This is a genomic window from Nocardiopsis prasina DSM 43845, from assembly GCF_000341265.1.
Taxonomy (GTDB): domain Bacteria; phylum Actinomycetota; class Actinomycetes; order Streptosporangiales; family Streptosporangiaceae; genus Nocardiopsis; species Nocardiopsis prasina.
Window position 1 is genome coordinate 1 of the sequence record NZ_ANAE01000199.1, and the last position, 41,808, is coordinate 41,808.

Below are 41,808 nucleotides of genomic sequence, written 5' to 3' on the forward strand. Positions count from 1 at the left end.
GCCCCCGAAGCGGTGGCCATGCTGGGCGACGACGCCGACCTCCGGCGCCGGGAGACGCGGTCGCTGATGGCCGAGGCGGACGCGGCCCTGCGCCGCTACGACACCCCGGAGGAGAAGGTGTCCGCTGTGCGGGCCCTGCGCCGCCGGGAGCTGCTGCGCACGGCCGCCGCCGACCTGCTGGGGGTGTGCTCGGTCGAGGAGGTGGGCCGGGCCCTCACGGGGATCGCGGCGGTCACCATCGACGCGGCCCTGCGCGCGGCCTACACCAAGGTGGTGGCCGAGTCCGGCGGTGAGGAGCTCACCCGGGTGTGCGTCGTCGCCATGGGCCGGTTCGGCGGCGGTGAGCTGACCTACGCCAGCGACGCCGACGTGATGTACGTGCACGACCCGATGCCGGGCGCGGACAAGGGCGCGGCCACCAAGCAGGCCTTGGCGATCGTGCGGGAGCTGGCCCGGCTGCTGGAGATGCCGCAGGCCGAGCCCCCGCTGAAGATCGACACGGACCTTCGGCCCGAGGGCAGGAGCGGACCGGTGGTGCGCACCCTGGACTCCTACGCCGCCTACTACGGGCGCTGGTCACAGGTGTGGGAGAGCCAGGCGCTGCTGCGGGCGCGGCCGATCGCCGGGGACGAGGGGCTGCGTTCGGCGTTCGTCGCGCTGATCGACCCGCTCCGCTACCCGGAGGGCGGCGTGTCCCGTGCCTCCGTGCTGGAGATCCGCAAGCTCAAGGCACGGATGGAGGCCGAGCGGCTGCCGCGCGGGGCGGATCCGACCCTGCACACGAAGCTGGGCCGGGGCGGGTTGTCCGACGTGGAGTGGGTGGCGCAGCTGGTGCAGCTGCGGCACGCGCACGAGTACCCGGACCTGCGCACCCCGCAGACGCTGCCCGCTCTGGCGGTGGCGGTGGCGCACGGGTTCCTGGCCGCCGACGACGGTGTGGCCCTGGAGCGGTCGTGGCGGCTGGCCTCCCGGGTGCGCGGCATGGTGATGCTGGTGCGCGGCCGGGGCGGCGACTCGATCCCGCACGACCTGCGGGTGCGCGCGGCCCTGGCCCAGGCCATGGGGTTCGGCGACGACGACGGGACCGACGCGGACGGCGAGGGTACCGAGGAGGACGAGGCGGTGGCGGAGGGTCCCGAACAGGAGGGCCCGGCCGAGCAGCTGACCGAGGCCTACCTGCGGACCACCCGGCGGGCGCGCGCCGTGATGGAACGCGCCTTCTACGACGACTGAGGGGCGCCGCGGGCGGGGAGGGTGACCGTGACGGTGAGCCCTCCCCCCTGGTCGGCCCGGCGCGGACGCAGGTCCAGGGTGCCGCCGTGGACCCGCACGACCCGCGCCACCAGGGCCAGGCCCAGGCCGTGTCCCTGGCCGGACCCGATCCGTCCCGCGCCACGGAGGAAGGGTTCGTGCAGGCGGGCCGCGGTCTCCGGCGTGTACACGGGCCCGGTGTTCTCGACCCGCAGGACGGTGTCGCCGGTGCTCCGGTCGCGACCGGTGGTGACCATGGCGGTGCCGGTGTCCCCCTCCCCCGGGGTGTTGTGGCGCAGGGCGTTGCGCACCAGGTTCTCGGTGAGCTGGGTGAGCAGCGCGGTGTCGCCGACCGTCGGCGCCGGGACGAGCCCGTGCTCCAGCCGGACGCCTCGACGCAGCGCCTCCTCCTCGCCCTCGGCCAGGACCCCGCGCGCGATCTCGGCGAGGTCGGCGGGTTCGGACACCGCGGTGACGGCGTTGGCGTCGGCCAGCCGCAGCAGCGCCTCGGTGAGGCCGATCGCCCGGGCGTTGGTGAGGTCCAGCCGTTCGAGCAGGCGCGGGTGGTCCTGCCCCTCCGGGTCGCGCCGGGCCACGTCCAGGAGGGTCGCGTTGACCGCCAGCGGGGTGCGGAGTTCGTGGGAGGCGTTGGCGGCGAACCGCTCCTGGACCTCGAAGGCGTCCTGGAGGCGGTCCAGCATGTGGTCGAACGCGTCGGCGAGCTGCCGGAACTCGTCGTTGCGCCCGGAGAGGGCGACCCGGTGGCCCAGCCTGCCGGTGGTGGCGATCAGGACGGCGTCGTTGATCCGGTTCAGGGGGCGCAGGACCCATCCGGCCAGGATCCAGCCGCCGACCAGCCCGATCACCGCCAGCACCAGCAGGACGCCCCCGGAGATCCGGACGACGGCCTCCAGGATCTGCCCTCGGGCCGCGATGGGTTGACCCAGGTCGCTGGGGTTGGCTGCGGTGAGCGGATAGTCGGGCACGTACCGCAGGACCGCGTACACCCCGACCAGCACCGTCAGACCCGCCACGACCACGAACCCGGCGTAGCCCAGGGTCAGGCGCAGGCGCGCACTGACCCGCACCCCGCCGTCGCTCACTTCCCCTCCCCGGTGTCGACCAGGCGGTAGCCCACCCCCGGCACGGTCACGATGGGGTCGGGTTCCCCCAGGGCCCGGCGCAGCTGGGACACCGTGACACGGGGAGCGCTGGTGAAGGGGTCGGCGTGCTCGTCCCAGACCTTCTCCAGGAGGGTCTCCGCGCTGACCACTCCTCCGTCCGCGCGCATGAGCAGTTCGAGGACGGCGAACTGCTTGCGGGGCAGCCGGACGTAGCGGCCGGAACGGTAGGCCTCCCGCCGGTAGGGGTCCAGGCGCAGGTCGGCCCGCTCCAGCACCGGCTGGACGGTGGCCGCGGGTCTGCGGGCGAGCGCGCGCAGGCGCATGACCAGCTCCTCGACCGCGAACGGTTTGGTGAGGTAGTCGTCGGCACCCAGGGAGAAGCCGTCCACCTTGTCCCGGAGCCGGGCGGCGGCGGTGAGCATGAGCACCCGCGTGCCGGGACGGTCGCGGGCGATGACCGCGCACACCTCGTCCCCGTGGGTGCCGGGGAGGTCCCGGTCCAGGACGACCACGTCGTAGTCGTTGACCCCGATCCGCTCCAGCGCGGCGTCGCCGTCCAGGGCGACGTCGGCGGCGATGGCCTCCTGGCGCAGTCCCGCCTGAAGGGCCTCGGCCATGAAGACCTCGTCCTCGACCACCAGCACACGCATGCGGTTCCCCCCGTCACTCGGCCAGCGACCCAGTGTAGGCAGGCGGGGTGTTGCGAAAGTGTTGGCTCGGCGGCACACACCCGTGCAACATCCTCCCTGGTGGTCTGGGCCCTTCGGCGCCGAGCACGGGGTTCGGCCCATGGAGGAGGGACGTGCCATGCGCTTTCGAACGACCGTTCTGACCACCGTGGCCGCCCTGGTGGTGGCCCTTGCGGGGTGCGCGGCCTCCGGGACGGCCGACGCGGGCGAGGCGGGCCCCGGGAAGTCCTGGACGCGGGACCTGCCGGTGACCCGGCTGACGCCGCTGGGCGACGAGGACGGGTTCGTTCCCGAGGGCGGCGGCCTGGATCCCGCTGACGGCGTGCCCGCGCTGTCCGAGCTGGACCCGGACCTGCTGGAGGCGGTGCGCGAGGCCGCCGACGCGGCGCTGGAGGAGGCCGGGATCGAGGTGCTGGTGACCAGCGGGTGGCGCAGCGAGCGCTATCAGCGCTACCTGCTGGAGTCCGCGGTGAAGGTGTACGGAAGCGAGGAGGAGGCGGCCCGGTGGGTGGCCTCCCCCCAGGACTCCTCGCACGTCAAGGGGGCCGCTGTGGACGTGGGGCTCACCGACGCGGCGTACTGGTTCGTCGAACACGGGGCGAGGTTCGGGCTCTGCCAGACCTACGCCAACGAGGTGTGGCACTACGAACTCACCGTGGAGCCGGGCGAAACCTGCCCGACGCCGCTGGAGGACGCGTCGGCGGGCTGAACCGGGCCGGGCCCCCCCGCCAGCGCGGGGGTGCCCGGTGGTCTCAGCGCTGACCCCAGGTGACGGCGGTGGCCGGGCCGACCCGGTTGTCACCGGGCTCCCAGTCCGCGCCGCCGTCCGGGGAGACCCTGACCAGCTTCCACTCCGTCTCCGAACCGATGGTGACGGGGCCGGACCACTGCGGGTAGGTGGACGCGTCGGTGCTCAGCGGGGCGCCGTTGGCCGGGTCCCAGGACCCGAGCTCGGGGGTGGAGCCGACCACGTACACCTCCTGGCCGAACCGGGTCTCGACGGTCGCGGTCAGGGTGTCGGGGGCACCCGGCTCACCCGGTTCGCCCGGCTCACCGCCGCCGCAGTCCTGCTCGCACTCGCCGCCCACGTGCAGCGCCAGAGCGCCGTCGGCGGGGACCGTCGCGCTGACCTGGCCACCGGAGACCGTGGCGGTTCCGGGGCCGGAGGCGTTGTCGTACTCGCCGTCCGGGAGCGAGGTCGGGGCGGTCAGCGACCAGGACCCGCCCGAGGCGTTGAAGGCGGCGAATCCGGCCGCACCGCGGTCGAAGGCCACTCGGGAGGAGCCCTCCCGGACCCGTTCGGTCAGGCCCGTGCCGTCCACCGCCGCACGGAAGGCCACCATGCCGCTGACGGCCTCGTTCCGGTGCTCGCAGACCCACGCGGAGCCGGAGCAGTCGCTGTCATCGGTGACCCACCCGGCGGGGTTGCCGTCCTGCTCGCCCACACTGGGCGGGCCCTCGGTCACGTTGCCCTCGAAGTCGTAGCTGGACATCACCACGGGGGTGCCGTAGGGGTGCGCCAGCATGAAGGCGGTGGCGAGGTAGTAGCGGTCGCCGTCCACGTACGTGAGGGTGGGCTCGTAGCGCTGGGTGTCGTGGTTGTCGACGAAGACCACGGCCTCCTCCGAGGTGAGGCCGCCGTGGTCGGGCATGTCGGTGAGCCCGGCGATGTCACCGTTGGCGAAGGCCGAGGCGACGGAGCGCTTGTAGTCGAAGTTGGTGACCTGCCCGTAGGGCGTGTAGGCGGTGTAGGGGATCGTCTGGTCCCCGTAGACCTCGTGGAACACCCGGGGGGCGCCGCCGAAGCCGGGGACCTCGTCCAGGGCTCCGACGATGGCGCCCATGTCGTCCTCGGGCACGTGCTTGGAGGCGTCCACCCGGAAACCGCCGACCCCCATGGCGACGAGGCCGTTCAGGTACCGGACGATCTGGTCACGGACGTGCGGGGAACCGGTGTCGAGGTCGGCCAGGTCGAGGAGCTGGCAGTTCTGCACCTCGTCCTTGTCGTTCCAGTTCTCGATGGTGTCGTAGCAGGGGCCGAAGTCGTCGTAGGAGTAGGCGGCGGTGCCGTCCCCGAACAGGTCGGGGTACTCGTAGCGCTCCCACTCCGTCCCGGCGCTGCCGGTGCTGGTGCCCTCGGCCGGCCCGGTCATGTGGTTGATGACGGCGTCCACGTAGATCCGCACGCCGTTGTCGGCGCAGGTGGAGACCATCTCCTGGAAGTCCTCGGCGGTGCCGCGCCGTGTGTTGTCGATCCGGTAGGAGACCGGCTGGTAGTCCTGCCACCAGGGGTGGTTGCCGCCCTCGGAGAAGGGGACGACCACGTGTTCCTGGGGCGGGGAGACCTGGACGCCGCCGTATCCGGCGGGGCCGAGGAAGTCGGCGCACTCGGCGGCGACGGAGTCCCAGTTCCACTGGAAGAGGTGGACGATGGTGTCCCCGTTGCCGTTCTGGGCGGGGTTCTGCGCGGAGACGGGTTCGGCGTCCTGGGTGGCGGCCGGGCTGGGAACCGCCAGCAGGGCGGCTCCCAGCAGGGCCGCTCCGGCGAGGGCGCCGACGCGGGGTGTTCTCATGTGCGCTCCTTGGGGGAGGTGCTGCATTCTCTTGCAGTTTCCGCAAGAGTTTGCATTGAGGTAACGAAGGTAACAGACCAACTCCCGCCTGTGAACACCGCGTGAACGGCGGCTCAGACGCACACATGGTGGAAACGCGGCTCTGATCTGGACGAAAGGAGCTGCAAGATTTTCCAGACGAAAAAGCCGGTGGCGGTCCGGAGCACTCCGGACCGCCACCGGCGACAGACCCGTGCGGGCGGGTCGGGTGCGGCGTCTACCAGAAGACCGCCACACCGATGTTGACGATGGCCAGGACCCCGGCAATGATCGCCAGGTTCTTCGCGGGCTTGCGCAGGTTGAGCACACCGACGACCACCACGGCCAGGGCGATGACGAGCTTCACGCCGATCTTGACGTGGTTGAGTTCGCCGATGTCGGCCATCTCGGCCACGCCGACGAGCAGCAGGCCCGTGACGAACTGGAGCAGGGCGCTGTGCAGCAGCACCTTGGTGGCCTTGACGTTGTCGGTCATCAGCTGCATGAGGAAACCGGCGATGATCCCGGCCAGGCCGATCATGTGCAGGAACACGAGCGCGGAGTAAAGGAAGTCCATACCCGCACACTACTACGCGTTGTAGTTGAAGCTCCCGTCTTTCTGACGCAGTGACGTAACAAATCAGACACCCACCCGGTCAGGTTCTGCGGGAGGCGCCCCACTGGCGCCACAGCAGCCAGACCAACAACATCAGCACCCCCACGCCCACCGCGCGGACGAGACCGTCCCGGTCCATCAGATCCCCCACCCGTGAGAGCACCGTGGGGTCACCGACCAGCAGGGTGTCGCTCGCACAGGCCGCGGGTTCGGCGTCCCGGTCCAACAGCAGGCAGGCCGTACTCACCACCCGCTCCCCCACCTCGGCGTCCTCGGCCACTCGGACCCGGACGGTGTACACCCCTTCGCCCTCCTCCGGCAGGTCCACCCTCCAGTTGGCCACGCCCTCCTCGACGATCCCGCCCTCGCCCACCTCCTGGACGGTCAGGGGTTCGGGCACGTGCTGCGCGAGCAGGCCCTTCTCCACCTCGACCCCCGCGCCATTGACCACGGTGGCCCGGTAGACGACCTCCTCGCCGGGAAGCGGCGGCTCGTCCACCCCGGACAGGGACAGCCGCACGGCGTCCGCGTCCCCGAACCCACCGCTGTCCGCGACGGCGGGGGCCGCGCACAGCACGGCCGCGACCAGCCCCGCGACGACCCCTCCGGCCCTTCGCCCGAACGTGCCCCGTCGGTCGGTCCCGCAAGCGACCCGAGTCATCCCACGCCCTCCTGAGATTCACCACTGGGGCCGGTCAGGCAGCCCCCCGCAGGAGACGACCGGCCACCTCACACACTTGTCCGGCTCAGGGCCCCGGAGTCAAGGAAGTGCCGGGGCGTTTGGCGAATCGGCCGTGCCCACGCGGCGCTTAGGACGGTTCCCACCCGTCTTAGGACGCCATCCCCCGGGCCGGGCGGGGAACCGCTGATTCCTACCGATGCGCCGGGTCCGTTCTTAGCCGGATCGTGGAGGTCATCGGGGCGGGACACGGGTTCGGCCCCGCAAACGGCTCCCGCGCACCCGCTGACCCAGAGGAAGAGGAACCACCACCATGACCTTCGAGGACCTGCGCGCCGCCACCGCCCGCGCGCTCAGCGACGAACGCCTGCGCCAGGCCGAACTCAGCCGCCGCGCGCTCCGAAACCAGTCCCCTCTTCGTCGGCCGCCGGGACCACCTCCGTCTCCTGGCAGACCAGGCCCAACGCGTGCGCACCGGGTCACCGGAGACGTTGCTGGTCGGCGGGGACGCGGGGGTCGGCAAGAGCCGCCTGGTCTCCGAGTTCGCCGCGACCCGGCCCGCCGGGACGGTGTTCGTCGGCGCCTGCCTGCAGTTGGGTGTGGACGGCCTGTCCTACGCCCCCTTCACCGCCGTGCTCCGCCAGATCCTGCGCGAACGCGGGCGTCCCCCGTTCGACGCGGCCGCACCGGGCGGGACCGGTGAGTTCGCCCGGCTCCTCCCCGAACTCGGCGAGCCCTCCGCCGACCACCGGGAGAACCGGGGCATCCTCTTCGAACAGGTGCTGCGCCTGTTCGAGCAGGTGGCCGGGGAGGCGGGGGTCACCGTCGTCCTGGAGGACCTGCACTGGGCGGACGGCGCCACCCGGGACCTGCTGGTCTTCCTCGCCCGCAACCTCTCCCGGCCCGGGACCCAGGTCATCGCGACCTACCGCAGTGACGACCTGCACCGCACGCACCCGCTGCGGCGGCTCCCTCCACANGTGCGTGGGCCGGATCGTGCTGGAGCCGTTCACCCGGGAGGAGGTGGGCGCCCAGGCCACGGCGATCCGGGGCGAGGAACTGGAACAGGACGCCCTGGACACGCTCTTCCGACGCAGCGAGGGCGTCCCGTTGTTCGTGGAGGCGCTGGCCGCCGCCGAGACCTGCCCCTCCGACGACGACCCCGACCTGCCCGACCACTTCCGCGACCTCTTGCTGGAACCGGTGCGCCGCTTCGACGAGACCACGCTGTCGGTCCTGCGCGTGGCGGCGGTGGGGGCCGTGGCCGACGGTATCGAGCACGAGGTGCTCCAGCACGCGGTCGACCTGCCCGAGCGTGAGTTGGAGGCCGCCCTGCACACCCTGGTCGACTCCAACGTGCTGCGCCCCCATCGCACCGGCTACCGGTTCCGGCACGCGCTGCTGCGCGACGCCGTGCACCACGAGATCCTGCCCGGGCCGCACTCCCGGCTGCACCTGCGCTACGCGCAGCTCATCGACGAGTACCCGGACGCGGTCCCCAAGGACCGCCGCGCCGCCGAGCAGGCCCACCACTACCACGCCGCGCAGGACCTGCCCCGGGCCATGGAGGCCGCCTGGCGGGCGGCTGTCCAGGCCAGCAGGACGCTCGCCTTCGGCGAACGCCTGGGCATGCTGGACCGCGTCCTGGCCCTGTGGGACCGGGTACCCGACCCCGGCGACCGGGTGGAGGGGCACAGCTGGGCCGAGGTCGTGAGCCAGGCCGCGAGCGCGGCGATCTCCGCCGACCGCCACCGGCGCGCGCTGGAGCTGGTCGACGAGGCGCTGGCGACCCTGCCCGAGGACGCCGACGACGACGTGACCCTCGCGACACGGGCGATCCTGCTGCGCAAGCGCGGGCAGGCCCGCTCCACCAACGTGCGCGGCGGCGGCTTGGACGACCTGGTGCGGGCCCTGGAACTGCACCCGCCGCACATGCCGGAGTACAGCCAGCTCCTGGCCATCCTCGCCCGGGAGAGCGCCATGCTGCGCGAGGACCGGGAGCCGACGCCCGCGCAGCGCATCCTCCAGGAACTGAACGACACCGGCCGCGGCTCCAGCACGTTGGCCGAACTCGCGATCGAGGCGGCCGACGGCGGCAGCCNCGACGCCCGGATCACGTTGGGCGGGGTCCGCATGCGCGACGGTGACGTCGAACACGGGCGCCCTCTGGTGGAACGGGGCATGGCGGAGGCCATGGAGCTGCGTGAGCCCTACATGGAGGCGCGCGGAGCAGGGAACCTGGGCCACTTCCTGCGTGAACTCGGTCACCACGAGGAGGGCCTGCGCGTGTTGGAGGAGTCCCTCGCCCGGCACGAGGCACTGAGCTGGGCGCCCTTCCACCGGTCCTTCAACCACCAGAACCGGGCCGAGATCCTCTTCGAGACAGGAGAACTCCGCCAGAGCCGGGAGGTCTACCGCCGCTACCTGAGCAGGAATCTGGGCGACCGCAAACACCAGCACTACATGCAGGCGGTGGAGGCGCGGGCCGCGGCCGCGATGGGAGACGTGGTCGCGGCGCGGGCCGAGGCGGGGCCCAGCGGCGACCGCTCCATGCTGGACGCGCACCGGATGGACATCGTTCAGCTGCGCACCACGGGGATGCTGGACGCCGCCCTGGCCGAGGGTGACCTGGCCGAGACGCTGTCCCTCTCCCGGGACGTCCTGGAGCAGGCGGCCCTGGAGCGTTCTCCGGGGTACTCGTGGCCGCTGCTGGAACAGATGGCCGAGGCCGCCCGGCTGGGGGCGGAGCGGGCCCGCGGAGGAGCGGAGTACGGGGAGACGGCCCGGTTGGTGGGCGGGCTGGTCGGCACCGTCGCGGGGAGGCTCCCTCTCAACGGTCTGGTCCGACCGGCGTACGCGGCGACCGTGCGGTCCCTGCTGGCCGAGGCCGGGGGGACCGAGGCCCCGTCCCTGGCCGCGTCGTGGGCCGCCGCGGTGACGGCCTGGGACGCCACCCCCATGCGGCTGCACCGGGCACGGGCCCGGTTGCGTGAGGCCGAGGCCCGGGTCGCCGCCGGGGAACGGTCACGTGCCGTGGAGCTGACCCGCATGGTCCACGAGACGGCCGCCGCGTGTGGTGCGTCACCCTTGGCCCGCGCGGCCGAGGACCTGGCGCGCAGGCTCGGGACGGGCCTGTCCGGCGGGTCCGTGCCGCCGCCCGCGCCCGCCGGGCTCACCGCCCGGGAGACCGAGGTGCTGCGGCTTCTGGCCTCGGGCGCGACCAACGCGGCCATCGCCGAGTCGCTGTTCATCAGCCCGAAGACCGCGAGCGTGCACGTGTCCAACATCCTGGGCAAGCTCGGTGTGCCCAACCGCGCGACGGCCGGGGCGCGTGCGCGCGAACTCGGCCTGGCACAGCTCGTCCCGAACCTCCCGGTTCAGCGGTCATAATGCCTGTGCGGGGGAGGTCCGGGCAGGCTGGCTGGCGTGTGCGGAAATGCCCCGGAAATATCCGCACGGCAGACTGGCCCCGGGAGATCGTTCCCGGCACGGCTCACGTGCGCGGACCGGGCCGGGACCGACCGGCATCGAGGAGGTTTGATCGTGAATCGACAGCAGGAATTCGTGCTCCGCACGTTGGAGGAGCGCGACATCCGGTTCGTGAGGCTGTGGTTCACCGACGTGCTCGGGTACCTCAAGTCCGTGGCGGTCGCACCCGCCGAACTGGAGGCCGCCTTCTCCGAGGGCATCGGGTTCGACGGCTCCGCCATCGAGGGCTTCGCCCGGGTCTACGAGGCCGACATGCTCGCCCAGCCCGACCCCTCCACGTTCCAGGTGCTGCCATGGCGCAACGAGCCGCACGGCACCGCGCGCATGTACTGCGACATCCTCATGCCCGACGGCTCGCCGTCCCCGGCGGACCCCCGGCACGTGCTCAAGCGCCAGCTCGGCAAGGCCTCCGACCTCGGGTTCACCTTCTACACGCACCCCGAGATCGAGTTCTACCTGCTGAAGAAGTTCCCCGAGCACGGCGAGTTCCCCGAGCCCAACGACTCGGGCGGGTACTTCGACCACACGCCGCACAACAGCGCCCACGACTTCCGCCGCAACGCGATCAACATGCTGGAGGCCATGGGCATCTCGGTGGAGTTCAGCCACCACGAGGGCGGCCCCGGCCAGCAGGAGATCGACCTGCGCTACGCGGACGCGCTCACCACCGCCGACAACATCATGACCTTCCGGCTCGTGATGAAGGAGGTGGCGATGGAGCAGGGCGTGTACGCCACGTTCATGCCGAAGCCGTTCACGCAGTACCCGGGCTCGGGCATGCACACCCACCTGTCGCTGTTCGAGGGTGACCGCAACGCCTTCTACGAGCCGGGCGCGGAGTACCAGCTCTCGAAGGTCGGGCGCGGGTTCATCGCCGGGCTGCTGCGACACGCCGACGAGATCGCGGCCGTCACCAACCAGTGGGTGAACTCCTACAAGCGCATCTGGGACGACCCGGCCGCCTCGGCCGGCATGGGCGGTGAGGCCCCGGCCTACATCTGCTGGGGGCACAACAACCGCTCGGCCCTGGTCCGCGTTCCGATGTACAAGCCCGGCAAGTCGAACTCCAGCCGGATCGAGATCCGCTCGCTGGACAGCTCCGCCAACCCCTACCTGGCCTACGCGGTGATCCTCGCCGCCGGGCTGAAGGGGATCGAGGAGGGCTACGAGCTGCCGCCGGGCGCCGAGGACGACGTCTGGGCCCTCACTGACTCCGAGCGCCGCGCGCTGGGCATCAAGCCGCTGCCGCAGAGCCTGGACGAGGCGCTGCGCCTGATGGAGAACAGCGAGCTGGTCGCCGAGACACTGGGCGAGCACGTCTTCGACTTCTTCCTGCGCAACAAGAAGTCGGAGTGGAACTCCTACCGACGCCAGGTGACCCCGTACGAACTCCAGAGGTATCTGCCCACGCTCTGACCGGGTGCCGGGCTTCGCGGCGGGGGGTATTCCCGGAAGGAGTGGCAAGCACGTCACATACCCCGGGGGGTAGAATTCCTACCAAAGCTGTCGACTATCCCTTCTCCCCTCCTGGAGTCACACACACATGATCGAGTCCGTCGACGCAGCGACCGTCAGAGCCAGGCTCGACAGCGGGTCGGCCCCGCTCCTGGTGGATGTGCGCACCCCCGCCGAGTTCGAGGGCGCGCACATCCCCGGGGCGGTCAACCTCCCGCTGGGCGAGCTGGACCAACACGCCGGGCGGGTCGCCCGGGACGCCTCCGAGCAGGTCGTCCTGGTGTGCCAGTCCGGACCCCGCGCCGAACAGGCGCGGCGGCGGCTGGCCGCCGCCGGAATGGACGACGCCGTGGTGCTGACCGGCGGCATGAACGCCTGGGCGGCCGCCGACGGCCCCGCCGTGCACGGGCCGCAACGGTGGGCCCTGGACCGCCAGGTGCGCCTTGTCGCCGGTTCGATCGTGCTGGTCGCGGCGCTGCTGAGCCTGTGGTGGACCCCCGCCGTGTTCGTGGCCGCGTTCGTCGGCGCCGGGCTGGCCTTCGCGGGGATCACCAACACGTGCGCCATGGTCCACCTGCTCTCGAAGCTCCCCTACAACCGGCCGACCGAGCGGGTGGACGTCGAGGCCTCACTGGCACGGATCAGCCGAGCCGGTTCCCGGACCTGACGGTCCACCCGAATAGCCGCCCGGGAGTTCAGGTCTGGAGCAGGCCGAACTCCCGGGCACGCGCCACCGCCGCCGTCCGGTTGGCCACCCCCAGCTTTCCCATCGCGTTGCTCAGGTGCACGCTCACCGTCTTGGCCGAGATGAACAGTGCCTCCCCCACCTCACGGTTGCTCAGCCCCTTGGCCACCTCCACCAGGACCTCCACCTCACGTGGGGTCAGTCCGGCGGGTGGTGCTGTGGTGGCCGATCGGGGCAGGACCGCGCGCATCTCCGCCACGAACTGGCGGGCGAAGTGCAGGTCGAGCTCGGTCAGCAGCCTCTCGGAACGGTGCAGCAGCTCCCGGGCACCACTGGTGTCCCCCGTCTCGTACGCGGACCAGAAGGCCCCGAACAGACACGCGTACCGGGTCAGCCCCCTCGCCCGGCCGACCAGGGGCAGCGCCCGTTCCCAGTGCGCCAGCGCCAGAGCCGGGTCCTCCTCCAGGAAGGCCCTGCTGGTGGAGCCGATCAGCTCTCCCACCGGTGAGACAGGCCAGTCCTCCCGGTCGAGCTGCGTCGACAGGGCCCCGGCCAGTTCGTCGGCGAGGACGCGGTCCCCGGGGTCGGCCCGGCGCCGCAGCCGCCAGGCCACCATCGCCATGGCGGACAGACCACTGGAGCTGAACCGGACCAGGGAGAGCATGCCGATGTCGCGCTCCCCCTCCAGGATCACCCGGGCGGCCTCGGCCCACCGCTCTCCGGGCCCGAACAGCAGGAGCAGGACCCGTGTGTAGTAGTGCGGCATGTACTCCACCCAGGTGGCGGTCTCCCGGGGCAGCAGGCGGGTGAACTCGTCCTGGGCGCGCTGGCTGCCCTCCCAGTCCCCCTCCAGTGCGGTGAGCTGCGCGATGATGGCCTGTCGGCGCCCTCCCATGAGGTCCTCCCCCGCCGGGCTCGCGAGCAGTTCCGCCCGGGCCTCCTCCACCCTCCCCGAGGCCAGGAGGGCACTGGCCACCCCGTTGACCAGGCCGACGCCCTGGCTGCGGGCCACCCCCAGTTCCGTGCAGCGGTCCAGCGCCTCCCGCGCGCACGCCAGCCACTCCGCGTACTCGAACCGGCTGGCGTGGTTGCTGCCGAGGTTGTTGAGCCCGCGCATCTCCACCTGGACGGCACCCTGCTCCCGAGCGAGCCGCACCCCCTTCCGGAGCATCTCCAGAGCCTCATCGGATCCCGTGTGGTCCAGCAGGCTGCCCAGGGTGATCAGCGCGTCGGCCTCGCTCACCCAGTCCCCGCAGGCCCGCGCCTCCTCGATGGCCACGCGGGCGACCCGCTCCGCCTCGGCGTCGCTGCCCCTCAGCATGAGCACCGACGCGGTCGTGGCGCTCACCACGGCCCGCTCCGGATGTCCGTCGGGGACGAGCGCGGCGGCCGCGCGCAGGTCGTCCAGCGCCTCGATGCGCCCCAGTTCCTTGTAGGAGAGACCCCGCGCGACCAGGAAGCGGGCGACCAGTTCGGGATCGACCCGGGGGTCGAGGTCGGACAGGGCCTCACTGGCGTGCTCGACCGACCTGCGCAGGCTGCCCGCGATCTGCGCCGCCCCACACACCCCCAGGAGCAGTTCCCCCTGGGAGAGCCCGAGCAGATCGGCGGCGTCCGGGACCAGCTCCCACAGCTCAAGCACACGTTCGAGCAACGCCAGGTGCTCGGGGTAGGCGCTGGCGTCCCGCGCCCGCTGGGCCGCCTCCCACGAGGCGGCCAGGGCCCTCGGGTGGTCGTGCGCGGCGTAGGCGTGGTGCGCCAGCTGGGCGACTGTCTCCGTGCGGGCCAGACCCGGGACGCCACTCTCCAACGCCTGCGCGTAACGGCGGTGGGCACGCACCCGCTGGCCCGGCAGCAGGTCGCCCTGGACCGCCTCGGCCAGCAGTGCGTGCCGGAACAGGTAACCGGTCTCGGTGGCGCTCAGCACCCGGGCGTCCACGGCCTCGCGCAGCGCCTCGTCGAGGTCGTCCTCACCGACCCCGGAGGCCTCGGCGACCTCGGCGAGCAGCCCGTGGTCGACCCGGTCACCGGCGATCGAGGCCAGCCCGAGGACCTTGCGGGTGGTGGGGGCGAGGGGTTCCACCCGGCGCATGAGGAGTTCGCGCGGGCCGTCGGGGACGGCGCCTCCGGGGGCGGCGAGGAAGGACTCCACGAACAGCGGGTTGCCGCCGCTGCGCTCCAGGAGCAGGTCCAGCGCTGCGGGGTCCGGGGCCCGCCCCCGCAAGGCGGCGGCCTGCTCGGCGACGGCCTCCCGGGTGAGGGGGTCGAGGTCGAGCCGCGTCACCCGGGGCAGCCGCTCCAGCTCGGGGAGGACCCGGCGCAGGGGGTGGGCCCGGTGCAGGTCGTCCGAGCGCACCGAGACCACCAGGTGCACGGGGGCGGGGCCGAGGTTGCGCAGCAGGAAGACCAGCAGGTCGCGGGTGGAGGCGTCCGACCAGTGCAGGTCCTCGATCACCAGGCTGAGGCCGCCCGGGTCGGCGTACTCCTCCACGTAGGTGAGCACCGCCTCGAAGAGCCTGGCCCGGGAGTTGTCGTCGGTGCCGGGGCGCCTCTGGGGGCTGCGCCCCGGGCCGGGCAGGAGACGGGTGAGATCGCTGCCTTCGCCGGGTGCCGGGCCGCCCGCCCGGACCAGCTGGCGCAGGAGCGCGGTGAAGGGGGCGAAGGCGATGCCCTCGGCGCCCAGCTCCAGGCATCCGCCCAGGGCCGCGTGCCGCAGGGGCGTGCGCTCCAGGTACTCCTCCAGGAGCCGCGACTTGCCGATCCCCGCGTCACCGCAGAGCAGGACCGTGCTGGATCCTCCCGAACGGACCCGCGCGGCGTCGGAGAGAAGGTGGTCGACCTGCTGTTGGCGGCCGACGAAGGCGGAGGGGGACATACGCCCCAGTATGCCCGGGACGCCCAGAACCGGGGCGGGTCAGAACAGTCCCAGTTCGCGCCCCCTCGCCGCGGCGGCGGTGCGGTTGCGCACGCCGAGTTTGCCCATGAGGTTGGTGACGTGCACGCTCACCGTCTTGGCCGAGATGAACAGCGCCTCCCCCACCTCACGGTTGCTTGATCCCCTGGCCACCTCCGCCAGGACCTCCACCTCACGTGGGGTGAGGCCCATCGGTGGTGCCCCGCCGCCGGGGGCGGCGGGGAGCGCCGTGCGTTCCGGAGTGGCACCGGTGGCGGCGTTCTGGTCGGGGTCGGGCAGGCCGTGGCGGGCGCGCAGGGCGCGGGTCTCCCGCTCGAAGAGCGCCATGCCGTGCCGCACGGCCAGGCGGTGGACGGTGTCGACGTGCTCGGTCGCGCGGTCGCGGCGCCCCGCCCGCAGCGCCGCCCCTGCCGCGGCCAACTGGTACTCGGCCCGCACGAGGACGTGGCCGCTGGGGACGACCGCGGCCACCGCGGCCTCGAACAGGGCCAGCGATTCCTCGGGGTCCGGGGCCAGCCAGGCCCTGGCGGCCAGCCGGACCGGAGGGGAGTCGGCGTGTTCGGGGTTCGCGGCCACCTTCTCGCTGAGTTCGCGGATCTCCTCCGCCAGGCGGCGGGCTTCGTCCCCCGGTTCCTCGGCCAGTCGCGCGACGATCGACGCGTGCCACACCTGAGTGGACCGGTAGAGGCCGTGGGCGAGGGGGGTCAGGGACCGGTCGCCAGTCGCGCTGGAGAGCAGGTCCCGGGCCATCCGTCCCGCGTCCACCAGGCGACCCTCGTACACGGCCAGCTGTTGGAGGACGGCGTGGACCGGCAGGTGCTCCACCGGAGAACTCACCTGTGCGGGAAGCACGCGGTGGAACTCGTTCAGGGTGGCCCTCAGCGCGTCCGGCCGCCAGCGGTACAGCTCCAGGTGCATGCGCAGGGTCAGCGCCCGGGCCCACGTCACCCCTCCGTCCGTGACTCCCGTCAGCAGTTCCTCGCACTCGGAGAAGCGCCCCTGGTAGAAGCGGGTGACCGCCAGCCCGCAGGCGAACGCCCCGCCCTGGGTCCGGGTCAGCCCGAACTCACGGCAGCGGCGCATCCCCTCCAGGGAGACCTGGGCGCTCTCCTCCAGCCTGTCGAGGTTCTTGAAGTACCCGCTGAGGTTGATCAGCCCCCGGATCTCGGCCGGGACGTCACCGATCTCCCGGGCCAGCCCGATGCCCTCGGCGAACAGTTCCAGTCCCTCGTCCGCGTCCAGGGGGCCACTGAGACTACCGAGGGTGATGAGGGCGTCGGCCTCACTGCGCCGGTCACCGAGCTCGCGTGCGCGGGCGAGGACGCGGCGGGCCGAACTGGCGGCCTGCTCGTGGTGGCCGCGCATCATGAAGGTGGCGGCCATGGTCGCGGCCACCCCGGGGGCGTCCGGGTGGTTGAATGTGAGCAGGATGGAGGCCTCGGCCAGGTCCTCCATCGCGCCGTCACGGCCCAACTCCTTGAGCGCCCGCCCGCGCGCGTGGCGCAGCCGGGAGACGCGTTCGAAGTTCTCCGGGCGGCCCTTCCGGGGATCGTGGACGCCGGTGACCCCGAGTTCCTCCAGTCCCTCGGTGGCGTAGCTGACCGCCCTGCGCAGCGAACCGGCGACCAGGGAGACCTCGGAGGCCCGGGCCAGCACCTGGTCACGGGGCAGGCCGACGCGTTCGGCGGCGTCGGGCACCTGGTCCCAGAGTTCGAGGACGCGTTCGATCAGCCCCAGGTGCTCTGGGTAGGCGTGCGCGGCGGCGGCGTGTTCGGCGGCCCGCCACGCGGCGGAGAGCGCGAGCGGCTGGTCGTGCGCGCAGTGCGCGTGGTGGGCGAGTTGGAGGGCCAGCTCGCTCTCGGGTACGCGCTCCACTCCCTCCTGGAGCGCCTCGGCGTAGCGCCGGTGCGCGCGCACCCGTTCGCCCGGCATGAGGTCGGTGTGCACGGCTTCCGAGAGCAGGGCGTGCCGGAACGCGTAGCCGTCCGCGGTGGAGCGGAGGATCCGGGCGTCGATGGCCGGGCGCAGGGCGGCTTCCAGGTCCTCCTCGGAGACCCCCGTACGGCGGGCGACGCTGGCGAGCAGGGTGTGCCGGACCCGGGTCCCCGCTGTGGCGACCAGGCCGAGGACGCGCCGGGTCGGTTCGGGCAGGGGCTCGACGGCGGAGAGCAGCAGGTCCCGGGGGCCGTCCGGGATGGGCGCTCCGGCGGGGTCGTGACTGGCGGCCAGGAACGATTCCACGAAGAGCGGGTTGCCTCCGCTGCGCTCGAACAGCAGGTCGAGGTCGGCCGGGTCGAGTTCCCGGCCGCGCAGGGCGGTGGCCTGGGCGCCGACCTCGTCACGGGAGAGCGGTTCCAGGTCGAGGCGCCGGACCCCGGGCAGGCGTTCGAGTTCGGGGAGCAGGCGGCGTAGCGGGTGCGTGCGGTGCAGGTCGTCGGTGCGCACGCTGACGAGCAGCTGGACGGGTGCGGGGCCGAGGTTGCGGAGCAGGAAGACGAGCAGGTCCCGGGTGGAGGTGTCGGCCCAGTGCAGGTCCTCGATCACCAGGGTGAGGCCGTGGGGCGTGGCGCGTTCCTCCAGGAAGGCGAGCACCGCCTCGAACAGCCGGGCGCGCCCCTGGTCGGCGGTCCCTGCGGCCCCGCCCGGTCCGGGAAGGAGGCGACCGATGTCGCCGGTGGGCTCGGCGGCGGATCCGCCCGAGCGCACGAGTTGGCGCAGCAGGGCGGTGAAGGGGGCGAAGGGGACGCCCTCGGCGCCCAGCTCCAGGCATCCGCCCACGGCGGAGGGGGTGCCGGACACCCGCCGCAGGTGCTCGGTGAACAGGCGGGACTTGCCGACCCCGGCACCGCCGCAGACCAGGACGGTGCGGGCGCCCTCAGGGACGGTGCGGCGCGCGTCCGCCGCGAGCTGGGACAGGTGGTGGTGGCGACCGACGAAGACGGGGGAGGGTTCGTGGACCTGCATGAGGTCCAGTATGTCCGTTGGATCCCGTCGGGGCGGGGGTCATTGGTCGGGACATCCGCGACCGGGTCCGCGGCCTCCTCTCGGTGCGCCCGCGCTAGGAGGTGCTCGCGGTCCGATCGTTCGACTCGTGGGTGGGCGGTTCCCGGGGCATCCACTTCCACACCACCGCGAGTCCCAGCAGGCCGAAGCACAGAGAGACCAGCGCCGCCGCGTGCAGGCCCGACACGAAGGCCTCCTTGGCCGGGGCGACCAGCGCGTCACCCTCCCCGCCCAACTGCTGGGCCAGGACCATGGTGGCCTCGATGGACTCACCCGCCGCCCGCACCTGCGCCGGGTCCACGTCGTGGGCCCGCTCCGTGACCGAGTCCAGCGTGGGCTCGATCCCCGCCCGGTAACGGAAGGAGATCACCGCCCCCAGCACCGCCACCCCCATGGCGGTGGCGATCTGGCGCGCCGTGTTCTGCACCGCCGACGCCGCCCCGGCCTTGGCCGGCGGAACCGAGGACATGATCGCGTTGGTGGCCGGGGTGAGCACCACCGCCATGGCCGAGGTCTGGAGGAAGAAGAACGCGATGATCAAGTACAGCGGGGTGTCCACCCGGATCTGGGTGTAGAAGGCGAAGCTGCAACAGACGGTCGCCACACCCGCCAGGGCGAGGGCGCGCGGGCCCACGTAGCGCACCAGGGTGGGACTGAGCGGGGCGAAGATCATCTGGCCCAGAGCGGCGGGAAGCACCAGGAGCCCCGCGATGAACGGAGGGAACTCGCGCACGCTCTGCCAGTAGAAGCTGAGGAAGAAGATGATCCCGGCCATGCTGAAGAACAGCACCATGACCGTGGCGACGGAGACGCTGAACCGGGGGTCCCGGAAGAAGCGCACGTCCAGAGAGGGGTCGGTGGTGCGCGACTCGTGGAACACGAACAACACCAGCACCCCCACACCCAGCACCAGCGAGCCGTACACGTCCCAGTCCGTGAGTGAGGCCCGCTCCCCCGCCGTGATGATCCCGTAGACGATCAACACCAGTCCAGGGATGGACAGCAGCACGCCCAGCACGTCCGGGCGTCCGGCGTTCTCGTTCCTGGACTCGGGGATGAGCACGAACATCAGCGACAGCCCGAGGATCACGAAGGGCACGTTGACCAGGAAGATCGAACCCCACCAGAAGTTCTCCAGGAGCAGACCGCCCGCCGAGGGGCCGATCGCCATCGCCAGGCCGACGGCGCCCGCCCACAGGCCGATCGCACGCGCACGCTCCTCGGGTGGGAACACGTTGGTGATCACGGACAGGGTCTGCGGCATCACCATGGAGGCGCCAAACCCCATCGCGGCGCGCGCCGCGATGAGTTGCTCGGGGCTCTGCGAGTAGGCCGTCAGCGCCGAGGCGGTGCCGAACACCACCAGCCCGGCCACCAGCAGCCGCCGCCTCCCCCACCGGTCGCCGAGCACCCCGAAGGTGAACAGCAGCCCGGCGAAGACCAGGGTGTAGGCGTTGATCGCCCACGCCAGCTGGGACTGGCTGGCGCCCACGCCGCGCTGCGGGTCGGAGAGGGTCTTCAGTGCGACGTTGAGGATCGTGTTGTCAGCCACGATCACCAGCAGGCAGATGATGAGCACCGCCAGCCCGCCCCACCTGCGCCGGTGCGCTGTCTGCTGGTCCACGAACACCCTTTCCGCCGTCCATCCGGTGCCGCCTGTCATGCTAACCAGCCGCCCCCTCGCGGTGCCCCGCACCGCACCGGGCTCACCGGACGGGTCCGAAAACGGCCGCCTCCCCGGGGAGGACGGCGCGGCACGTCCCGTGCGATGATGCTTGCGTGCCACCCCCGCACACCCGTTCCCCCCGCACCGGCGCCGCCGGGTGGCAGGGAACCGGTGGACGGGAGACGGGGAACATCCCCCTCTGGCACGCCGTTCCTCCCGAGGAACCCCTCCCTTCGGGGAACCGCGCGCGAGCGCACGACAACAGTTTTCGTCCACAGGTCCGGGGACACCCCCCAGCGGGTGCTTCGAGACAACGGAGGAAGAACCATCATGAGCACCACAGCCAAGACCCCCTCCGCCGGGAACGCCCTGTACGGCGGGGTCACCAATCGGCGCGTCACCATCCGTGACCTGGCCCTGGCCAAGCAGCGCGGCGAGCGCTGGCCGATGCTGACCGCCTACGACGCCCTCACCTCGCGGATCTTCGACGAGGCGGGCATCCCCGTCCTCCTCGTCGGCGACTCCGCCGCCAACGTGGTCTACGGCTACGACTCCACCGTCCCGGTGACGGTGGACGAGCTGGTCCCGCTCACCGCCGCCGTGGCCCGCTCCACCCAGCGGTCCCTGGTCGTGGCGGACCTGCCCTTCGGCTCCTACCAGGCCTCCCCCCAGCAGGCGCTGGAGAGCGCCTCCCGGTTCATGAAGGAGGGCAACGCCCAGGCGGTGAAGCTGGAGGGCGGCCAGGCGGTCGCCCCCCAGGTGGAGCTGCTGACCTCGGCGGGCATCCCGGTCATGGGCCACATCGGCCTGACTCCGCAGTCGGTCAACACCCTGGGCGGCTACCGCGTGCAGGGCCGGGGCGAGGCCGCCGCCGGTCTGCTCAAGGACGCCAAGGAGCTGGAGCGCGCGGGCGCGTTCTCCGTCGTGCTGGAGGCGGTCCCGGCCGATCTGGCCGCCGAGGTCACCGAGCAGCTGGCGGTCCCGACCATCGGGATCGGCGCCGGTCCGTCCACCGACGCCCAGGTGCTGGTGTGGCAGGACATGGCCGGGCTGAGCCCCCGGGTGGCGAAGTTCGTCAAGACCTACGCCAACCTGGCGGAGACGCTGCGCGAGGCCGCCTCGGACTACGCGTCCGAGGTCGTCGGCGGGAGCTTCCCCGCCGAGGAGCACACCTACGCCAGCTGATCCGGCCGCTGGACGGCCTCCGGTGGTTCCGGGGGCCGTTCCAGCCCCCGCGCGGCCCGACCGAAGGCGGGCAGGCACACCGCCGCCAGGTACAGCGCGGCCCCGGCGGCCAGGACCGGGGAGACCCCGAACAGGCCGATCGCCACCCCGACGCCCGGCGCCGCGACCGGCGCTCCGATCCGGGCGAGCGCCCCCACCATGGACATCCCCCGACCGACCATGCGCGCGGGCAGGCGTTCGAAGATCACCGCGCTCAGTATCGGGTTGATCAGCCCGCCGCCGAGCCCGGATCCCTCTTGGGTGGGAGGTGTCGGGCACGAAGGCCGGACGGCACCCTAAAACCGAACGGGGCTCGGTAGTACAGTGTCGACACACCGAGCACCGACGCGGGCCGGGGTCCGGCCCACGGGAGGACAGCACATGCGCATCTCGATGCCGCTCCAGTACGCGGGTGAGCCCAAGGACGCCGTCGATCAGGTCGTCGAACTGGAGAAGGCCGGGCTGGACACCGTGTGGGTCGCCGAGGCCTACGGCTACGACAGCCCCACCCTCATGGGCTACCTCGCCGCCCGCACCGAGCGGGTGACGATCGGCTCCGCCATCCTGCCGATGTACAGCCGCACCCCCACGCTCGTCGCGATGACCGCCGCGGGTCTCGACTACCTCTCCGACGGGCGCGCCGTGCTCGGCCTCGGGGCCAGCGGCCCGCAGGTGATCGAGGGCTTCCACGGCGTCCCCTACACCAAACCGCTCGCCCGCACCCGGGAGACCATCGAGATCTGCCGCAAGGTCTGGGCCCGCGAGGAGCGTCTGACCCACGACGGCAAGGTGTTCCAGCTGCCGCTGCCTCCCGAGCAGGGCACCGGCCTGGGCAGGCCGCTCAAGATCATCAACCACCCGGTGCGCTCACGGATCCCGATCCACGTGGCCTCCCTCGGTGAGAAGAACGTCGAGATGACCGCCGAGATCGCCGACGGCTGGCTTCCGCACCTGTTCATCCCGGAGAAGGCCGAGAGCGTGTGGGGCGGGTTCCTCGCCAAGGGAAGGGCCAAGCGCGATCCCGGGCTGGGTGCGCTGGAGATCTCCGCGGGCGGGCTGCTCGCCATCGGTGAGGGCGAGCAGACCCGACGGATCGCGGACCTCACCCGCCCGGTCATCGCCCTCTACGTGGGCGGCATGGGCGCCAAGGGCAGGAACTTCTACAACACGGTGGCCCAGCGCTACGGCTACGAGGAGGCCGCGGAGAAGATCCAGGACCTCTACCTCGCCGGGAAGAAGGACGAGGCCGCCGCCGCGGTGCCGGACGAGTTCGTGGAGCTGACCAACCTGGTCGGCCCCGAGTCCTACGTGCGCGAACGCGTGGAGGCCTTCCGAGCCGCCGGGGTCACCCAGCTCAACGTGACCCCGGTCGGCGAGAACCCCGCCCGGCTCATCGAGAAGGTCAGGGAGTGGGCCGCCTAGATACCGGTGATCCGCACGCCCGCGTGCGTCTTGTAGCGGCGGTTGACCGCGATGAGGTTGGCCGTGAGGGCCTCGACCTGGTGGGCGTTGCGCAGCCGCCCGCCGAACACTCCGCGCACCCCGGGGATCCGGTCCGCCAGGGCGCGCACGGTGTCCGTGGCCTCACGGTCCTCCCCCAGCACCAGGACGTCCAGCTCGATCTGGTCGACCTCCGGGTCCAGGAGGAGCACGGCGGAGACGTGGTGGAAGGCGGCGGTGACCCGGCTGCCCGGCAGGACCTCGGCGGCCTGCTGGGCGGCGCTGCCCTCGGGGACGTCCAGAGCGAAGGGGCCCTTCTTGTCGAAACCGAGGGGGTTCACGCAGTCCACCACGATCTTGCCCGCGAGCCGGTCGGCCAGCGACACCAGCAGCTCACGGTGGCCGTCCCACGGAACGGCGACGATCACGATGTCACCGCGCTCCGCCGCGTCGGCGTTGGCCAGCCCCCGGACCTCGATCGGCGTGGACTCGGCCGCCACGAGGGCGTCCGCGGCCTGGGCCGCGCGCTCGGCGCTGCGGGAACCCAGGAGGACCGGGAGTCCGGCCAGCGCGAAGCGGCGGGCCAGCCCGCGTCCCTGGTCGCCGGTCCCGCCCAGGACCGCGATGGTCAGCCCGGTGATGTCCGCGCCCTGCTGTGCGTCGTGTTCGCTCATGCGCCGATCCTGTCAGAACGGGCCCGGCGGGGGAACGCGCAGGGCCGGTGCTCCTCCGGCCCGGCCCCTGCTCCGTCAGCTGTTGCCCTCGTTCTCGTCCTGCTCGTCCCAGGCCTCGTTGCGCTCCGCCGCGATGCGCAGTGCGCGCGCCGCCGTGGCCTCGTCCTCGTAGGGGCCGAGCCGTTGGGAGTCGGGGCATCCCGCGCCGTGTTCGACCCTGCCGTGACGGAGGCAGTACCACCAGCCGTCGTCCTGTGCGTCGCTCACTACCGACCCCTCTCGTCGTTGCGGGTACGTGTGGCACCTACCCTCCGCCGGGCGCTCCTGACCGCGCCCACGAACTACAATCAGTGTCCATGACTACTCCGCTGGTTCCTGGGCGCATCTCGCCCCAACGTTCGGTCCCCTCGCACATCGTCCGGCCGGAGTACGTGGGTCAGAAGCGTCCCGTGGAGGGCGTCCTGGGCGACGTCCAGACCCCGGAGACGATCGAGCGGATCCGTGAGGCGGGACGCATCGCGGCTCGTGCGCTCGAAGAGGTCGGCAAAAACGTCCAGCCCGGGGTGACCACGGACGAGCTGGACCGGATCGGCCACGAGTTCCTGCTGGACCACGGCGCCTACCCGAGCACCCTCGGTTACAAGGGCTACCCGAAGTCGCTCTGCTCCTCCCTGAACGAGGTCATCTGCCACGGCATCCCGGACGACACCGTGGTCCGCGACGGCGACATCGTGAACATCGACATCACCGCGTACAAGGACGGCGTGCACGGCGACACCAACGCCACGTTCCTCTCCGGTGACGTCTCCGAGGAGAACCGCCTCCTCGTCGAGCGCACCCGTGAGGCCACGATGCGCGCCATCAAGGCCTGCCGCCCCGGGCGGCAGATCAACGTGATCGGCCGCGTCATCGAGTCGTACGCCAAGCGCTTCGGCTACGGGGTGGTGCGCGACTTCACCGGCCACGGTGTGGGCCCCGAGTTCCACTCCGGCCTCGTGGTCCCGCACTACGACGACCCGCGCGCCACCACCGTGATGGAGCCGGGCATGACCTTCACGATCGAGCCCATGATCACCCTGGGCGGCGTGGAGTACGACATGTGGGACGACGGCTGGACCGCCGTCACCGCCGACCGCAGGTGGACCGCGCAGTTCGAGCACACGCTGGTCATCACCGACTCCGGCGCGGAGATCCTCACCCTGCCGTAGTCCCCGAGCCCCGGCCGCCCTCGGCGCCGGGGCTCCCCTGTGCCCACTGACAGGAACCCAGGGTGATGCCGTCAGAACGGAGAGTGCCAATCGCGAGAGGGGAACTCCAGGGCCGTCCGACCCTCGCGCGCCCCCCTTTCCGCTGGGACCCTGGTGGACAGTGTGTCGGAACGCGGTCGCTCGCTCACGGAGCGGCATCCTATGCTGTGCGGAATACGAACGACCGCGAACCCGGGTACTTCCCCTTCGGTAACCCCGAGCGGGCCGCGTCACCCCCGGACCGACGGTCGACCGCCCGACGCTCCCATCCCCCAGACCCTGGCCGCCCGACGGGCACCGGGGCCCTCGCGCGTGCGGACGACACGGAGCGGGCTCCGAACGGGTTGGGGAAAACCCCTGCACCGGGCGCACTGTTGCGGATTGACTGATCCCCGACACCATCAACCCACCGTCACAACCCACCAACACACAGGAACCAACCATGGCGATGTTCGTCCACCTGACACCCCGCGCCAACATCTCCCGCATACGGAGGTCCGGCCTGGGCACCGCCATCGGGCCCGGAGGCCTGCGCGGGGTGTTCTGCTTCCCCGTGCTGCCGTCGTACACGGTGACCCACCAGTGGCTGCGTGAGCTGACCGGACACCACGGACCCCGTGGCCTGATAGCGGTGTACCTGACCCTGGCCGACGACGAACCGGTCACCGTGGGGCACTTCGACGACAGCGACGGCCCCCAGAGGGTCGGCGCCGCCGAAGCGGTGCGTGTCGTCGCCGGGCTCCGCGAACCCCGCGGCTGGGAGGTGTTCGTACCCCGCCGGGTCGACCGCCACGAGGTCCACCGCATCCGGGAGGTCCGCCGGCTCGCCGAGACCCGGCCCCTCCCCCGGAGCGGTCCGGTCCCGATGGAACTGGTCGCCGACGCCTGCGACCGGGCCGACACTGTGGCCCTGCGTGAGGCCCTGTCCCTGCTCGGCCGGCGCCGCCGGGGCCCCATCGACCGCGTCGCGTCCCTGTGCGGCCATCCCGAACCCCTGGTCCGCGCCACCCTGGCCGAGTCCATCGTCCCCTGGGCCGTCCCCGGCGTGGACGACCTGCTGACCCGCCTGTCCGGGGACCCCGACCACAAGGTCCGCGAGGCCGCCGTCCAGGCCTTGGAGACCCGCGCCGCCGTACCGGTCCCCCGGCCCCGCGGGATCCGGTCCGCCTCTCCGAGCGTGCCCGAAGGGGCGCTCCCGCACCCCAGAGGCGCCCTGTTCCACCCCCGTACCCGTCACTGAACGGGCCGGGCGCGCGACACGGGTGTCCCGGCGAGCCGTGCCGGGTCCGCGACATGTGGCGGTCGTACGGTGGGACCGTCACCGAGGAGGGCTTCCCGTGCGCAGAGTGACCTGTTCGATGGGCGTATCGCTCGACGGCTACATCGTCGGACCGGACGGCGGCTTCGACTGGACCGACCCCGACGACGGACTCTTCCGCTTCGTCACCGACGAGACCCGGCGGATCGACGTCTACCTGCTGGGCCGACGCCTCTACGAGACGATGCTGTACTGGGAGACCGTCGGCGGGGATCCCTCCCTCGACGACGCGACGCTGGAGTGGGCCGCTCTCTGGAACTCGCTTCCCAAGGTGGTGTTCTCCACGACGCTGTCGACGGTGCGTGGCAACGCCCGACTCCTCTCCGGCGGCCTGGAGGAGGAGATCGTGCGCCTGCGGGCCGAGCCGGGGGACGGCGACATCGCGATCGGCGGCGCCACCCTCGCGGCCGCGGCCGCGGCTTCGGACCTGATCGACGAGTACCGGATCAGGGTCCACCCCGTGCTGGTGGGCGGCGGTGTCCCGTTCTTCCCCCGCGAGGAGCGCCGGGTGGACCTCGAGTTCGTCGAGTCCCGCACCTTCGGTTCGGGGGTCGTCTACCTCCGCCACCGTGTGGTGCGCTGATCGGCGGCGAGATGACCTGCGCGAAGCGGCGTGAACCGATGACGGGCGCCACCACGGGACGGCGGGGCACGGGCGCGGCGGCCGGTACGGGACTGGTGACCGGTTTCGACTCCGGGCTAGGGTCTGCTGGATGAAGATCCTCATCTCCGCGGACATGGAGGGCGCCACCGGCGTCACCTGGCCCGCCGACTGCGAGCCCGGGACCGAGCAGTGGCAGCGCTGCCGGTCCATGTTCACCAGCGACGTCAACGCCGCCATCGGCGGGTTGTTCGAGGGCGGCGCCACGGAGGTGCTGGTCAACGAAGCCCACTCGACCATGCGCAACCTGTTGCTGGAGGAGCTGGACGAGCGGGCCACGATGATCACCGGACGCCACAAGGAGCTCTCCATGGTGGAGGGTGTCCAGGCGGGGGACGTCGACGGGATCGTCTTCCTCGGGTACCACTGCGCTGCGGGCGAGGACGGCGTGCTGGCGCACACGTACCTGCCCAACGCGATCACCGGGGTGTGGCTGGACGGCCACACGGCGAGTGAGGGCTACCTGAACGCGGCGGTGGTGGCGGAGTACGGAACCCCGGTGATCCTGGTGACCGGGGACGACCGCGCGTGCGAGGACGCGGGGTCCTACGCTCCGTCGGCGGGCACGGTGGCGGTCAAGGACCACGTGAGCCGGTACGCGGCCCGCTGCCGGCCCCCGGCGCGAACGGCCGCGGACATCCGCGGCGAGGCGCGGCGCGCGATGGCGCTGGCCGGGCGGACGGAGGCGGTGGAGCCCTCTCCGAAGACGATGGAGGTCGAGGTCGACTCCGCGCAGCTGGCCCAGGCCGCGGCGATCGTTCCCGGTGTGACCCGAACGGACGCTCGGCGTGTCCGGTACACGTCGCCGGACGCCTACGAGATGATCCGGACGTTCAAGGCGGTCTGCACCCTGATTTCGAACGCCATGGAGAAGGACTACGGGTGACTTCCTCGTGCGCCAGGTGATGTGCGCATCGCGAGGACAGCGCCCCGTGGGAAACGATAGAACTGTGGCGGGGAGAACCACACGTGGGAAACGTGTGTCTGAAGTGAGCAAGAACCCCGAAGCCTGCTGAGAGAGGCCGAGACCGTGGGCCACACCAACACCTCCCTGACGGACAGCGCGCGCGACGCGGAACTGGCCGAGGCGGGGGAGGACGCCGTCCGCCTGACCCGAGAACTGATCAGGCGGGACTCCACCAACCACGGCAGGGGCGAGGGCGACGAACGCGCCGCCGCCGAGTTCGCCGCCGAGGCGCTCGGGGAGGCCGGGCTCTCCCCGGTGGTCCTGGAGTCCGCCGACCGGCGCGCGAACGTGGTGGTGCGCATCCCCGGGACCGACCCGGACGCGGACGCCCTGCTGGTCCACGGTCACCTGGACGTGGTGCCGGCGGACGCCCACGACTGGACGTTCCCGCCCTTCGCCGGGGAGATCGCTGACTGCCCGGTGACCGGCGCCCCCTCACTGTGGGGGCGCGGCGCGGTGGACATGAAGAACACGGTGGGCATGGTCAGCGCCGTCGTCCGGTACTGGGCGAGGCTGGGCCTGCGTCCCCGGCGCGACATCGTGCTGGCGTTCGTGGCCGACGAGGAGGACAGCGCCGCCTACGGCGCCGACTACCTGGTGCGCGGCCACGCCGACCTCTTCGAGGGCTGCACGATGGCGATCGGCGAGGGCGGCGGGCACACCGTGCACGCCCGGACCTCCTCGGGGGCGGCGGCCCGGCTGTACCCGATCGGGGCCGCCGAACGGGGCAGCGCCTGGCTGACGCTGCGCTCGCACGGGACGGCGGGGCACGGTTCGCGGCCGCCGAGGGACAACGCCGTGGGCTCGCTGGCCGCAGCGGTGGCCCGGATCGACCAGCACCGCTGGCCGCTGCACCTGACCCCGGTCACCCGTGCCGCGATCGACGCGATCGCCCGGGCGCTGGAGGTCGAGCGCGCGGCCGGTGACACCGGATCCAACGAGGCGGTGGACGACCTGGTGAGGAAGTTCGGCACCGCCGCCTCCCTGGTCTCCGCGACGGTCCGCAACAGCGCCGCTCCGACCATGCTCTCGGCCGGGTACAAGGTGAACGTCGTGCCGGGCGACGCGACCGCCGGTGTGGACGGCCGTGTGCTGCCCGGGGGCCGGGACGACTTCGAGGCGACCATGAACGCGCTCACCGGGGACCGTGTGGACTGGGAGTACGCGCACGGGTCTCCGCCGGTCGAGGCTCCGGTGGACTCGCCCGCCTTCGACGCGCTGCGCTCGGCGATCCTGGCCCACGACCCGGAGGGCCTGGTGGTCCCGGTGTGCCTGGGCGGCGGGACGGACGCGAAGGTCTTCGCGCGGCTGGGGATCGACTGCTACGGCTTCTCCCCCATGCGCCTGCCCGGCGGCATCGACTACCCCGACCTGCTGCACGGGGTGGACGAGCGGGTGCCGCTGGACGGACTCCGGTTCGGCGTACGGGTGCTGGACAGCTTCCTGCGCGCCTGAGGCGGCGGGCACCAACAACAGGGATGGGGACCAACGTGGGTGAGTCGGTGACCGAGGTTCGCGAAGGGGGACCCGTGGCGGACCCCCGCAGAGCGAGGGCGCTGACCCGTCCGCCGAGACTGCGGGAGGGCGACCGGGTGCGTCTGGTCGCCCCGTGCAGTCCGGTTCCGGACCAGCAGCTGGACGCGGCGGTGGAGGCGCTGCGGGGGTGGGGCCTGGAGGTCGAGCTGGCCCCCCACGTGCGTGACCGCCATCCGGTGCTGCCGTACCTGGCCGGGGCGGACCGGGACCGGGCCCGCGACCTCCAGGAGGCGTGGTGCGATCCCGGTGTGCGCGCGGTGTTCTGCGCGCGGGGCGGTGACGGCGCCCACCGGATGCTGGACCTGCTGGACTTCGACGCGATGCGCCAGGCCGCTCCCAAGGCGCTGATCGGCTTCAGCGACATCACCGCGCTGCACGAGGCGTTCGCGGTGGAGCTGGGGATGGCGACCGTACACGGTCCGGTGGTGGGGACCCGCTACTTCGTGGGTGACGACGTGGCCCAGCGGGAGCTGCACACCACACTGTTCACCCCCGAGAGGCGCATGCTCCTGACCTCGCCGGGTGCCCGGGCCCTGGTCCCGGGCCGGGTCGCGGGGGTCACCTTCGGCGGGAACCTGAGTCTGCTCAACGACGGGCTGGCCACCCCGCACAGCCGGCTCTCGGCGGCGGGCGGGGTCCTGATCCTGGAGGACGTCAACGAGGACGCCGCGCGACTCGACCGCATGCTCACCCATCTGTTGCGGACGGGGTGGATGGACGGGGTCGCCGGGGTCGCCCTGGGCACGTGGACGGACTGCCCGCCCGACCCCGGGGTCGTCTCCGAGCTGATGCGGGAACGCCTGGAGCCGTTGGGGGTACCGGTGCTGTGGGGCCTGGACTTCGGGCACTGCCCCGCGCAGCTCACCGTCCCGCTGGGTGTTCCGGCGGTGTTGGACGCCGACGCGGGCACCCTCGCTCTGGGTGTACCGGGACTGGAATAGCTGGAGCAGACGACCCCGGGATCCCCGCGCCACCCGCTCGTGCGGGTGGACCGGGGCCCCAGGGGCCGTTCTCGGGCCGGGCCGCGTCAGGGCAGGGTGAGCACCACCGGGCCGTCCTCGGTGACGGCGACCGTGTGCTCGCAGTGGGCGGCCCGGGTGCCGTCGTCGCTGAGCACCGTCCACCCGTCGTCGCCGTGGGCGTAGCCGTCGGAGCCGCCGCGCACCAGCATGGGCTCGATGGCGATGACCAGCCCCGGGACGAGCCGGAAGCCCCGGCCGGGACGACCGTCGTTGAGCACGTCGGGTGCCTCGTGCATGGTGCGGCCGATACCGTGCCCGCCGTGGTCGGCGGTGAGCCCGTACCCGGCGGCGCGGGCCTCGGTCGCGATGGCGTGGCCGATGTCGCCCACGCGGTCACCGGGGCGCGCGGCGGCGATCCCCCGGGCCAGCGCGGCCTCGGTGTCGGCGATCAGGGCAAGGTCGGCGGGGTCGGCCTCCCCCACCACGAAGCTGATCGCGGCGTCGGCGGACCAGCCGCGCAGGCGCGCGCCGCAGTCGAGACTGACCAGGTCTCCTTCGGCCAGCACCCGCTCTCCGGGGACGCCGTGGACGATCTCGTCGTTGACGCTCACGCAGGCCACACCGGGGAAGGGCATGGGAGCCCAGCCCGGTTGGTACCCCTGGAAGAGCGGCTCGGCGCCCGCGTCGGAGATGACCTTGGCGGCGGCGCGGTCGAGGTCTGCGGTGGTGAGGCCGGGTGCGGCGATCCGGCGTCCGGCGGCGAGCGCGTTGGCGACGACCCGTCCGGCCTCGCGCATGAGTGCGATCTCCGCGGGGGTCTTGATCTCGACCATGGGGAACCCTTTCCGAATGAGGTGAGGATAACTATACCGGTATTAATATACGACCTCTCGCGCCCGGGATAGACTCGCGCCATGGTTCGAGAACCGCTGACCGAAGACCAGATCGAACGCGGCCGTGCCCTGGGGACCCTCCTGCGGGAGGCCCGGGCCGACCGCACGATGGTGGACGTCGCCCGCTGCTCGGGGATCTCCGTGGAGACCCTCCGCAAGATCGAGGGCGGCCGCGTCCCCACCCCGGCCTTTTTCACCGTGGCGGCCGTCGCCGCCACCCTGGGACTGTCCCTGGACACCCTGCTCGCCCGGGTCGACCCCGTGCCGAGCCCCGTACCCGCCCCCCTGCACGGCATCGCCGTCTGACCTCGGCGGGAGGAGCACTCGACGACGGCACAGCACAGGGGCCCTTCAGCCTCCGTTGAGGGGCGCCCTCTCCCCTCGCAGCACCTCCACCAGCCGGCACCCCAGCGGCGAGACCGTGTCCGCCGCCCTGAGCCCCGCCTCCCGGCGTCCTTCTGCCAGACACCACTCCCACCAACGGTCCAGGGAAGCGGGGTCCGGGCCCCGGACGGGATCCTCGACCGTCAGCACCGGCCAGTTCCAGGCCCTGCCCTGTGCCGCGACCTTCGCCCCGTGGACGACGGGGTCCACCGCGAGCGCGGGCACACCGTTGCGCAGGGCCAGGACGAGCCCGTGAAGGCGGGTCGTCACCACCAGGTCGGTGCGACGCACCAAGGCGTCGAACTGGTCGGGGTGCGCGCAGTGTCGCCAGTCCGTCCGGTCGAGTCTCGTGTCAAGGGGCAGACGCCCGCAGTCCTTGGCGACCAACCATCCGCTAAGAGCCTCATGGACCCGGTCATGAGCCGAGAGAGCACCGTACTCGGGCTGGCCAGGCGCGGCGGTCACCCCGACGACCGGAAGTTCCCGGCCTTTCCTCGGTGCCCCCTGCGCCAGGTCACGCTCGGGCCCCGCGCACGTTCCGTCCCGGGCCAGGACCGCATGGAAACCAAGGAAGGCGGGGTCCCCGCGATCCACCACTGAGACGCCCACCGCGACACGTCGGCTCCGTGGGAACCGCCGGTGCAGATCGCGCACCTGCTCACCGCCGACCGGCCCGCAGACGAAGACCAGATCCGAGTAGTCACGCTTCTCCGCCTCGTCCAGGGTGAGCCCGTCGGGCCTGAAGACGGGGCTCCATGCCACCTCGTACCGGATTCCGGCCGACCGCAGCGTGGCGCCCACCGCCTCGGCGGCGCCGACATCGCCTGCTGTGGCCTCCCCATGCAGGAAGGAGAACCACCCCGCCACCAGAACGCGCCCGGGAGTCCGCCGTATCCGGCCGGTGTCCTTCTCCGGGCCCCTTTCTCTCTCACGCACTCGACCACCCCCACCGTGGTCAGTGATTACCGCCGCCGTCGGGCCACAAACGGGGAAGGGAGGAACTCCGGCGCGCCACCCCCTACGTTGGGACTCACACACCCGCGACCCGGGCGTGTACACGGCCGCCCTCCGGGGCGGAGTGGTAACAGGTGAAGGTCGCGTCAACGACGACCACAGGGGGAGCACATGAGCGAACAGGCTCTGTTGAAGCTGGACGAGGCCGAGCTGCGCGGGCTGCTCGACGGGCGTTGGGCCCACGTGCGCGAACGCGCGCGCGACGTGATCCGGGGCGAGGAGTTCGCCCCGGTGTACGGCCTGTCCGTGGAGGAGCACCGCGCCCGCAGCCTCAAGCAGCTCTTGGCGCTGGCGGAGACCGGAGTGCCCGCCTACGGCTTCCCCGAGTCCGTGGGCGGAACCGACGACATCGGTGCCTCGGTGGTGGCCTTCGAGATGCTCGTCGCGGACATGTCCCTCATGGTCAAGATGGGTGTGCAGTTCGGACTGTTCGGCGGGGCCATCCGGGCCCTGGGCACCGACGAGCACCACCGGAGGTACCTGCCCGGCGTCATGACCGTGGACCTGCCGGGCTGCTTCGCGATGACCGAGACCGGCCACGGATCCGACGTGCAGCGCCTGCGCACCACGGCCACCTTCGACCCGGGCACCGGGGAGTTGGTGGTCCACACCCCCGACGAGTCCGCGCGCAAGGACTACATCGGCAACGCCGCCCGCGACGGACGCATGGCGGTGGTCTTCGCCCAGCTGCGCACGCCGGACGGCGACGGCGGCCTGATCGAGCACGGCGTGCACGCGGTCATGGTGCCCCTCCGCGACGCCGAGGGCACGCCGCTGCCCGGAGTGACCGTCGAGGACTGCGGCCCCAAGGCCGGGCTGAACGGGGTGGACAACGGCCGCCTGTGGTTCGACGGCGTGCGGGTGCCCCGCACCAACCTGCTCAACCGGTACGGGGACGTGGCCGCCGACGGCACCTACTCCAGCCCCATCGAGAACCCCAACCGCCGGTTCTTCACCATGCTGGGCACCCTGATCCGGGGCCGCATCAGCGTGGCCGGGGGCGCGGGCACCGCCACCAAGGCGTCGCTGGCCATCGCGATCCGCTACGCCGACACCCGCCGCCAGTTCACCCGCCCGGCCACGGACACCCAGCCGGAGCGGGAGGTGCGCGTCCTGGACTACCTCGCCCACCAGCGCAAGCTGCTGCCCGCGCTGGCCCGCACCTACGGCCTGCACTTCGCCCAGGAGGAGCTGGTCACCCGCCTGCACGAGCTGTCCCGGGCCAGCGAGCGCGACGAGCACGCCCAGAGGGAGTTGGAGTCGCGCGCGGCCGGGCTCAAGGCCGTCGCCACCTGGCACGCCACCGAGACCATCCAGACCTGCCGCGAGGCGTGCGGCGGCTCGGGGTACCTCTCGGAGAACCGCATCCCGCAGCTCAAGGCGGACTCGGACATCTTCACCACGTTCGAGGGTGACAACACCGTCCTGTTGCAGCAGCTCACCAAGGCCCTGCTCACCAACTTCAAGGACTCCTTCGGCGACCTCGACCAGCTGGGCCTGGCCCGGTTCATGGCGGGGAAGGTGTTCGAGACCGTCATCGAGCGCACCGCCGCGATCCCGCTGATCGACCGGCTGGTCGCCGCGTCCCCGGGCCGGGACGAGGCGGGCCTGTACAACCGGGGCTGGCACCTGGAGCTGATGGAGGACCGCGAGAAGCACATCATCGAGGGCCTGGCCGGGCGGCTGCGGCGCTCCAGGAAGGACGGCAGCGACGCCTTCGAGGTGTTCAACCAGGCCCAGGACCACGTGCTCGCGGCCGGTCGGGCGCACATGGACCGGGTGGTGCTGGAGGCGTTCGTGGCGGGCATCGACCGCTGCGGCGACCAGTCCACGGCCAAGCTGCTCAACCGCCTGTGCGACCTCTACGTGCTGTCGGTGATCGAGGAGGACCGGGCCTGGTTCCTGGAGCACGAGCGGCTCTCGACCGCGCGCACCAAGGCGGTCACGGCCGCCGTGAACGACCTCTGCCGCGGGCTGCGCCCCTACGCGGTGCGGCTGGTGGACGCCTTCGGGCTGCGTGACGAGTGGCTGGGCGCGCCGATCGCCCTGGGCGCCGAGCACCGGCGGCAGGACGAGCAGCTGGCCGCCGAGCAGCCGGTCTGATCCGGCCCGCAGTGCCCCTCACCCCGTAGGCTGGTCGGCGTTGACCACACGGGGTGAGGGGTGCGGGGATGTCGGCCATCCGCTTGCTGGTGCTCGGAGCGGTCCGGCTCCACGGGCGGGCACACGGTTACCAGGTCCGTAACGACCTGGAGTCCTGGGGCGCGCACGAGTGGACCAACGCCAAGCCGGGGTCGATCTACCACGCGCTCAAGCAGATGGCCCGGCAGGGCCTGCTCGTGGCGCACGAGGTGGCGCCCTCCACCGCCGGTGGTCCGCCCCGGGTCGAGTACGAGGTCACCGGGCGCGGCACCGAGGAGTACTTCTCGCTGCTGCGCGCCGCGTTGTCGGCGCACGACACCAGGCCGGACGTGCTCTCCGCCGGACTCGGCTTCGCCGTGGACCTGCCCCGGAGTGAGGCCCTCACCCTGTTGCGGCGACGCTTGGCGGGGCTGGAGGAGTGGCGCTCCGAGGTGGTGCGGTACTACGACCCCGACCGGGGCCCGGAGCCGATGGGGCACATCGGCGAGATCATGGACCTGTGGGTGCACACCTCGGACTCCGAGGCCGCCTGGACCCGGGGGCTGATCTCACGGGTCGAGGGCGGCGCGTACACCTTCGCCGACGAGGAGGGCACGCCGTTCGAGGGCGTGCTGGCCCCCGACACCGGGAACTGAACGACGTCAGGACCGGTCGTCCTCGCCGTCCCGCCACTCCTCCAGGCGGATGGCGTGGTCCAGCTCCCGCTCGACCCGCTGGCGCTCCTCCTCGGTGAGTTCCACCGACGCCAGCTCGGTCCGCCAGGCCCGGGCCCGTTCCGGGTCGTCCAGTGCCAGGGACAGCTCGACCAGGGTGGCGTGCGCCAGGGCCCGCTCCACCGCCGGGGCCGTCTCCGCGTGCCTGCGCAGGGCGGACTTCAGGTGGCGGTACGCGGCGAGGTCGTCGTTCTTGAACTCCCTGAAGTTGCGCGCCTGGTCGAGGGCCCGCGCGATGCCCTCCAGTTCGGGTGATCCGCCGTAGTCCAGACCCTCGGGCTCGTCGCGCCGGATGAAGATGAGGCTGTTCCCGGAGGGGTCCATCAGGGTGAAGCGGCTCGCGCCGGGGCGGAAGCGGGTGACGCGCGGCAGGCCCCGCGACAGGACCTTGCCGTGGGCCGCGCGCATGGCGTCGGTGATGGCCTCGTGGTACGGGGCCACGGCGTCGACCATCACCAGCGCGCCGCCGGTGTTCTCCTGGGCGGGGTCCAGTCCCTTGGGCGCGGCACTGTAGTGGAGCTCGAAGCCGCTCCACCTGAACGCGAGGTAGACGTAGGGCCGGAACTGCTTCCAGGTGACCTCGAAACCGAGCGACTCGTAGAAGTCGAGGGTGGCCTGGGGGTCGTGGGTGTGCAGACCCGGCACGGTGGTCTCGTTGGGACGCATCGACTCTGCCATGCCCCCACGCTACTAGTCAAAGTTGACTAGATGCCAACGGGTTCCCCCGAACCCTTCCCCCACTCGGCCCGACTGGTCTAACATGAACCCTCCTCATGTTAGGTGGGTCACACTGTGCGCACTCCCCCGGCGCCGCCGCCCCGAGCCCTCGCCGAGCCGACACGCGACGTCCGCGCCCTGTGGGTGGCCGGGATCAGCCTGGCCAACCTCGGCATGTGGATGGCCTTCTTCGGCCCCCTCCAGGTACTCCTCCCGGAACAGATCGGCCGGGTCAGCCCCGCCGACAAGGAGACCGTCCTGGCCTGGGTCACCGGTGTCGGCGCGGCGATGGCCATGGTGGCCACTCCGCTGGCCGGAGCGCTGTCGGACCGCACCACGGGGCCCCTGGGCCGTCGCAGACCCTGGGTCCTGGCCGGCGCCCTGCTCGGCGGCGCCGGGCTGGTCGTCCTGGGCTCCCAGGAGAGCGTCTGGGGCATCCTGCTGGGCTGGGCGTTCGTGCAGACCGCGCTGTCCTGCCTGAACGCCACCCTGCTCGCCGCCGTCCCGGACCACGTGCCCCGGAGCCAGCGCGGCGCGGTCTCCGGGTGGATCGGCATCCCCCAGTCGGCCGGGGTCGTGGCTGCGGTCGTACTGGTCACCGTGGTCGTCACCGAGGTCTCCCCCGGGTACACGCTCATCGGGGTCCTCACCCTGGTGTGCGCCCTGCCGTTCGCGCTCCTGTCCCCCGACCCTCCCCTGCCCCGCGAGGACCGGCCGCCCTGGCGCGACCTCGTCCGGAGCCTGTGGGTCTCGCCCCGGAGGCACCCGGACTTCGCCTGGGCCTTCCTCACCCGGTTCCTCATCGGCACGGGCAACGCGATGTTCATCCTCTACATGCTCTACTTCCTGCGCGACGCCGTGGGGTACGAGGACCTGTTCCCCGGCTCCTCCGCCACGGACGGGCTGCTCACGCTGATCCTCGTGTACACGGCGGCGGTCGTGGCCACCACCGTGGTCGCGGGCGCGGTCTCGGACCGGATCGGGAGGCGCCGCGGCATGGTCGCCCTCGCCGGGGTGGTGATGGGCCTGCCCGCGTTCGCGTTGGCGCTCGTGCCCACGTGGACCGCCGTGCTGGCCTGCGCCGTGGTCCTGGGGGTGGGGTTCGGTGTCTTCCTGTCCGTGGACAACGCGCTGGTCACCGAAGTGCTCCCGGCCGCCGAGGGGCGCGCCAAGGACCTGGGCATCGTCAACATCGCCAGTTCGGGCCCCCAGGTGATCGCCCCGGCACTGGCCGGGCCGATCGTCGTCCACCTGGGCGGCTACCCGGTGCTGTACTCCGTCTGCGGGCTCGTCTCCCTGGTGGGGGCGGTGACCGTCTGGAGGATCCGGGGCGTGCGCTGAGCCCCCGGCAGCGGGGCCCGGAGCGGGCTGACCACCGTGTCACCCCTGGCGCCACTGCCCCACCAGGGGTGACCATGGGGGCATGGATGAGCGGAAGACCTGGGATTGGCTGGTCAGGGAGCTGACCGAGGGTGCGGAGACGACCGTCCAGCCCGGCGGGGCCGGCGCCCCGGTGACCTACCGTGCCGCCAGCCGGGCCGAGGTCCTGCCCGGGGAGCGCGGGATCCGGATCGGCTGCTTCCAGGGCCGGGAGCTGGAGGAGTCGATGGTCCTGCACCTGGACCCGCCGACCCTGGCCGCCCGGCTGCGGGATCTGGTCGAGGAAGCGGTGGCCGCGTTCGGCACCCGACGCGAGGAGGGCCTGACCGAGGCCTTCGAGCTGCTGATGGTCCATCTCCAGGAGACCGTGGACACGGCCAGGCCCGGGGAGGTCCACCTGGTTCCGGCCCGGGGCGGCTTCGACTCCCTGCGCGACCCGCCGGTCAGTCGCTGACGGCGTCCAGGGTGCCGCTGTCCGCACGGGTGTGCGAGGGAGTCTCCTCGCCGCGCTGACGGGCCGGTTCCCACCACCACCAGTGCGTCTCCGGCACCCAGGCGGGGACCTCCTCGACTGTGGCGGGGCTGGCGTTGGCGGCCACCGCCTCCAGGGCGTCGTCGATGCGCGGGAGCGCTCCGAGGTCGATCGGCCGCAGGAAGCTCTCCAGCGGGACGAACGCGTCGCCGAGGAGCTGGATCATGGAACGGCGCCAGCAGGCCGGCCGGTACCCCTCGTGCTGGCCGTTCTCGGCGGCGGTCTGGCTGCGCACCACGTACAGGCTGAGCCGGACCGGGTTGTTGCCGCTCACGAGGAGTTCGGCGAGGGTCGCGTTGAAGTTCTGCCCGGCCGGGGATCGGCGTTCGGCCTCGGTCGTGGCCTGGTAGAGCTCGAAGAGCCGCGCGAACGCGGAGTCCATGAGGGCGTCGCGGTCCCTGCCGCGCGTGGCGCTCTCAGAGAACGCGTCCAACGCCCGTTTGGCCAGGCTGGGAAGGTCCCTGCCCGCGTCCGCTGCCACCGGTCCACCGCCCTGTCCGCAGAAGTGTTGTGAGGAACCGTCGGGGCGGTCCCCCGACCGACACTTCCGATCATAATCGCCCGCCACGCCGGGGTGGTAGGCGATTACCCAACAGTAGCCGCAGACCACCCGGGCGTGGGGCACGCGAGCGTCCGGTGGTTACAGACCCACACCCTTGAGGAGCCCCCCGAGCTGACGTTCCACCGGCGGGACCCCGTGTCGGCACACGACGCAGCGTTGGTTCCGAGCCTCTGAGGAACCCGGGACGAATCAGTCGGGCTTTCGCGACCACGAAGGACCCGATCATGCCGCTCGCGGCCAACGCGACGACGGGAAGTTGTCGGGCGGCTCCACTCCCGGGGTTCAGCCGACGGTCTCCAGGGCCCGGTCGAGCATGGCCGCCCACTGGCGGACGACCCGGCGCCGACGGGGTCCGTCATCGGTGAGGAGGTTGGCCAGGCCCAGCCCCCGAGCGAGGTCCAGGGTGGCCTGGACCGCTTCCCGGGTCCCGGGCACGGACTCGTCCGCGCCCAGCAGTTCCACGGCCGCGCGGTGCACCTCCCGCCCCACCTGTTCCTCCAGGGGGATGACCCGCGCGCGCAGCGCGGGGTCGCTGGCGGCCCCGGCCCACAGTTGGAGGGCGGCGTTGAAGCCGGTGCCGCTGAAGGCGTCCACCACCATCTGCACGACGGCCTCGGTGCGGCCCGGCCCCTCCGGGACCGCCTCGGCGCGGCGGCGCAGCTCGGCCCCGCGACCGTCCACCATGTGCCGCAGCGCGGCGAGGAGCAGGTCCTCACGGGTCGGGAAGTGGTGCTGCGCGGCGCCCCGGGACACCCCGGCGCGCTGGGCGACCGCGCCCACCGTGGCTCCGGCCACGCCGCGTTCGGCCAGGCACTCCACGGCCGCGTCGAGCAGCCGGGCCCGCGTGGCCCGGCTGCGTTCCTGTCTCGGCTCCCGGTCGGATGCCGTGCCCACTGCGCGCCCCTTCTCTCCCGTGTCAGTACGACTTGGGCAGCCCGAGGGACTGCTGGGCCACGTAGTTGAGGACCATCTCCCGGCTCACCGGGGCGATCCGGGCCAGCCGGGCGGCGGCGATCGCCGAACCCAGACCGTACCCGCTGGCCAGACCGTTGCCCCCGAGGGTCTGCACGGCCTGATCCACCGATCGGACGCACGCCTCGGCGGCGGCGTACTTGGCCATGTTGGCGGCCTCCCCGGCGCCCGCGTCGTCGCCGGAATCGTAGCGGAGCGCCGCGTGCTGGGTCATCAGGCGGGCCTGCTCCATCTCGATCTTCACCTGCGCCAGCGGGTGGGCCAGCCCCTGGTGGGAGCCGATGGGCTGGTCGCGCCACACGGTGCGTTCCTTGGCGTAGGCGACGGCCTTGTCGAGGGCGTGGCGCGCGCTGCCGGTGGCCAGGGAGGCGGCCATGATGCGTTCGGGGTTGAGCCCGGCGAAGAGCTGGAGGAGTCCGGCCTCGGGGTCCCCGACCAGCGCGTCGGCGGGCAGCCGGACGTCGTCCAGGAACAGCTGGTACTGGTGGTCGGGGCTGACCAGGTCCATCTCGATGCGCTGGGCCGTGAACCCCGGGGTTCCGGTGGGGACGACGAACAGGGCGGCCGAGAGGCGGCCGGTGTCCTCGTCCTGGACACGGCCGACCACGAGAACGGCGTCGGCGACGTCCACGCCGGAGATGAAGGTCTTCTGTCCGTTGAGCACCCAGCCGTCGCCGTCACGGCGCGCGGTGGTGGTGATGCGGTGCGAGTTGGATCCGGCGTCGGGTTCGGTGATGGCGAAGGCCATGATGGACTCTCCGCTGGCCAGCCCGGGCAGCCACCGGCCGCGCTGCTCGGGGGTGCCGAAGCGGGCCAGAACGGTGCCGCAGATGGCCGGGGACACCACCATCATCAGGGTGGGGCAGCCCGCCGCGCTGAACTCCTCCAGGACGGCGGCCAGGTCGCCGATGCCGCCGCCCCCGCCGCCGTACTCCTCGGGGACGTTGACGCCGAGGTATCCGAGGCCGCCCGCCTCCTTCCACAGTTCCGTGAGGTAGGAGCCCTCCCTGGCCTTGGCCCGGTAGTACTCGGAGCCGTACTTGGCCGCGAGGTCGGCGACGGCGGCCCGGAGTTCGACGCGCTCGGTCGGTTCGTTGAAGGTCATGGCACCGGTCACTGATCAGGCCCTTCGTTGTTGTCGGTGTGGTCGAGGACGGCCAGCGGGGCCCCTGCGGGGACCCGGTCCCCCGCGGCGACGGGCAGTTCCCGGACGGTCCCGGCGGCGGGAGCGGTGACGCGGTGCTCCATCTTCATCGCCTCCATGCGCAGCAGGGTCTGCCCCTCGCGGACCCGATCCCCCACCGCGACGTCCACGGCGGTGACGGTTCCGGGCAGGGGCGCGGGCAGGGCACCGGGGTCGACGGCGGGTTCGGGTGCGGGGAGCGGGTCGACGGGGGTGAGGGTGACCGAGCCCAGAGCGGACTCCACGTACACGTCCGCGCCGCCGGGGCGGGGGCCGTACACGTCGAAGGCGCGCCGCAGCCCGTCCACTTCCAGCACCACCCGTTCCGGCGTGGCCGAGAGCACCCGGACGCCCTCGCGTTCGGGCAGGTGGGCGCCGCGCACGGAACGGAAGGACGAGGTGGTCTCGCGGCCCTTGGGTGTGGTGTGCCGGTGCCGGTGCAGGGCGGAGGGCAGGTTGCGCCATCCGGCCGGGACGCCCGGGGGAAGGACGCCGTTCCCCCGGGCCGCCTCGACCGAGGCCAGGGAGGCGGCGAGCGCGGCCAGCTCCTCCGTGGCCGGGTCGGCGAGGGGTCGGGCGAGCTCGGTGAGCCGGTCGCCGGTCAGGAAGCCGGTGTGCAGTCGTTCGGGACCGGTCTCGGCATGCGTGAGGTCCGGGTGGCGCAGGGCGCGGACGAGCAGGTCCCGGTTGGTGCCCACCCCGTGCACACGGGCCCGCGCCAGGGCGGCGGACAGTCGGCGCAGGGCGTCACGGCGGTCGCGTCCGTAGGCGATGACCTTGGCCAGCATGGGGTCGAAGTCGGTTCCCACCGTGTCACCCGCCTCCACCCCGTGGTCGAGGCGCACCCCGGGCGCGGTGAGCGGAGCGAAGGAGAGGTCCGCGGCGGGGACCTCGAAGGCGTGCAGCGTGCCGGTGCGGGGCCGCCAGTCGTCACCGGGGTCCTCGGCGTACAGGCGGGCCTCCACTGCGTGGCCGCGCGGGGCGGGAGGCCCGGTGTCGGGCAGCGGCTCGCCCTCAGCGATCCGCAGCTGCCACTCCACCAGGTCCAGTCCGGTGACGCACTCGGTGACGGGGTGCTCCACCTGGAGGCGGGGGTTCATCTCCAGGAAGACCGGCTCCCCCAGG

Annotated in this window: 37 protein-coding genes; 19 read left to right on the top strand and 18 right to left on the bottom strand. The window is 72.3% G+C overall.

What is annotated here, in order from left to right; all coding sequences use genetic code 11:
- The coding region (locus tag D452_RS0124150; RefSeq protein WP_017546709.1) for a [protein-PII] uridylyltransferase family protein at window positions 1-1,233 on the top strand (1,233 nt) is incomplete at its 5' end.
- On the opposite strand, the gene D452_RS0124155 is transcribed toward D452_RS0124150, so the two are convergent.
- A complete protein-coding gene (locus tag D452_RS0124155; protein ID WP_017546710.1) occupies window positions 1,221-2,354 on the bottom strand; it encodes a sensor histidine kinase in 1,134 nt (377 codons plus the stop codon). The two genes, D452_RS0124150 and D452_RS0124155, sit on opposite strands and share 13 nt — an antisense overlap.
- Entirely contained in the window at window positions 2,351-3,025 is a 675-nt protein-coding gene (locus tag D452_RS0124160; protein ID WP_017546711.1) for a response regulator transcription factor, read from the bottom strand. The genes D452_RS0124155 and D452_RS0124160 overlap by 4 nt, the downstream gene beginning before the upstream one ends.
- Before the next feature lie 157 nt (window positions 3,026-3,182).
- On the opposite strand from D452_RS0124160, the gene D452_RS0124165 reads away from it, so the two are divergent.
- The gene (locus tag D452_RS0124165) at window positions 3,183-3,773 is read left to right on the top strand and encodes a M15 family metallopeptidase (RefSeq protein ID WP_017546712.1); all 591 of its coding nucleotides are present in this window, start codon (window positions 3,183-3,185) and stop codon (window positions 3,771-3,773) included.
- 43 nt (window positions 3,774-3,816) lie between these two features.
- Here the strand turns inward: D452_RS0124165 and D452_RS0124170 are convergent, their stop codons facing one another.
- From D452_RS0124170 to D452_RS0124180, 3 genes are all read right to left on the bottom strand, one after another.
- Window positions 3,817-5,637, bottom strand: coding sequence for a carbohydrate-binding module family 20 domain-containing protein (locus tag D452_RS0124170; protein ID WP_017546713.1), 1,821 nt, complete (start codon window positions 5,635-5,637; stop codon window positions 3,817-3,819).
- Between the two features lie 256 nt (window positions 5,638-5,893).
- Window positions 5,894-6,232 (bottom strand): hypothetical protein, encoded by a 339-nt coding sequence (locus tag D452_RS0124175; protein WP_017546714.1) that lies wholly within the window; start codon window positions 6,230-6,232, stop codon window positions 5,894-5,896.
- Between the two features lie 79 nt (window positions 6,233-6,311).
- Window positions 6,312-6,932, bottom strand: coding sequence for a hypothetical protein (locus D452_RS0124180; RefSeq protein WP_017546715.1), 621 nt, complete (start codon window positions 6,930-6,932; stop codon window positions 6,312-6,314).
- A 485-nt stretch (window positions 6,933-7,417) separates the two neighbouring features.
- Between D452_RS0124180 and D452_RS32045 the strand changes: the two genes are divergently transcribed.
- The 4 genes from D452_RS32045 to D452_RS0124195 all read left to right on the top strand — a co-directional run bounded on the left by D452_RS32045 (window position 7,418) and on the right by D452_RS0124195 (window position 12,561).
- The gene (locus D452_RS32045; protein ID WP_239646441.1) at window positions 7,418-8,269 is read left to right on the top strand and encodes an AAA family ATPase; all 852 of its coding nucleotides are present in this window, start codon (window positions 7,418-7,420) and stop codon (window positions 8,267-8,269) included.
- Window positions 8,270-9,998: 1,729 nt separating this feature from the next.
- Entirely contained in the window at window positions 9,999-10,340 is a 342-nt protein-coding gene (locus D452_RS32050; RefSeq protein ID WP_449289528.1) for a helix-turn-helix domain-containing protein, read from the top strand.
- 153 nt (window positions 10,341-10,493) lie between these two features.
- On the top strand, window positions 10,494-11,855 hold the full coding sequence (locus D452_RS0124190) for a glutamine synthetase family protein (RefSeq protein WP_026129641.1): 1,362 nt from the start codon (window positions 10,494-10,496) through the stop codon (window positions 11,853-11,855).
- A gap of 127 nt (window positions 11,856-11,982) precedes the next feature.
- A complete protein-coding gene (locus D452_RS0124195) occupies window positions 11,983-12,561 on the top strand; it encodes a rhodanese-like domain-containing protein (protein WP_017546718.1) in 579 nt (192 codons plus the stop codon).
- Between the two features lie 28 nt (window positions 12,562-12,589).
- On the opposite strand, the gene D452_RS0124200 is transcribed toward D452_RS0124195, so the two are convergent.
- The 3 genes from D452_RS0124200 to D452_RS0124210 form a co-directional block, all read right to left on the bottom strand.
- Window positions 12,590-15,454 carry a helix-turn-helix transcriptional regulator gene (locus D452_RS0124200; RefSeq protein WP_017546719.1) on the bottom strand — a complete coding sequence of 955 codons (2,865 nt, stop codon included), beginning with the start codon at window positions 15,452-15,454 and terminating at the stop codon, window positions 12,590-12,592.
- A 39-nt stretch (window positions 15,455-15,493) separates the two neighbouring features.
- Window positions 15,494-18,457 carry a helix-turn-helix transcriptional regulator gene (locus D452_RS0124205; RefSeq protein ID WP_017546720.1) on the bottom strand — a complete coding sequence of 988 codons (2,964 nt, stop codon included), beginning with the start codon at window positions 18,455-18,457 and terminating at the stop codon, window positions 15,494-15,496.
- A gap of 94 nt (window positions 18,458-18,551) precedes the next feature.
- Window positions 18,552-20,120, bottom strand: coding sequence for an MFS transporter (locus tag D452_RS0124210; RefSeq protein WP_233515608.1), 1,569 nt, complete (start codon window positions 20,118-20,120; stop codon window positions 18,552-18,554).
- A gap of 372 nt (window positions 20,121-20,492) precedes the next feature.
- Between D452_RS0124210 and panB the strand changes: the two genes are divergently transcribed.
- Window positions 20,493-21,347, top strand: coding sequence for a 3-methyl-2-oxobutanoate hydroxymethyltransferase (gene panB, locus D452_RS0124215; RefSeq protein ID WP_017546722.1), 855 nt, complete (start codon window positions 20,493-20,495; stop codon window positions 21,345-21,347).
- Here the strand turns inward: panB and D452_RS0124220 are convergent.
- Window positions 21,335-21,595 carry a hypothetical protein gene (locus D452_RS0124220; RefSeq protein ID WP_017546723.1) on the bottom strand — a complete coding sequence of 87 codons (261 nt, stop codon included), beginning with the start codon at window positions 21,593-21,595 and terminating at the stop codon, window positions 21,335-21,337. The genes panB and D452_RS0124220 overlap by 13 nt on opposite strands.
- Window positions 21,596-21,767: 172 nt before the next feature.
- Between D452_RS0124220 and D452_RS0124225 the strand changes: the two genes are divergently transcribed.
- Window positions 21,768-22,808 carry an LLM class F420-dependent oxidoreductase gene (locus tag D452_RS0124225; RefSeq protein ID WP_017546724.1) on the top strand — a complete coding sequence of 347 codons (1,041 nt, stop codon included), beginning with the start codon at window positions 21,768-21,770 and terminating at the stop codon, window positions 22,806-22,808.
- Here D452_RS0124225 and npdG read toward each other — a convergent pair.
- A complete protein-coding gene (gene npdG / locus D452_RS0124230) occupies window positions 22,805-23,500 on the bottom strand; it encodes an NADPH-dependent F420 reductase (RefSeq protein WP_017546725.1) in 696 nt (231 codons plus the stop codon). The genes D452_RS0124225 and npdG overlap by 4 nt on opposite strands.
- A 75-nt stretch (window positions 23,501-23,575) precedes the next feature.
- Complete coding sequence (locus tag D452_RS0124235; protein WP_017546726.1) at window positions 23,576-23,767, bottom strand: hypothetical protein; 192 nt, start codon at window positions 23,765-23,767, stop codon at window positions 23,576-23,578.
- Between the two features lie 89 nt (window positions 23,768-23,856).
- Here D452_RS0124235 and map (D452_RS0124240) point away from each other — a divergent pair, with 89 nt between their 5' ends.
- The 6 genes from map (D452_RS0124240) to D452_RS0124265 all read left to right on the top strand — a co-directional run bounded on the left by map (D452_RS0124240) (window position 23,857) and on the right by D452_RS0124265 (window position 30,170).
- A complete protein-coding gene (gene map, locus D452_RS0124240; protein WP_233515609.1) occupies window positions 23,857-24,708 on the top strand; it encodes a type I methionyl aminopeptidase in 852 nt (283 codons plus the stop codon).
- A 481-nt stretch (window positions 24,709-25,189) separates the two neighbouring features.
- A complete protein-coding gene (locus D452_RS28920) occupies window positions 25,190-25,987 on the top strand; it encodes a HEAT repeat domain-containing protein (RefSeq protein ID WP_017546728.1) in 798 nt (265 codons plus the stop codon).
- A 97-nt stretch (window positions 25,988-26,084) separates the two neighbouring features.
- Complete coding sequence (locus D452_RS0124250; protein ID WP_026129642.1) at window positions 26,085-26,648, top strand: dihydrofolate reductase family protein; 564 nt, start codon at window positions 26,085-26,087, stop codon at window positions 26,646-26,648.
- A gap of 130 nt (window positions 26,649-26,778) precedes the next feature.
- The gene (locus tag D452_RS0124255; RefSeq protein ID WP_017546730.1) at window positions 26,779-27,612 is read left to right on the top strand and encodes a M55 family metallopeptidase; all 834 of its coding nucleotides are present in this window, start codon (window positions 26,779-26,781) and stop codon (window positions 27,610-27,612) included.
- A 144-nt stretch (window positions 27,613-27,756) separates the two neighbouring features.
- Window positions 27,757-29,148 (top strand): M20/M25/M40 family metallo-hydrolase, encoded by a 1,392-nt coding sequence (locus tag D452_RS0124260; RefSeq protein WP_017546731.1) that lies wholly within the window; start codon window positions 27,757-27,759, stop codon window positions 29,146-29,148.
- A gap of 23 nt (window positions 29,149-29,171) precedes the next feature.
- Window positions 29,172-30,170 carry a S66 peptidase family protein gene (locus D452_RS0124265; RefSeq protein ID WP_017546732.1) on the top strand — a complete coding sequence of 333 codons (999 nt, stop codon included), beginning with the start codon at window positions 29,172-29,174 and terminating at the stop codon, window positions 30,168-30,170.
- An 86-nt stretch (window positions 30,171-30,256) separates the two neighbouring features.
- On the opposite strand, the gene map (D452_RS0124270) is transcribed toward D452_RS0124265, so the two are convergent.
- The gene (gene map / locus D452_RS0124270) at window positions 30,257-31,024 is read right to left on the bottom strand and encodes a type I methionyl aminopeptidase (RefSeq protein WP_017546733.1); all 768 of its coding nucleotides are present in this window, start codon (window positions 31,022-31,024) and stop codon (window positions 30,257-30,259) included.
- Between the two features lie 81 nt (window positions 31,025-31,105).
- On the opposite strand from map (D452_RS0124270), the gene D452_RS0124275 reads away from it, so the two are divergent.
- Window positions 31,106-31,390, top strand: coding sequence for a helix-turn-helix domain-containing protein (locus tag D452_RS0124275; RefSeq protein WP_017546734.1), 285 nt, complete (start codon window positions 31,106-31,108; stop codon window positions 31,388-31,390).
- 45 nt (window positions 31,391-31,435) lie between these two features.
- On the opposite strand, the gene D452_RS0124280 is transcribed toward D452_RS0124275, so the two are convergent.
- The gene (locus tag D452_RS0124280; protein ID WP_017546735.1) at window positions 31,436-32,335 is read right to left on the bottom strand and encodes a polysaccharide pyruvyl transferase family protein; all 900 of its coding nucleotides are present in this window, start codon (window positions 32,333-32,335) and stop codon (window positions 31,436-31,438) included.
- Window positions 32,336-32,593: 258 nt separating this feature from the next.
- Between D452_RS0124280 and D452_RS0124285 the strand changes: the two genes are divergently transcribed.
- Both D452_RS0124285 and D452_RS0124290 read left to right on the top strand, forming a co-directional pair.
- Window positions 32,594-34,585, top strand: coding sequence for an acyl-CoA dehydrogenase family protein (locus D452_RS0124285; RefSeq protein ID WP_017546736.1), 1,992 nt, complete (start codon window positions 32,594-32,596; stop codon window positions 34,583-34,585).
- 68 nt (window positions 34,586-34,653) lie between these two features.
- Window positions 34,654-35,259 (top strand): PadR family transcriptional regulator, encoded by a 606-nt coding sequence (locus D452_RS0124290; RefSeq protein ID WP_017546737.1) that lies wholly within the window; start codon window positions 34,654-34,656, stop codon window positions 35,257-35,259.
- A gap of 6 nt (window positions 35,260-35,265) precedes the next feature.
- Here the strand turns inward: D452_RS0124290 and D452_RS0124295 are convergent, their stop codons facing one another.
- On the bottom strand, window positions 35,266-36,015 hold the full coding sequence (locus D452_RS0124295; protein ID WP_040694797.1) for a VOC family protein: 750 nt from the start codon (window positions 36,013-36,015) through the stop codon (window positions 35,266-35,268).
- Between the two features lie 114 nt (window positions 36,016-36,129).
- On the opposite strand from D452_RS0124295, the gene D452_RS0124300 reads away from it, so the two are divergent.
- Window positions 36,130-37,395 (top strand): MFS transporter, encoded by a 1,266-nt coding sequence (locus D452_RS0124300; RefSeq protein ID WP_017546739.1) that lies wholly within the window; start codon window positions 36,130-36,132, stop codon window positions 37,393-37,395.
- Window positions 37,396-37,477: 82 nt separating this feature from the next.
- Window positions 37,478-37,888, top strand: coding sequence for a hypothetical protein (locus tag D452_RS0124305; RefSeq protein ID WP_017546740.1), 411 nt, complete (start codon window positions 37,478-37,480; stop codon window positions 37,886-37,888).
- Here the strand turns inward: D452_RS0124305 and D452_RS0124310 are convergent.
- The 4 genes from D452_RS0124310 to D452_RS28925 all read right to left on the bottom strand — a co-directional run.
- On the bottom strand, window positions 37,878-38,399 hold the full coding sequence (locus D452_RS0124310) for a hypothetical protein (protein ID WP_017546741.1): 522 nt from the start codon (window positions 38,397-38,399) through the stop codon (window positions 37,878-37,880). The two genes, D452_RS0124305 and D452_RS0124310, sit on opposite strands and share 11 nt — an antisense overlap.
- Before the next feature lie 411 nt (window positions 38,400-38,810).
- Entirely contained in the window at window positions 38,811-39,422 is a 612-nt protein-coding gene (locus D452_RS0124315) for a TetR/AcrR family transcriptional regulator (RefSeq protein ID WP_017546742.1), read from the bottom strand.
- Between the two features lie 22 nt (window positions 39,423-39,444).
- The gene (locus tag D452_RS0124320) at window positions 39,445-40,605 is read right to left on the bottom strand and encodes an acyl-CoA dehydrogenase family protein (RefSeq protein WP_239646442.1); all 1,161 of its coding nucleotides are present in this window, start codon (window positions 40,603-40,605) and stop codon (window positions 39,445-39,447) included.
- An 8-nt stretch (window positions 40,606-40,613) separates the two neighbouring features.
- Window positions 40,614-41,808 (bottom strand): biotin/lipoyl-containing protein (locus D452_RS28925; protein ID WP_017546744.1); only part of this gene is annotated, 1,195 nt, incomplete at its 5' end.

Coding starts and splice junctions, on each gene's coding strand:
- D452_RS0124165 (WP_017546712.1), top strand. CDS start 3,183: ATGCGCTTTCGAACGACCGTTCTGACCACCGTGGCCGCCCTGGTGGTG.
- D452_RS0124195 (WP_017546718.1), top strand. CDS start 11,983: ATGATCGAGTCCGTCGACGCAGCGACCGTCAGAGCCAGGCTCGACAGC.
- D452_RS0124265 (WP_017546732.1), top strand. CDS start 29,172: ATGGGGACCAACGTGGGTGAGTCGGTGACCGAGGTTCGCGAAGGGGGA.
- D452_RS0124160 (WP_017546711.1), bottom strand. CDS start 3,025: ATGCGTGTGCTGGTGGTCGAGGACGAGGTCTTCATGGCCGAGGCCCTT.
- D452_RS0124205 (WP_017546720.1), bottom strand. CDS start 18,457: ATGCAGGTCCACGAACCCTCCCCCGTCTTCGTCGGTCGCCACCACCAC.
- D452_RS0124175 (WP_017546714.1), bottom strand. CDS start 6,232: ATGGACTTCCTTTACTCCGCGCTCGTGTTCCTGCACATGATCGGCCTG.
- D452_RS0124275 (WP_017546734.1), top strand. CDS start 31,106: ATGGTTCGAGAACCGCTGACCGAAGACCAGATCGAACGCGGCCGTGCC.
- D452_RS32050 (WP_449289528.1), top strand. CDS start 9,999: ATGGTCCACGAGACGGCCGCCGCGTGTGGTGCGTCACCCTTGGCCCGC.
- npdG (WP_017546725.1), bottom strand. CDS start 23,500: ATGAGCGAACACGACGCACAGCAGGGCGCGGACATCACCGGGCTGACC.
- D452_RS28920 (WP_017546728.1), top strand. CDS start 25,190: ATGGCGATGTTCGTCCACCTGACACCCCGCGCCAACATCTCCCGCATA.
- D452_RS0124305 (WP_017546740.1), top strand. CDS start 37,478: ATGGATGAGCGGAAGACCTGGGATTGGCTGGTCAGGGAGCTGACCGAG.
- map (WP_233515609.1), top strand. CDS start 23,857: ATGACTACTCCGCTGGTTCCTGGGCGCATCTCGCCCCAACGTTCGGTC.
- D452_RS0124170 (WP_017546713.1), bottom strand. CDS start 5,637: ATGAGAACACCCCGCGTCGGCGCCCTCGCCGGAGCGGCCCTGCTGGGA.
- D452_RS0124200 (WP_017546719.1), bottom strand. CDS start 15,454: ATGTCCCCCTCCGCCTTCGTCGGCCGCCAACAGCAGGTCGACCACCTT.
- D452_RS0124290 (WP_017546737.1), top strand. CDS start 34,654: ATGTCGGCCATCCGCTTGCTGGTGCTCGGAGCGGTCCGGCTCCACGGG.
- D452_RS0124285 (WP_017546736.1), top strand. CDS start 32,594: ATGAGCGAACAGGCTCTGTTGAAGCTGGACGAGGCCGAGCTGCGCGGG.
- map (WP_017546733.1), bottom strand. CDS start 31,024: ATGGTCGAGATCAAGACCCCCGCGGAGATCGCACTCATGCGCGAGGCC.
- D452_RS0124295 (WP_040694797.1), bottom strand. CDS start 36,015: ATGGCAGAGTCGATGCGTCCCAACGAGACCACCGTGCCGGGTCTGCAC.
- D452_RS0124180 (WP_017546715.1), bottom strand. CDS start 6,932: ATGACTCGGGTCGCTTGCGGGACCGACCGACGGGGCACGTTCGGGCGA.
- D452_RS0124255 (WP_017546730.1), top strand. CDS start 26,779: ATGAAGATCCTCATCTCCGCGGACATGGAGGGCGCCACCGGCGTCACC.
- D452_RS0124320 (WP_239646442.1), bottom strand. CDS start 40,605: ATGACCTTCAACGAACCGACCGAGCGCGTCGAACTCCGGGCCGCCGTC.
- D452_RS0124225 (WP_017546724.1), top strand. CDS start 21,768: ATGCGCATCTCGATGCCGCTCCAGTACGCGGGTGAGCCCAAGGACGCC.
- panB (WP_017546722.1), top strand. CDS start 20,493: ATGAGCACCACAGCCAAGACCCCCTCCGCCGGGAACGCCCTGTACGGC.